48 protein-coding genes and 1 CRISPR repeat array (1 of these 49 running past the window's edge) are annotated in these 57,671 nt (G+C 75.2%); of the genes, 33 read left to right on the top strand and 15 right to left on the bottom strand.

The genetic code is table 11. The features are described 5' to 3' along the window. From ACFCX4_RS03415 to cas2e, 11 genes are all read left to right on the top strand, one after another. A protein-coding gene (locus ACFCX4_RS03415) for a hypothetical protein (protein ID WP_376138505.1) crosses the window boundary here: on the top strand, positions 1-458 show its 3' portion. Its footprint begins 685 nt before the window's first position; only the last 458 of its 1,143 coding nucleotides appear in the window; its start codon lies off the left edge, out of view; the stop codon is at positions 456-458. Further along, on the top strand, positions 455-1,957 hold the full coding sequence (locus ACFCX4_RS03410) for a hypothetical protein (RefSeq protein WP_376138503.1): 1,503 nt from the start codon (positions 455-457) through the stop codon (positions 1,955-1,957). Before ACFCX4_RS03415 ends, ACFCX4_RS03410 begins: the two co-directional genes overlap by 4 nt. Beyond that, positions 1,954-3,303 (top strand): AAA family ATPase, encoded by a 1,350-nt coding sequence (locus ACFCX4_RS03405; RefSeq protein WP_376138501.1) that lies wholly within the window; start codon positions 1,954-1,956, stop codon positions 3,301-3,303. The genes ACFCX4_RS03410 and ACFCX4_RS03405 overlap by 4 nt, the downstream gene beginning before the upstream one ends. A 161-nt stretch (positions 3,304-3,464) precedes the next feature. Then, positions 3,465-6,281 (top strand): CRISPR-associated helicase Cas3', encoded by a 2,817-nt coding sequence (gene cas3, locus ACFCX4_RS03400; RefSeq protein WP_376138522.1) that lies wholly within the window; start codon positions 3,465-3,467, stop codon positions 6,279-6,281. Continuing rightward, complete coding sequence (gene casA, locus ACFCX4_RS03395) at positions 6,271-8,031, top strand: type I-E CRISPR-associated protein Cse1/CasA (RefSeq protein WP_376138500.1); 1,761 nt, start codon at positions 6,271-6,273, stop codon at positions 8,029-8,031. The genes cas3 and casA overlap by 11 nt, the downstream gene beginning before the upstream one ends. Beyond that, positions 8,028-8,681 (top strand): type I-E CRISPR-associated protein Cse2/CasB, encoded by a 654-nt coding sequence (casB, locus tag ACFCX4_RS03390; RefSeq protein ID WP_376138498.1) that lies wholly within the window; start codon positions 8,028-8,030, stop codon positions 8,679-8,681. The genes casA and casB overlap by 4 nt, the downstream gene beginning before the upstream one ends. A 44-nt stretch (positions 8,682-8,725) precedes the next feature. Then, positions 8,726-9,928 (top strand): type I-E CRISPR-associated protein Cas7/Cse4/CasC, encoded by a 1,203-nt coding sequence (cas7e, locus tag ACFCX4_RS03385; RefSeq protein WP_376138496.1) that lies wholly within the window; start codon positions 8,726-8,728, stop codon positions 9,926-9,928. Beyond that, a complete protein-coding gene (cas5e, locus tag ACFCX4_RS03380; RefSeq protein ID WP_376138494.1) occupies positions 9,925-10,680 on the top strand; it encodes a type I-E CRISPR-associated protein Cas5/CasD in 756 nt (251 codons plus the stop codon). The genes cas7e and cas5e overlap by 4 nt, the downstream gene beginning before the upstream one ends. Beyond that, the gene (gene cas6e / locus ACFCX4_RS03375) at positions 10,680-11,387 is read left to right on the top strand and encodes a type I-E CRISPR-associated protein Cas6/Cse3/CasE (protein WP_376138492.1); all 708 of its coding nucleotides are present in this window, start codon (positions 10,680-10,682) and stop codon (positions 11,385-11,387) included. Before cas5e ends, cas6e begins: the two co-directional genes overlap by 1 nt. A gap of 71 nt (positions 11,388-11,458) precedes the next feature. Further along, positions 11,459-12,376 (top strand): type I-E CRISPR-associated endonuclease Cas1e, encoded by a 918-nt coding sequence (gene cas1e / locus ACFCX4_RS03370; RefSeq protein ID WP_376138491.1) that lies wholly within the window; start codon positions 11,459-11,461, stop codon positions 12,374-12,376. Then, complete coding sequence (gene cas2e, locus ACFCX4_RS03365) at positions 12,373-12,720, top strand: type I-E CRISPR-associated endoribonuclease Cas2e (protein ID WP_376138489.1); 348 nt, start codon at positions 12,373-12,375, stop codon at positions 12,718-12,720. The genes cas1e and cas2e overlap by 4 nt, the downstream gene beginning before the upstream one ends. Positions 12,721-12,821: 101 nt before the next feature. Continuing rightward, positions 12,822-14,563: direct repeats of the CRISPR family, unit length 29 nt; unit sequence CTGCTCCCCGCCCGCGCGGGGATGGTCCC. Between the two features lie 405 nt (positions 14,564-14,968). Here cas2e and ACFCX4_RS03360 read toward each other — a convergent pair. Further along, positions 14,969-15,805, bottom strand: a complete 837-nt coding sequence (locus ACFCX4_RS03360) for a class I SAM-dependent methyltransferase (RefSeq protein WP_376138487.1) — start codon at positions 15,803-15,805, stop codon at positions 14,969-14,971. A gap of 184 nt (positions 15,806-15,989) precedes the next feature. Then, the gene (locus ACFCX4_RS03355) at positions 15,990-16,922 is read right to left on the bottom strand and encodes a spermidine synthase (protein WP_376138485.1); all 933 of its coding nucleotides are present in this window, start codon (positions 16,920-16,922) and stop codon (positions 15,990-15,992) included. Between the two features lie 229 nt (positions 16,923-17,151). On the opposite strand from ACFCX4_RS03355, the gene ACFCX4_RS03350 reads away from it, so the two are divergent. Together ACFCX4_RS03350 and ACFCX4_RS03345 are read left to right on the top strand one after the other, a co-directional pair. After that, positions 17,152-18,111, top strand: a complete 960-nt coding sequence (locus ACFCX4_RS03350) for an alpha/beta hydrolase (protein WP_376138483.1) — start codon at positions 17,152-17,154, stop codon at positions 18,109-18,111. A 147-nt stretch (positions 18,112-18,258) separates the two neighbouring features. Beyond that, positions 18,259-19,692 (top strand): selenium-binding protein SBP56-related protein, encoded by a 1,434-nt coding sequence (locus ACFCX4_RS03345; RefSeq protein ID WP_376138481.1) that lies wholly within the window; start codon positions 18,259-18,261, stop codon positions 19,690-19,692. Positions 19,693-19,749: 57 nt separating this feature from the next. On the opposite strand, the gene ACFCX4_RS03340 is transcribed toward ACFCX4_RS03345, so the two are convergent. From ACFCX4_RS03340 to ACFCX4_RS03325, 4 genes are all read right to left on the bottom strand, one after another. After that, entirely contained in the window at positions 19,750-21,075 is a 1,326-nt protein-coding gene (locus tag ACFCX4_RS03340; RefSeq protein WP_376138479.1) for a globin domain-containing protein, read from the bottom strand. A 408-nt stretch (positions 21,076-21,483) separates the two neighbouring features. After that, complete coding sequence (locus ACFCX4_RS03335) at positions 21,484-22,038, bottom strand: DUF6114 domain-containing protein (RefSeq protein WP_376138477.1); 555 nt, start codon at positions 22,036-22,038, stop codon at positions 21,484-21,486. Positions 22,039-22,076: 38 nt separating this feature from the next. After that, a complete protein-coding gene (locus ACFCX4_RS03330) occupies positions 22,077-22,733 on the bottom strand; it encodes a DUF6230 family protein (protein WP_376138476.1) in 657 nt (218 codons plus the stop codon). Positions 22,734-22,970: 237 nt separating this feature from the next. Next, positions 22,971-23,696 carry a TetR/AcrR family transcriptional regulator gene (locus ACFCX4_RS03325; RefSeq protein WP_376138474.1) on the bottom strand — a complete coding sequence of 242 codons (726 nt, stop codon included), beginning with the start codon at positions 23,694-23,696 and terminating at the stop codon, positions 22,971-22,973. A 487-nt stretch (positions 23,697-24,183) separates the two neighbouring features. Here ACFCX4_RS03325 and ACFCX4_RS03320 point away from each other — a divergent pair, with 487 nt between their 5' ends. From ACFCX4_RS03320 to ACFCX4_RS03295, 6 genes are all read left to right on the top strand, one after another. Then, positions 24,184-24,858, top strand: coding sequence for a Tat pathway signal sequence domain protein (locus ACFCX4_RS03320; protein WP_376138472.1), 675 nt, complete (start codon positions 24,184-24,186; stop codon positions 24,856-24,858). 243 nt (positions 24,859-25,101) lie between these two features. Then, the gene (locus ACFCX4_RS03315) at positions 25,102-25,974 is read left to right on the top strand and encodes an AAA family ATPase (RefSeq protein ID WP_376138470.1); all 873 of its coding nucleotides are present in this window, start codon (positions 25,102-25,104) and stop codon (positions 25,972-25,974) included. Between the two features lie 107 nt (positions 25,975-26,081). Further along, on the top strand, positions 26,082-27,569 hold the full coding sequence (locus tag ACFCX4_RS03310) for a VWA domain-containing protein (RefSeq protein ID WP_376138520.1): 1,488 nt from the start codon (positions 26,082-26,084) through the stop codon (positions 27,567-27,569). A 278-nt stretch (positions 27,570-27,847) separates the two neighbouring features. Then, positions 27,848-28,792 (top strand): ABC transporter ATP-binding protein, encoded by a 945-nt coding sequence (locus ACFCX4_RS03305; protein ID WP_376138468.1) that lies wholly within the window; start codon positions 27,848-27,850, stop codon positions 28,790-28,792. Further along, the gene (locus tag ACFCX4_RS03300) at positions 28,789-29,763 is read left to right on the top strand and encodes an ABC transporter permease subunit (RefSeq protein WP_376138466.1); all 975 of its coding nucleotides are present in this window, start codon (positions 28,789-28,791) and stop codon (positions 29,761-29,763) included. Before ACFCX4_RS03305 ends, ACFCX4_RS03300 begins: the two co-directional genes overlap by 4 nt. A 53-nt stretch (positions 29,764-29,816) precedes the next feature. Beyond that, the gene (locus ACFCX4_RS03295; RefSeq protein ID WP_376138464.1) at positions 29,817-30,212 is read left to right on the top strand and encodes a GntR family transcriptional regulator; all 396 of its coding nucleotides are present in this window, start codon (positions 29,817-29,819) and stop codon (positions 30,210-30,212) included. Between the two features lie 153 nt (positions 30,213-30,365). Here ACFCX4_RS03295 and ACFCX4_RS03290 read toward each other — a convergent pair whose 3' ends face one another. Beyond that, positions 30,366-31,361 (bottom strand): alpha/beta fold hydrolase, encoded by a 996-nt coding sequence (locus tag ACFCX4_RS03290; RefSeq protein WP_376138462.1) that lies wholly within the window; start codon positions 31,359-31,361, stop codon positions 30,366-30,368. Positions 31,362-31,573: 212 nt separating this feature from the next. Next, complete coding sequence (locus ACFCX4_RS03285; protein ID WP_376138460.1) at positions 31,574-32,434, bottom strand: siderophore-interacting protein; 861 nt, start codon at positions 32,432-32,434, stop codon at positions 31,574-31,576. Positions 32,435-32,526: 92 nt separating this feature from the next. On the opposite strand from ACFCX4_RS03285, the gene ACFCX4_RS03280 reads away from it, so the two are divergent. Beyond that, a complete protein-coding gene (locus ACFCX4_RS03280) occupies positions 32,527-33,327 on the top strand; it encodes a TetR/AcrR family transcriptional regulator C-terminal domain-containing protein (protein ID WP_376138458.1) in 801 nt (266 codons plus the stop codon). A gap of 43 nt (positions 33,328-33,370) precedes the next feature. On the opposite strand, the gene ACFCX4_RS03275 is transcribed toward ACFCX4_RS03280, so the two are convergent. Next, positions 33,371-33,586 (bottom strand): hypothetical protein, encoded by a 216-nt coding sequence (locus tag ACFCX4_RS03275; protein ID WP_376138456.1) that lies wholly within the window; start codon positions 33,584-33,586, stop codon positions 33,371-33,373. 10 nt (positions 33,587-33,596) lie between these two features. Further along, complete coding sequence (locus ACFCX4_RS03270; RefSeq protein ID WP_376138454.1) at positions 33,597-34,982, bottom strand: MFS transporter; 1,386 nt, start codon at positions 34,980-34,982, stop codon at positions 33,597-33,599. Positions 34,983-35,403: 421 nt separating this feature from the next. On the opposite strand from ACFCX4_RS03270, the gene ACFCX4_RS03265 reads away from it, so the two are divergent. The 9 genes from ACFCX4_RS03265 to ACFCX4_RS03225 all read left to right on the top strand — a co-directional run bounded on the left by ACFCX4_RS03265 (position 35,404) and on the right by ACFCX4_RS03225 (position 47,068). Then, entirely contained in the window at positions 35,404-37,122 is a 1,719-nt protein-coding gene (locus tag ACFCX4_RS03265; RefSeq protein WP_376138452.1) for a D-alanyl-D-alanine carboxypeptidase family protein, read from the top strand. 90 nt (positions 37,123-37,212) lie between these two features. After that, positions 37,213-37,662, top strand: a complete 450-nt coding sequence (locus tag ACFCX4_RS03260; protein WP_376138450.1) for a PPOX class F420-dependent oxidoreductase — start codon at positions 37,213-37,215, stop codon at positions 37,660-37,662. 339 nt (positions 37,663-38,001) lie between these two features. Beyond that, a complete protein-coding gene (locus ACFCX4_RS03255; RefSeq protein ID WP_376138448.1) occupies positions 38,002-40,308 on the top strand; it encodes a lamin tail domain-containing protein in 2,307 nt (768 codons plus the stop codon). 131 nt (positions 40,309-40,439) lie between these two features. Continuing rightward, positions 40,440-41,762, top strand: a complete 1,323-nt coding sequence (locus ACFCX4_RS03250; protein ID WP_376138446.1) for an HNH endonuclease — start codon at positions 40,440-40,442, stop codon at positions 41,760-41,762. Between the two features lie 66 nt (positions 41,763-41,828). Next, positions 41,829-42,008: a hypothetical protein gene (locus ACFCX4_RS03245; protein ID WP_376138444.1), complete on the top strand. Its 180-nt coding sequence runs from the start codon at positions 41,829-41,831 to the stop codon at positions 42,006-42,008. Positions 42,009-42,079: 71 nt separating this feature from the next. Next, positions 42,080-44,383, top strand: coding sequence for a heavy metal translocating P-type ATPase (locus tag ACFCX4_RS03240; protein ID WP_376138518.1), 2,304 nt, complete (start codon positions 42,080-42,082; stop codon positions 44,381-44,383). After that, positions 44,380-44,877 carry a copper chaperone PCu(A)C gene (locus ACFCX4_RS03235; RefSeq protein ID WP_376138443.1) on the top strand — a complete coding sequence of 166 codons (498 nt, stop codon included), beginning with the start codon at positions 44,380-44,382 and terminating at the stop codon, positions 44,875-44,877. Before ACFCX4_RS03240 ends, ACFCX4_RS03235 begins: the two co-directional genes overlap by 4 nt. 302 nt (positions 44,878-45,179) lie before the next feature. Further along, positions 45,180-46,445, top strand: coding sequence for a hypothetical protein (locus tag ACFCX4_RS03230; protein ID WP_376138441.1), 1,266 nt, complete (start codon positions 45,180-45,182; stop codon positions 46,443-46,445). 182 nt (positions 46,446-46,627) lie between these two features. Continuing rightward, the gene (locus ACFCX4_RS03225) at positions 46,628-47,068 is read left to right on the top strand and encodes a hypothetical protein (protein ID WP_376138440.1); all 441 of its coding nucleotides are present in this window, start codon (positions 46,628-46,630) and stop codon (positions 47,066-47,068) included. A gap of 126 nt (positions 47,069-47,194) precedes the next feature. Here the strand turns inward: ACFCX4_RS03225 and ACFCX4_RS03220 are convergent, their stop codons facing one another. Both ACFCX4_RS03220 and ACFCX4_RS03215 read right to left on the bottom strand, forming a co-directional pair. Beyond that, positions 47,195-48,283 (bottom strand): Acg family FMN-binding oxidoreductase, encoded by a 1,089-nt coding sequence (locus tag ACFCX4_RS03220; RefSeq protein ID WP_376138438.1) that lies wholly within the window; start codon positions 48,281-48,283, stop codon positions 47,195-47,197. A 1,129-nt stretch (positions 48,284-49,412) separates the two neighbouring features. After that, positions 49,413-50,318 (bottom strand): universal stress protein, encoded by a 906-nt coding sequence (locus tag ACFCX4_RS03215; RefSeq protein WP_376138436.1) that lies wholly within the window; start codon positions 50,316-50,318, stop codon positions 49,413-49,415. A 588-nt stretch (positions 50,319-50,906) separates the two neighbouring features. On the opposite strand from ACFCX4_RS03215, the gene ACFCX4_RS03210 reads away from it, so the two are divergent. Beyond that, positions 50,907-52,607: a GAF domain-containing protein gene (locus ACFCX4_RS03210; protein ID WP_376138516.1), complete on the top strand. Its 1,701-nt coding sequence runs from the start codon at positions 50,907-50,909 to the stop codon at positions 52,605-52,607. Between the two features lie 415 nt (positions 52,608-53,022). On the opposite strand, the gene ACFCX4_RS03205 is transcribed toward ACFCX4_RS03210, so the two are convergent. Further along, entirely contained in the window at positions 53,023-53,667 is a 645-nt protein-coding gene (locus tag ACFCX4_RS03205) for a DUF4230 domain-containing protein (protein WP_376138434.1), read from the bottom strand. Positions 53,668-53,962: 295 nt separating this feature from the next. Here ACFCX4_RS03205 and ACFCX4_RS03200 point away from each other — a divergent pair, with 295 nt between their 5' ends. The 3 genes from ACFCX4_RS03200 to ACFCX4_RS03190 all read left to right on the top strand — a co-directional run bounded on the left by ACFCX4_RS03200 (position 53,963) and on the right by ACFCX4_RS03190 (position 56,409). Next, complete coding sequence (locus tag ACFCX4_RS03200) at positions 53,963-54,559, top strand: hypothetical protein (protein WP_376138432.1); 597 nt, start codon at positions 53,963-53,965, stop codon at positions 54,557-54,559. A 31-nt stretch (positions 54,560-54,590) separates the two neighbouring features. Beyond that, positions 54,591-55,211, top strand: coding sequence for a hypothetical protein (locus ACFCX4_RS03195; protein WP_376138430.1), 621 nt, complete (start codon positions 54,591-54,593; stop codon positions 55,209-55,211). Positions 55,212-55,923: 712 nt separating this feature from the next. Further along, positions 55,924-56,409 carry a hypothetical protein gene (locus ACFCX4_RS03190; protein WP_376138428.1) on the top strand — a complete coding sequence of 162 codons (486 nt, stop codon included), beginning with the start codon at positions 55,924-55,926 and terminating at the stop codon, positions 56,407-56,409. An 88-nt stretch (positions 56,410-56,497) separates the two neighbouring features. Here the strand turns inward: ACFCX4_RS03190 and ACFCX4_RS03185 are convergent, their stop codons facing one another. Further along, positions 56,498-56,875 (bottom strand): hypothetical protein, encoded by a 378-nt coding sequence (locus tag ACFCX4_RS03185; RefSeq protein ID WP_376138426.1) that lies wholly within the window; start codon positions 56,873-56,875, stop codon positions 56,498-56,500. A 165-nt stretch (positions 56,876-57,040) separates the two neighbouring features. Next, a complete protein-coding gene (locus ACFCX4_RS03180; protein ID WP_376138424.1) occupies positions 57,041-57,475 on the bottom strand; it encodes a pyridoxamine 5'-phosphate oxidase family protein in 435 nt (144 codons plus the stop codon). Positions 57,476-57,671 lie beyond the last annotated feature (196 nt).

Raw genomic sequence — 57,671 nt, 5'->3', positions numbered from 1 at the left:
CGAAGGACTTCGGCAACCGCCCCTACGGTCGCCTCGTCGACCTGCGACAGGAGCACGACACCATCGCCTTCCAGCTGGAGCGGCTGCATCGGACGACGGACATCGCCGCCTCACTGCCCGCCGGATCCACCTTCGACGTCAGCAAGGAATCGGGCCGGAGCATTGCGGACTTGACCTCCTCCGCTGCCGCTCTCGGCGCCGCCTACGCTCCGGGCTGCCTGTCCTTCTGCGAGATGGCACGCTTCTGCCGCCAGGAGGCCGAGGACTGCGGGCTGCCGGCCCGCCTCGGCAGCGGGGCACGCAACGCCATGCCCGGTCTGAACTCGACGCGGGCAGTGCTCGCCCGGCTCGACGACGACGCGGGACCGCCGGCCGCCGATCCAGGCCTGGCAGAGGTGATCGAGCATCTACGTCGAGCGGAACGCCTCCGTCGCAGCCGCGGAGGGGGCGCCGCATGAGCGTGATGACGGAGCTGGCCCGGCTGCGGGCGACTGCTACGGCCGAGGCCGAACCGGTGACCACCGTGCGCCATGTCCACCTTGAGGCCGAGCCGTTCGTTCTCGTCCCGCTCACGCTGGCCGGCGAAGCCTGTGCACCGCTGGCCGTGCTCGCGGGAACCGATCCGGCCACGCCGACTCTACTGACTGTTCATCAGCCCCGTGACCGTGCCGAGCGGTTCCGGTTCGTGGAGCGCCTCGCGGGCCTTCTCCTGCCCCATCTGAACGAGCGGCTGGCCGACACCGAGACCTATGTGACCGGTGCGGCGAAGGAGGAGAAGTCCCGTGCGTTGCTCGCGCCCCAGTTGATCGTTCCGAACGGCGAAGGCATCGGCTGGCTGGGGCGGCTCGGCCGGCTGACACGGCTGCGGGCCGTCGAGGGGCCGTACGCGGTGTCGCCCGATGTCGTGCTGCTCGGCAAGTGGCTGACCTGGTTCAAGGACCGCTCCGAGCTTCCCGGCACCACCGTTCTGATGGCCATGACCCGCATGCTGGCCGGACACTGGGCGACCGGCCGGAGCAGCGCCGAGGACTCCCACCTCGCGTCGCTCCTCGCCTGGATCGCCCCGCCCGCCGGCCTCACCGGCGCTGCTGCCGCCCGTGCCTCGGAGGACCCGGCCCTCTTCCCGCCGGCCGGACCCGCCACCGACCCGGTGTTCGACGCCACGACCCTGCAGGGTCTGATGGCCGGGTACGACGAGGCAGCGAACGACCGGGCCCGGCAGGGCTTCGCGCGCGAGATGGACCGGGAGCTCATGGGACAGGTGCTGCCGACGTGGGGCGCGGTCTGGCGCGGCATCGAGCTGCTGCATGAACTCCCCGAGGGAGGACACGTGGCCGAGCGCCGGCAGCGTGACCGTACGGCGTTCTCCGCGTACGGCGCCTACCTGGTCGAGGACGGCCGCCCACAAGGCCGCCGCGATCAGGCGGTCGGGGCGGCCCGCAGGCTCGCCGGCCTGGAGGAGGCCGAGCAGCTCTACCAGGTGCAGCGGGCGTTCGACGACCCGCTCGTGATGGCCGAGTACGAACTGACCGGAGAGGCGTTCACCGGTGTGGTCGTCGGCCGGGATCCGGACCGGCTCGACGATTCCGGTGGGCGGCCCAAGCGCAGGCCGACCGTGACGTTGCGGGTGACCGAGCTGCCACGGGTCTCGGTGAGTGCCGTGGTCCGCTCCCCCGCCCGCCGGGGGCACCCCGCCGAGGTCAAGGCCATTTCCCCTGCCGGCAGAGGGGGTTTCGAGGTGCTGTTGGAGATCACCGGGGGCCTGGGACGCGGGTACCGGCAGCCCCTGCCGCCCGGGACAGTGCCCGAGTTCGGCGAGGAGCTGACGTTCACCACGCTGGATCCGGCCCAGCATCCCTCACGGCTCCCCGCCACGGAGAACACACCGTGGACCCACGGGGGTCCGCCGCAGCCGTACGAGCCGACGGCCGATGACGCCGAGGAGGTGTGGGCATGACCGCGGCCGCGAGCGCCGCCGGGGCGCCGGGGGTGCGGGCGGACCGGGCTGTGGCCGGCGTACTCACCGAGCTCGACACGGGCACCGGGCGCGGCGTCGTGGTGGACTCCCCGCCGGGCGCGGGCAAGTCGACGTTGGTCGTCCGCGCCGCCGGGCATCTGGCTTCGGCGGGGCACCAGTTGATGATCGTGGCACAGACCAACGAGCAGGTCGACGACCTGGCCGACCGGATCGCCCGGGAGCACCCCGAGCTGATGGTAGGCCGACTTCACAGCTCCACGATCACCCTGCCCGAACGGGTCGTTCGCCATCCGCAGGTCAGTGGCAGCACCAGGATCCGGGATCTTCGCCATCTGCCGGTCGTCCTGTCGACCGCGAAGAAGTGGTCGTACGTCAGCCCGGAAACCTGCGAGCCGTGGCGGTGGGCGATCGTCGACGAGGCGTACCAGATGCGGTCGGACGCCCTGCTCGCGACGGCGCCGCTGTTCGACGGGCCGGACGCGCGCGTGCTGTTCGTCGGCGACCCCGGGCAGCTCGACCCGTTCTCCACGGTCGAGACCGACCGCTGGCGCGGCCTGAGCTGGGATCCCCTGCTGAACGCGGTGGACGTCAGCCTCGCGCACAGCCCGGACCTCGCCCGGCACCGGCTTCCGGTGTCCTGGCGGCTTCCGGCGAGTGCCGCTCCGCTGGTGCAGGAGTCGTTCTATCCCTACTATCCGTTCGAATCCGGCTCCCGTGACGGGGACCGCAGGCTGACGTTCGCCGCTCTCCCGCACCGGGCCTCCCCGGTGGACGATGTCCTGGATCGTGCCGCGGATTCCGGGTGGGGTCATCTGGAGCTCGCGGCCCGCCACACACTCGACCACGATCCGGAGGTCGCCGAGGCGCTCGCGGCCACCGCTGCCCGGCTGCTGGGGCGCGGGGCGCTGGTCGACGGCAGTCCGCTCGCCGAGGACAGGATCGCCGTCGGGGTGGCCCGCACCGTCCAGGCGGACGCCGTCCGGCGAGCCCTGGCCGAGCGGGGCCTCGCCCGCATCACCGTGGACACCGCGAACCGCCTCCAGGGGCGCGAGTTCGACGTCACCCTGGTCTGGCACCCACTGTCCGGCCGGGTCGACCTGAGCGCCTTCCACCTGGAGGCCGGCCGCCTGTGCGTGCTGCTGTCCCGGCACCGCTACGCGTGCGTCGTGGTCGCCCGGGCCGGGATCCGCGACGTCCTGGACCGGCATCCGACCACCCGGCCGGTCCACCTCGATGTGAAACCGAAGTTCCCGGACGGCTGGCGTGCCCACCAGACCGTCATGGCCCACCTGGAGCGTGCCGCGCACCGGGTCAGGGCGATCTGACCGCATCCGTGCCGAGCGGGGTGCCGACCCGGCGCGCCAAGGAGAGAGCCGTGGAAGAGAGCACGACCGGACGTCGAGTCGAGCGCCTGTCCGAGGCCGCGAGAGCCGTCTGGGCCAAGCACGACAAGGACGACGGCGCTTGGCTGCCGTTGTGGCGGCACATGGCCGACAGCGCTGCCGTCGCCGGCATGCTGTGGGACCACTGGCTGCCCGACCAGGTCCGCCGGCTCGTCGCCGAGGCGATGCCGCTCGGGGAGGAGGACGGTCGCCGCCTGGTGGTCTGGCTGGCCAGGAGCCACGACATCGGCAAGGCCACACCGGCCTTCGCCCATCAGGTCGACGCCCTCGCCGACCGGATGCGGGCGACCGGCCTGGCGATCGGGCCCAGCCACCTCCTGAACGCCGAACGGAAGACCGCCCCGCACGGGCCGGCCGGGCAGCTCCTGCTCCAGCGGTGGCTGGAGGAGCGACACAGCTGGCAGCGGGGGGTCGCGGGCCAGTTCGCCGTGGTGGTCGGCGGCCACCACGGGACGCCCCCGGACCATCCCCAGATCAATGCGCTCAGGGACCGGCCCGAGCTGCTGAACGGAGCCGGACCGGCCGAGCAGGCTTGGCGCGACGTCCAGGACGAACTCCTGGAGCACTGCACGCACCACGCGGGTGTCACGGACCGATTGGCGCACTGGCAGCGGGTGAAGATCCCGCAGACCGTCCAGGTCCTGGTCTCCGCCGTGGTGATCGTGGCGGACTGGATCGCCAGCAACCGGGACCTGTTCCCCTACCTTCCTTCCGATCCCGCGGACGAGTCGCGCGGCGACGCCGAGCGGGCCGGTACGGCGTGGCAGCGGCTCGGCCTGCCCGGCCCGTGGCGACCCGCCCAACCGCCCTCGGATCCGGTGGAGTTGTTCAAGACGCGGTTCGAACTGCCGGTCGGCGCGAAGCTGCGACCGGTCCAGGCCGCGGCGGTGCGCATCGCGCAGACGATGCCGGAGCCGGGGCTGGTGATCGTCGAGGCCCCGATGGGTGAGGGCAAGACCGAGGCGGCTCTGGCCGCTGCGGAGGTGCTGGCCGCCCGTACGGGTGCGGGCGGCGTGTTCTTCGCCATGCCGACCATGGCCACCAGCAACGCCATGTTCCCCCGGTTCCTCGATTGGCTGGACCGGCTGCCGACGCCGGACGGGCAGCGGTTGTCCGTCCTCCTGGCGCACTCGAAGTCCGCGCTGAACAAGGACCTGGACCGGCTCCGGGCCGGCTCGCGGACCGACGGGGCACCCCTCGGGCACGACCCGACGCCGCGCGGGCCCGTCAGCGTGGAGGTCGACGGCGACCACGCCCTGCCGCGGCCGGGAGCGGCCGTCCGGGCGTCCCCGGCGGAGTTGGTGGCACACCACTGGCTGAACGGCCGGAAGAAGAGCATGCTCGCGTCGTTCGTCGTCGGGACGATCGACCAACTGCTCTTCGCCGGCCTCAAGAGCCGCCATCTCGCCCTGCGGCACCTCGCGGTGGCGGGGAAGGTCGTGGTGATCGACGAGGCGCACGCCTACGACGCCTACATGAACTGCTACCTGGACCGGGTCCTGGAGTGGCTGGGGGCGTACCGGGTGCCGGTCGTGGTGCTCTCGGCCACCCTACCGGCCGCACGGCGCGCCGAGCTGGCGGCCGCCTACGCCGGGGCCTCGACCGAGAGCACGGAGTACACCGCTCTGGCCGCAGCCGACGGGTACCCGCTGATCACCGCGGCCGCGCCGGGCCGGTCCCCCGTGCAGGAACAGCCCGCGGCCTCGGGACGGGGCACGCACGTCGCGGTGGAACGGCTCGCGGACGACCTTGATGTGCTCGCCGACCGGCTTGCCGCCGAACTGACCGACGGCGGCTGCGTGCTGGTCATCCGCAACACCGTCGCTCGCGTGCTCCGCACCGCCGCCGCCCTGCGCGAGCGCTTCGGGGCCGAGGCCGTCACGGTCGCCCATGCCCGGTTCGTGGATCCCGACCGCGCGGTGAAGGACGCGGACCTGCTGGCCCGGTTCGGGGCCCCGAAGTCCGCCCGAGAGAGCCGGCCGGCCACCCACATCGTGGTGGCCAGCCAGGTCGCGGAACAGTCGCTGGACGTGGACTTCGACCTCCTGGTCACCGACCTCGCGCCGGTCGACCTGTTGCTCCAGCGGCTCGGCCGCCTGCACCGGCACCAGCGGGACAACCGGCCGGCGAGGCTGCGGAGCGCCCGCTGCCTGGTGACCGGAGTGGACTGGTGCAGCCCCGTTCCCGTCCCGGTACCGGGCTCCCGGAGGGTGTACGGCCTGTACGCCCTGCTCCGGTCGGCCGCTGTGCTCCAGCCGCACCTCGACGGCGGAGTGCTCTGCCTGCCCGAGCACATCAGCCCGCTCGTCCAGCACGCCTACGGCGACCAGCCCGCCGGTCCTGAGCACTGGGCCGGGGCGATGGACGAGGCCCGGCAGCGCGAGCAGAAGCAGCGGGCCGAGAAGGAGAGCCGCGCCGCGGTCTTCCGGATCGCCACAACGGCCCGGCCGGGGCGCCCGCTGACGGGCTGGCTGGCAGCCGGGGTCGGCGACGCCGACGACACCCGGGCCGGACGGGCCCAGGTCCGGGACAGCCAGGAGAGCATCGAGGTCATCGCGGTGCAGCAGTCGCCCGACGGCTCGCTGCGCACCTTCCCCTGGTTGGAGGACGGACGCGGCGGGCTGGCGCTACCGCAGGACGCGGTGCCCTCCACCCGCGCCGCCAGGGCGGCCGCGGCCAGCGCCCTGCGACTGCCGCCGGAGCTGTCGAACCCCGGGACCGTCGACCGCGTGATCGCCGAACTGGAGCGGTTCTGCCCGCCGGCCTGGCAGTCCAGGAGCAGCCCCTGGCTGGCCGGCGAGCTGATCCTGCCCTTCCCGATCGACGGTCGGACACGGCTGGCGGGGTTCGACCTCTGCTACAGCCGCTCCGACGGACTGGAGGTACACCGTGACGCGTGACAACGAGCAGAGCGGTCCGGGCTCGCCGCCACCGTTCGACCTGACCGTGGAACCCTGGCTGACCGTCCACCTGCTGCGGGGCGAGGAGCGGGAGCTGTCACTACGCGAGGTGTTTGCGCAGGCCGGCACGATCGCCCGGCTGTCGGGGGACGTTCCCACCCAGGACTTCGCGCTGCTACGGCTGCTGCTCGCCGTCCTGCACGACGCGTTGGACGGACCGGCCGACGTCGAGGAATGGGCGGAGCTGTGGGAGGCGGAAAGCCCGTTCGCCGCCGTGCCCGGGTACCTGGACGAGCACCGGTCGCGTTTCGACCTCTGCCACCCGGCCACGCCGTTCCTCCAGGTTGCCGGTCTCAGCAACGGAAAGGACGAGGTCCTCCCGCTGAGTCGGCTGGTCGCGGACGTGCCGAACGGCGACCCGTTCTTCACCAGCCGCTTCCCCGGCGTGGAACGGCTGTCGTTCGCCGAGGCCGCGCGCTGGCTGGTGCACGCGCATGCGTACGACACGTCCGGCATCAAGACCGGCGTGCTGGGCGATCCGCTGGCCAAGGGCGGCAAGGCGTACGCGCAGGGCACCGCCTGGGCGGGCGCGCTCGGCGGTGTCGCGGCCGAGGGCGCCTCGCTCAAGGAGACCCTGCTGCTCAACCTGATCGCCGCCGAGGAGTACCCACCCCCCGGCCGCGCTCCGGACCGGCCGGCCTGGCGCCGCGAGCCGGACGGCCCCGGCGAGGGCGACCTCCGCCACCGCCCCACCGGGCTGCGCGACCTGTACACCTGGCAGTCCCGGCGGGTGCGGCTCCAGGCCGGCCCCGACGGCGTCCTCGGTGCCCTGCTCACCTACGGCGACCGTCTCACCCCTCGCAACAGGATGCCACTCGAACCGATGACCGGCTGGCGGCGCAGCCGGAACCAGGAGAAGAAGCACGGCGAACCGCTGGTCTACATGCCGAGCGAGCACGACCCCGAGCGCGCGGCCTGGCGCGGCCTGGCCGCACTCCTGGAGTCGGACAGCCGCCCCCCGGAGACGGGCGCGCGCGGTGAGCCGGCCGAATCCCTGCAACCGGGTCTCGTCCACTGGCTGGCCCGGCTGCGCAACCACGGTGCGCTGCCCGACGAGAAGATGGTGCGGTTCAGGACGTACGGCACCGTCTACGGAACCCAGCAGTCGGTGGTCGACGAGATCGTGGCCGACGAGGTCGCCGTGCCGCTCGTCCTCCTGGGCGATTCCGACCGCCGCCTGCGCACCTGCGCCGTGGACGCCGTCGCCCGGGCCGACACCGCGGTGACCGCCCTCGGCCTGCTCGCTCACGACCTCGTGCTCGCGACCGTCCCCAACGACAAGCGCCGGGTCCGGAGCAACGAACGGACGGTGGCGGAGATCTCCCGGGACCAGGCCCGCGACCGCGCCTACGGCGAGCTGGACGGCCACTTCCGCACCTGGCTCGCCGCCATCCGCCCCGGCGACGACGTCCAGGAGCTGAGCGCCAACTGGCAGGCCACCGTCCGCCGAGAACTCCTGCGCCTCGCAACGGAGTTGCTGGCAGCAGCCGGAGACCGGGCCTGGACCGGACGAACGCTGGAACGCAAGGAAGGCGGTGAACGGTGGATCAACTCCGCCACCGCCGAACGGCGGTTCCACCACTCCCTGGCCAAGGCGCTGCCGCACACCCGACCCGCCCCTACCGGGGCCGCCGCCCCCGACGGCCCCGCGTCCCCCACGAGCGCCGACCGACCCGAGAGGCCCAGATGACCCTCATCCCTCCCCAGAGCGGGGAGCACAGCGCGTCCCTCACCGTGGTCGGCGCCACCGCCGGCACCGAGATCGCCCGTCTGCAACGCGGCTACCTCGCCGACCGCTCGGACGCGACAGCAACTCTGGCACGGCTCCGGCGCGGCGCCGGACGGGACGCCCGAGCCGTTCCCGACCTCTGGGGGCTGCTCGATCTCGCCCCCCTGTACGAGGCGAAGAAGCTGCACCAGGAGCGGGCCGAGGACGCGCTCTACACCGCGCTGACCCTCTGGTCCGTGCACCAGCAGTCCCAGCGCAGCGCGATGCACCGCCGCGGGCAGCAGTTGGGCGCGGCCGTCCGCGGACTGATGAAGCCGGCCGAGATCGACCAGGCGGTCCTCAAGCGATTCACCCGCGCCGGCACCGCGCCCTCGCTGCCGCTGCTGGCGGTGCGGCTGCGGGAGCTCGTCACGCTCCTGCGCCGCGAGGAGATCGGCCTCGACTACGCGCTGCTCGCGGACCAGCTCTACTGGTGGCAGTTCCCGGGCAGGGCCGACCAAGTCCGGCGCGCCTGGGGCCGTTCCTTCGACGCACACCGCCGCAGTGACGAGCCGGACGACCCGAGCGAAGCACCGGACGACACCTTCGCCACCACCGTTCGACACGACTGACAGCTCAGCCGCCCATCTCACCGGAACGTCTTCGAGGACGCATCATGACCAGCCGTACCATCGTGGAGATCCACGCGCTCCAGACCGTCCCGCCGAGCAACATCAACCGTGACGACACCGGGGCACCCAAGTCCGCCGTCTACGGTGGAGTCACCCGGGCCAGGGTCTCCAGCCAGGCGTGGAAGCGCGCCGCCCGCCAGCACTTCAACAAGGCGCTCGACCCGCAGGAACTCGGCGTGCGCACCAGGCAGGTCGCCGAGCTGCTGGCCCAGCGGATCACCGCCAAGCGCCCGGACCTCACGGACGCACCGGCCATGGCACTCGCCGTCGAGATCCTGCAGGCCGCCACCGGGGCGAAGATCGAGCCGCCCAAGCGCAAGAGCGCCAAGCCGGCCGAGGACGAGGGCGGAGACGGAGCGGAGACGCCGCAAGCCTCCTACCTGATGTTCCTGAGCGACCGCCAGGTCGACGGTCTGGCCGACCTCGCCGTCGAGGGCTCGACCGACATCAAGGCGTTCCTGAAGGACAGGAAGAACAAGGACCGGTCGAAGCAGGCGGCCAACACCAGGCACTCGGTCGACATCGCCCTGTTCGGCCGGATGGTCGCCAACGCCACCGACATCAAAGTCGACGCGGCCGCCCAGGTCGCCCACGCGCTGAGCGTGCACCGGGTGGAGAACGAGTCGGACTACTTCACGGCCGTGGACGACCGCAGCTCGGCCGAGGAGAGCGGCGCCGGGATGATCGGCACCGTCGACTTCAACTCCGCGACGCTGTACCGCTATGCCGCCGTGGACGTCGACCGCCTCCAGGAGAACCTCGGCCGGGGCCTCGGCGAGGGCGCTTCCCCGGCCACTCCCGTACGGCGCGCCGTCGAGGTGTTCCTGGACGGCTTCGTCTCCTCCCTGCCCACCGGCAAGATCAACACCTTCGGCAACCACACCCTGCCGGACGTCGTGATCGTCAAGGTCCGCTCCACCCGCCCGATCAGCTTCGTCTCCGCCTTCGAACGGCCGGTGGCTGCCGACGAGTTCGGCGGCTACCTGGAGGCCGCCTGCGAGCGGCTGGTCGACTACGTCCCCGACATCGAGCGCGCCTACGGGGCGGAGTCCACCGCCACCTGGGTCCTCCGGGTCGGCCCGGCCACCCGCAAGGTCGCCGATCTCGGCAGCGAGGTACCCAGCGTCACGCAGCTCGTCGACCTCGTCGGCGCCGCCGTGGCCGAGCGGCTGGAGCAGCAGGGATGAGTGTCCTGACGCTCAAGCTGGCAGGCCCCCTGCAGTCGTGGGGGGCCACCGCCCGCTTCGCCCGCCGGAGCACCGAGAGCGCCCCGACCAAGAGCGGCGTGGTCGGCCTCCTGGCCGCAGCCCTCGGTGTCGCCCGGGACGACGATGCCGCACTCGCGCAGCTCGCGCGCCTTCGGTTCGCCGTCCGCATCGACCAACCCGGCACCCGGATCCGGGACTTCCAAACCGCCCGCGATCCGGACACCGGGGAGTCGATGCCGCTCTCGGAGCGCTACTACCTCGCCGACGCCGTGTTCCTCGCCGCCGTGGCGGGCGAGGACCCGCTGGTGACACGGTTGCACGAGGCGCTGCTGCGACCGGTCTACCTGCCTTACCTGGGACGGCGTTCCTGCCCGCCCGCCCACCCGGTAGAACTCGGCGTCCACCCGGGCGACGACCCGGCCGGCGTCCTCGGCGCCGAGCCGTGGCGGGCCTCCGAGTGGTACCAGCTCCGGCGCGGCGGCGAGCAGCACGTCACGCTGACCCTCCTCGGCGAAGCCGCGGCCGGTACGGCATCGCCCGGTGCCGTACTGCGCGACCAGCCTCTCAGTTTCGCTCCCCGGCACCGCCGGTACGCGCTCCGCCCGGTCCACACCTCCACCGTCACCGTCAGCAACCCCCGTGCCCGGACACCCCGACCCGCACCGGCGCAGGACGTTCCGGCGCAGCGCATCGCAGCGCACGACCCGACCAGCCACCTGGACCCCGCCTGATGTACCTCACCCGATTCCGGCTCAACGCCGCACGCCCCGGCACGCGGCGGCTCGTCGCCTCGCCGCAGTCCCTGCACGCGGCGGTGATGTCCTCCTTCCCCCACGCCCTGCCCACCGCGACCGACCGGCCCAGGGTGCTGTGGCGCCTGGACCGCAACGCCGCAGCCGAGCTCCAGCTGTACGTGGTGAGCCCTGACCGCCCCGACCTGACCCACCTGGTCGAACAGGCCGGCTGGCCCGCGGCCGCGGCCGCCGGCCCCCCTGGCTGGCAGACGTACGACTACGCGCGGTTCCTGGACAGTCTCGACAAGGGCAGCGTCTGGAACTTCCGGCTCACGGCGAACCCCGTGCACCACGTCCGCGTACGCGACGGCCAGCCGGTCAAACGCACGCCCCATGTCACCGCCGCCCACCAGATCAGCTGGCTCCTCGACCGCCAGGAGGCAGGAGGTTTCCGCGTCCAGGAGAAGCCGGCCGAGCGCCGACACACCGAGCACGGGGACGTCCACCAGGTCATCGTCCACGACCAGCGATCGCTGGACTTCCGCAAGGGCGGATCCAAGCAGCCCGTCACCGTCAAGACCGTCACCTACGACGGTCGGCTGGAGGTGACCGACGCCGACGCGCTGCGCCGGATCCTCACCCAGGGCCTCGGCAAGGCCAAGGCGTACGGGTGCGGCCTGATGACCCTGGCGCCGGCGCAGTAGCCGTCGAGCCGTTCCTTGACCACCTCGCACCCCTCAGGAGCAAGCACGCCGTGAGCGCCGGTCGCAGAGCCGTGAGCACCCCGTCGGAGCTGGCCCGCGCCGGCGACCGGCTCTCCTTCGTCCACCTCGAACGCTGCCTCGTCCACCGCGACGCGAACGCGATCACCGCCGAGGACGCCGAGGGCACCACCCACATCCCGTCCGCGACGATCGGCACCCTGCTGCTCGGACCGGGCACCCGCATCACCCACCAGGCCATGAGCCTGCTCGGCGAGACCGGCACCGGCGTCGCCTGGGTCGGCGAACACGGCGTGCGCTACTACGCCGGCGGCCGAGCGCTGTCCCGCTCGGCCGCCCTCGCCGAGGCCCACGCCCACGCCTGGGCCAACCGCCGCACCCGACTCGACGTCGCCCGGGCCATGTACCGGCTCCGCTTCCCCGACGAGGACGTGGACGGGCTCACCCGACGCGAACTCCTCGGCCGCGAGGGCCAACGGGTCAAGGACTGCTACCGCCGCAACGCCCAGCGAACCGGAGTCCCCTGGCGCGGACGCCGCTACACTCCGGGCGACTTCACCTCCGGCGACCCGGTCAACCAGGCCATCACCGCGGCCTCTCAGGCGATGTACGGCATCAGCCACGCCGTCGTCACCGCGCTCGGTTGCTCCCCCGCCCTCGGATTCGTCCACTCCGGGCACGAGCTGTCCTTCATCCTGGACATCGCCGACCTCTACAAGACCGAGATCGGCATCCCGGTCGCCTTCGATGTCGCTGCCGCCGATCCCGAGGACGCCGGCCCGGCCACCCGGCGTGCGCTACGGGACCGTATCCACCGGCTGCAACTGCTCGACCGCATCGTCGGTGACATCAAGGGCCTGCTCGTACCTGAGGCCGAGACAAGCGGTGATGCGGACCGCGTGACCCTGCAGTCCGACCACGGCACGCACCTCGCGGCAGGCACCAACTGGGCCGGGGACGGTACCTGGTGACCGTCATCGTCCTCACCAACTGCCCGCCAGGACTCCGCGGACTCCTCACCCGCTGGCTTCTGGAGATCTCCGCCGGCGTCTTCATCGGAACCCCTTCCGCCCGCATCCGAGACCTGCTGTGGGCCGAAGTCCAGACCTACGCCGGCCAAGGCCGCGCCCTCCTGGTCCACACCGCCGACACCGAGCAGGGCTTCACCTTCCGCACCCACGACCACAACTGGCAGGCCAGGGATCACGACGGCCTGACCCTGATCCACCGCCCGTCGACTCCCCCGCCCACAACAGCCGGCAACCCGAAGCCCGGCTGGAGCAAAGCCGCCAAACGCCGCATGGCCCGGCGATAGGGACCTTCTTGACCAGGATGCGCAATATAGCTGTTATGACCGATTCTCAAGAAGTTGCACAACTCGACCCCCAACCCTGATGAACCCGCAGCTCACAGAGACTGCTCCCCGCCCGCGCGGGGATGGTCCCCCGCGCGTCCGCCAGTGGTGCGCGGAGCACGGCCTGCTCCCCGCCCGCGCGGGGATGGTCCCGCCTCGCCCCGCTCGCCGCGGAGGAGTACCGCCTGCTCCCCGCCCGCGCGGGGATGGTCCCCGGGGCCGGCCGTTGCCGTCGGCCGTCGCGGCCTGCTCCCCGCCCGCGCGGGGATGGTCCCTTCCACACCTGGGTGGGCAGGTAGAGGGTCGCGCTGCTCCCCGCCCGCGCGGGGATGGTCCCTCCGGGGAGGCGACGACGTAGCGGCCCTGCTTCTGCTCCCCGCCCGCGCGGGGATGGTCCCGGCTGGCTGTCCGCCAACGACGTCCGGGAGAACTGCTCCCCGCCCGCGCGGGGATGGTCCCGCCGCCGTCCGCGCCACGACCGCGCCGACGTTCTGCTCCCCGCCCGCGCGGGGATGGTCCCGGGGAACGCGGGGTCCGCTCGCTCGGCGACGACTGCTCCCCGCCCGCGCGGGGATGGTCCCCGGCGTCGTCCGAACCCTTGAACGGGTCGTCGACTGCTCCCCGCCCGCGCGGGGATGGTCCCCCCAGCTCCGTGACCCGGGCCGCGCGCTCGGCCTGCTCCCCGCCCGCGCGGGGATGGTCCCGCCCGCCGCGAATCCGTGCTCACCCGCCTCGGCTGCTCCCCGCCCGCGCGGGGATGGTCCCCTGAAGGACGCCGGATGCGGTCTGACGGCCCGCTGCTCCCCGCCCGCGCGGGGATGGTCCCAAGCTCCCCGTGGTCGGGCTGGTGCCGGAGTCCTGCTCCCCGCCCGCGCGGGGATGGTCCCTGGACCGTGTCGCCCACCGAGTAGGGGCCGTTCTGCTCCCCGCCCGCGCGGGGATGGTCCCGGCGCCAACATCTTCGGGAGTCTCACCGGGTACCTGCTCCCCGCCCGCGCGGGGATGGTCCCGCGGGCCGGACGTCCGGGTAGAGGTCGTCCTCCTGCTCCCCGCCCGCGCGGGGATGGTCCCTCGGCGTTGGCCAGGCCTCCGTTGGGTGTGCCCTGCTCCCCGCCCGCGCGGGGATGGTCCCGCGGACGCTGCTGCTGCGGCCGCGGTGACGTACTGCTCCCCGCCCGCGCGGGGATGGTCCCCGGCCGCCGTCCTCGCGGCCGACCTGGAGGGCCTGCTCCCCGCCCGCGCGGGGATGGTCCCCTGCTGCGGGCGTGGACCGAGGCTGACAAGGCCTGCTCCCCGCCCGCGCGGGGATGGTCCCGCACGGACCCGGACCGGGCGAGATCGCCGGTTCTGCTCCCCGCCCGCGCGGGGATGGTCCCAGCCGGGCGGAGGTGTTGTCGTTGGGCTTCTTCTGCTCCCCGCCCGCGCGGGGATGGTCCCCTCCGTTGGCTTCCCCTGCTGGGTACTCGGACCTGCTCCCCGCCCGCGCGGGGATGGTCCCCTGCGACTCATGGACGACAGGAAGACATCGCGCCTGCTCCCCGCCCGCGCGGGGATGGTCCCCAGGCCTCCCGCGTCGGCAACAACGTGAACCACTGCTCCCCGCCCGCGCGGGGATGGTCCCGCATGTCCGACGACGTCTCCCCGTACCTGCGCCTGCTCCCCGCCCGCGCGGGGATGGTCCCCATTGGGACTGGTTCCGAATTGCTGTCGTGGCCTGCTCCCCGCCCGCGCGGGGATGGTCCCATCGTGCGGCTGGCGCCGATGCTGGCGGAGAGCTGCTCCCCGCCCGCGCGGGGATGCTCCCTCCGCCAGCGAGTGGATCCAGGACACACCCGACTGCCCCCTCGCCTGGGGAGGTCTCGATGCAGCGGCCCGAGTCAGCCCCTCCGCAAGCCAACTCATGGGCTCCGATTGCCCCTTCGTGCGATCGTGCGAAGGGGACTGGGTGAGCGATCTCAAGGTGTTTCGAGTCGAGGCGGACGGCCGGGACGTGGAGCTGCGGGAGCTCCGTCACAGATGTGGTCGATCCCGTGAGCGCCTCGCCGAACCAGGCGAGAAGTAATCGCCTCCGAGGTGTCGATCATGACCGAGAGATGGCCCGGCCGTTGATTCCGTGCAGACCCACCACCTCAGTGCGGGAGTGGCCAATGTCTCGGGCTCCGGGCGGCCGGGAGCCGCGGTACTCCAGCCGATAGGCGCATCCGCTCGGCTATGCCGGTTCGGGGCGGTCGGCGAAGGTCAGGACGGTGACCGAGGGGCGGTGGGCGGCGAGCCGGGGGGCCGTCAGGGCCGGTGGGAGGAGGGCACCGAGGAGGCCGCGTCCGCCGGTGGGGCGGACGTCGCGGACGGACGCCACCGCGGGGCTCGCGGTGCGGAGCTTGTCCCGCTCGGCGGCGTCCATCGCCCAGCGCATCGGCGGCGCCTGGTAGCCGTGGGTGCGCAGCCGGCCGCTCACCGAGAGGCGGGCGAACCAGTGCGGCACGGCGTCCAGGATCATCGAGGCGCCGGGGAAGCGCTCGGCGCAGGCCGCGATCAGGGCCTTCACCCGGGCCGGGGGGAGGTACATCAGCAGGCCCTGGGCGGTGATCAGGACGGCGCGGGAGGGGTCGACCTCGGCGGCCCACGCGAGGTCGGTGGCGTCGGCGGCCAGGTGGCGGCGGCGCGGGCCGGGCGGGAGGAGGCGGTCGCGCACGGCGGTGGTCTCGGGGAGGTCGACGCCGAGCCAGTGCGCGCGGCCGTTGTCGACGCGCCAGAACTGGGTCTCCAGGCCCTCCCCCAGGGAGACGACCGTGCCGCGCGGTTCGCGGGCGAGGAAGTCCGCCACCTCGCGGTCGAAGCAGGCGACCCGCAGCGCCTGGAGCTGGGACTGCAGGCCGCTGGTGCCGAAGCGTTCCGCGAAGGGGTAGTCGATCCGGCCGACCAGTTCGACGGCCTTGGGGTCGCGGAGCACGGCGTCCGGCCGGCGGGCCTCGACGGCGCGCTGCCAGAGCGTCCACAGGGCCGTCTCGGGGACCGCCGCCGGATCCGGCCACTCCACGCTGTCCATCGTTCGCTCCCTCGGGTGGTCGGCGGGGCGTCCCCGCGCGGACCCGCCGATTCTGACACCGGCGGGCGCGCGGACACGGTGCACGCCGGGGTACCCGGCGCACGGGGCCTGCGACGGCCCGAGCGGGCAGGCGCTGCCCGGCGCGGCCCGATGTGTCCCCGGTGCCGCCCCGGTCCGGCCCCGGTCAGCCGACGCTGAAGGCGCCGTCCGGGGGCGGTGGGGAGTCGGTGGCGGTGGCATCGGTGACCGGCGCGGTGCGGGCGGTGAAGGCCGCGAGGTCGGCGCCCTCGGTCAGCCGGGCGGGGAAGATGTCGCCGGCCAGCCGCCGGGCGAGGTCGGCCACCGGCAGCGGCCCGGCCGAGCCGGCCAGCAGGATGTTGCCGTACCGCCGCCCGCGCAGCACCGGCGCCTCGGCGATCAGGCAGACCTGCGGGAAGACGGCGCGCAGCGTCGCCGCCTGGGCGCGGGCGAAGGCCAGCGGCGGGCCGTCGGCGAGGTTCGCCGCATAGCAGCCGTCCGGGCGCAGCGCGGCCGCCGCGAGCCGCAGGAACTCCACCGAGGTGAGGTGGGCGGGGGTCCGCGAGCCGTGGAAGACGTCCGCGACGACGAGGTCCAGCGAGCCGGGTGCGGCGTGGGCGGTCGCCGCGAGGGCGGTGCGGGCGTCGCCGGCCTCGGCGGTGATGTCGACACCGGGTCCGTGCCACGGCAGGTGCTCCTCGACCAGGGCGAGCAGCGGGCCGTCCACCTCCACGACCCGCTGGCGCGATCCGGGGCGGGTGGCGGCCAGGTAGCGGGGCACGGTGAGCGCGCCGCCGCCGAGGTGGAGGGCGTCCAGCGGGCGGCCGGGCTCGGCGAGCGCGTCGACGAGGTGGCCGAGGCGCTGGACGTACTCGAACTCCAGGTGGGTGGGGTCGCCGAGGTCGACGTAGGACTGCGGGGTGTCGTCCAGGGTGAGCAGCCAGCCGCCGTCGTGGTCGACGTCGGGGAGGAGCCTGGCCCGTCCGAGGTCGGTGCGGCGCGCCACCGGCACGGGGTCGCCGACCGGGTGGACCGGGCCCGGGGCGGGGGCGCCGTGGGGCGGGGCGGGCGGTCTGGGCGGGTCGGGCGTTTCGGGCATGTCCGCAGCATAGGCGCCCGGTCCGAGTCGCCGTCCCGCCGGAGGCTACCGGCCGGTATCGTCATGGTGCCGGACCGGGCGGCACGGGTGGCACGGGCGGCACGGGCGGACCGGCTGGACCGGACGGACCGCCGGGGACCGGAGCGCCGGCCCGCCGCGGCGGCGCCCGCCCGGAGCAGTACGAGATCGGCAGAGCCGCAAGAGACCGAGAGATTGGGTGCGAGTGACCATGGAGTTCCGCGAAGACGTCCTGGGTGCCCCCTACGAGGCGGCCGAGCTGCCGCTGCGGCCCGACGAGGAGGGCGAGGTCTCGGCGACCCTGGTCCGCCGGCTGGTCCCCGGCTCGGACCGGGCCGTCCTCTACGTCCACGGGTACAACGACTACTGGTTCCAGACCCACCTCGCCGACCACTACACCGCCGCCGGCTTCTCCTTCTACGCGCTGGACCTGCGCAAGTACGGCCGTTCGCTGCGCCCGCACCACTCGCCGAACTTCGTCCGCGACCTCGCCACCCACGACGAGGAGCTGGACGAGGCCGTGCGGATCATCCGACAGGAGGACGGCCACGGCCGCCTGCTGGTCAACGGTCACTCCACCGGCGGTCTGATCGCCTCCCTGTGGGCCGGGCGCCGGACCGGACGGGGCCTGGTCGACGGCCTCTTCCTCAACAGCCCGTTCCTCTCCATGCCGGCCGCCCCCGCCGTCCGCACCCTGGGCGCCCCGGCCCTGGAGGCGATCGCCCGGATCGCGCCCACCCGGGTGCTGCCCTCCGCCCTCAACCCGCACTACGTGCACAGCCTGCACCGGGACTTCCGCGGCGAGTGGGACTTCGACCTGAGGCTGAAGCCGGCCGAGGGCGTCCCGCTCTTCGCGGGCTGGCTGGCCGCCGTCCAGCGCGGCCACCGGGAGGTCCGGCGCGGCCTCGGGATCGACGTGCCGGTGCTGCTGATGGCGTCCACCGCCTCCATCTCCACCACCCGCTGGCACGCCGCCCTGCACCACGCGGACGCCGTCCTGCGCGCCGACGACATCGCGGCGGCCGGCCCCCGGCTGGGGCGCCACGTGACGATCGTGCGGATCAAGGGCGGCATGCACGACCTCGTGCTGTCCGGCGAGACCGCCCGCGCCCAGGTGTTCGACGAACTCGACCGCTGGCTGGGCGCCTACTTCCCGCTCACGGTGGCCTGAACCGTCTGGTCCCCGTGGGGGGCCGGGGCGCGCCGCCCCCGGCCCCCCACTCGCTCCCCGTGCGCCTGCTGTGCGCCCGCGAATCTGTGGAAGGCTACCCGGGCCCCTGTCACTTCCCTTGCCGAACAGGCGAGTTGAGGAGCCAGCATGACGCATGGACACGGCCCGCAGGACGACCGGCAGCCCGGACACAGCGATCCCTCCCTGTACCGCACGCCCGCCGAGGCGATCGCCGCTCCGCCGGAGAAGCTCGCCTACGTGGCCGGGTTCGACCGGTCGGCGCAGCGGCCGGACGCCCTGATCACCGTCGACACCGACCCGGCGTCGCCGACCTACGGGCGCGTGCTCAACCTGACCGACATGCCGGGGCTCGGTGACGAGCTGCACCACTTCGGCTGGAACGCGTGCTCCAGCGCGCTCGCGCACGTGGGCCACCACGACCCCGAACGGCGGTTCCTGCTGCTGCCGGGCCTGCGGTCGTCCCGGCTGCACGTGCTGGACACCAAACCGGACCCGGTCCGCCCGAGACTCGTGAAGACGGTGGAGGCCGAGGAGCTGGCGGCCAGAGCCGGGTACTCCCGCCCGCACACCCTGCACTGCGGGCCGGACGGCGTGTTCCTGTCCTGCCTGGGCGCGGCGGCGGGCGGCGACGGGCCCGGCGGGGTGGCGCTGCTGGACCACACCACCTTCGACGTGCTGCGCCCCTGGGAGACCGAGCGCGGACCGCAGAACTACTCCTACGACGTGTGGTGGCACCTGGGCACCAACGTGGGCGTCACCAGCGAGTGGGGCACCCCGTGGATGGTCGAGGACGGCGTGGTGCCGGAGCTGCTGCTCGGCCGCAAGTACGGGCACGCGCTGCACTTCTGGGAGCTGGACTCGGGGCGGCACCTGCAGCGGATCGACCTCGGCGACCAGTACCAGATGGTGCTGGAGCTGCGCCCGGCCCACGACCCGCAGGCGGAGTGGGGGTTCGCCGGGGTGGTCACCAACGTGGAGGACCTCTCGGCCTCGGTCTGGCTCTGGTACCGGGACGGCGAGGCGTTCACCGCGCGCAAGGTGATCGAGATACCCGCCGAGCCGGCGAAGGCCGAGGACCTGCCGCCGGTCCTGCAGCCGTTCGGCGCGGTGCCGCCGCTGATCACCGACATCAACCTGTCGGTGGACGACCGCTGGCTGTACGTCTCGGCCTGGGGCACCGGCGAGCTGCTGCAGTACGACGTGGCGGACCCGTTCCACCCGCGGCTGACCGGCTCCGTGCGGCTCGGCGGGGTGACGGCCCGCACGCCGCACCCGTCGGAGCCGGACCGGCCGCTGAGCGGCGCGCCGCAGATGGTCGAGATCAGCCGGGACGGGCGGCGGCTCTACCTCACCAACTCGCTGTACGGGTCGTGGGACGACCAGTTCTACCCCGACGGCATCGAGCCGTGGATCGTCAAGCTGGACGCCGACCCGGAGGCGGGCGGGCTGACCGTGGACCCGCGGTTCTTCCCGCACGGCGAGGAGTTCCGGGGGCTGCGGGTGCACCAGACCCACCTGGCGGGCGGGGACGCCTCCTCGGACTCCTACTGCTACCGGTAGCGGTGACGCCGGCGGAACCGGCGGCGTCAGCGGCCGGGCCGGACCGGAGCCCGGTGCTCAGAACCGGCCGAGCACCGGGTCGTGGTGGATCCGCGCGGCCGGCAGGCCGGAGGCGGCCAGCCGGGCGCGGACCTCGTCGACCAGGCCCGCCGGACCGCTGACGCAGGCCAGGTGCTCGGACCAGTCGCCGGCCCGGCTGACCGCCTCGGCCAGCCGGCCGCCGACGCCCGCCGGGCCGCCCGCCGCGTCGTCCGGGACCGGGATCAGCTCCAGCCAGGGCTTGCGGCCCCCGAGTTCGGCGAGGGCCGGCCAGTCGTAGAGGTCGGCCCGGGCCCGGGCCCCGACGAAGAGGTGGACCCGGCGCCCGCGCGGGCGGTGCTCGACGAGTTCCCCGACGATCGCCTTCATCGGGGCCAGTCCGGTGCCGCCGGCGACCAGGAGGAGGTCACGGGTCCCGTCCTCCGGCATCAGGGTGCCGCGCGGCGGGCCCAGCCGCAGCCGCGCACCGACCGCGGTGTGCTCGACCAGGGCCTCGCTGACGCCGCCCGGCCCGGTGCGGCGGACGTGGAACTCCAGCTCGTTGTCGGCACGGGGCGCGCAGCCCATCGAGTACTGCCGCCAGGTGTGCGGCAGCATCGGGTGCTCGACGGTGCCGTACTGTCCGGCCCGGTACGGGTACGGCTCGCCGGTGCGCACCCGGAGCACCGCGAGGTCGGGGCGGCGGCGCTCGTGGCCGACCACCGTGGCGTGCCAGTAGGGCGGTTCGGTGAGCGCGGACTCGGCGCCGTCGACCATCGAGCGGACGGCGAAGCGCAGCATCCGCACCCAGGCGCCCTCGACGTCCGCGTTCCACCGCGAACCCGCCCGGTGCCGGAGGGCCTCGCGGAGCGCCTCCTCGAAGGCCTCGTAGTGGACCGGGCGGACGCCCAGCTTCCGGTGGTCGCGGCCGAGTCGGTTGAGGGTGGCGGAGAGCCGGACCGGGTCGTGGAGGTTCTCGATCAGGTGGTCGAACATCCGCTCCAGGTGGGCCTGCTGGAACTCCATGGAGTCCGGGAAGAGCGCGCGCAGGTAGGGGCGGCGGCGGAACATGAACGCGTAGAGGTGGTCGATGAGGCCGGCGAACGGGGTGACCGGGCCGAGGCCGTCCCGGATCGTCCGCTGGTCGGCGGCGGCGTCGTGGCCGCCGCTTCCGTAGCCGCCGTCGCCGTACCCGCCGTCGCCGTAGCCGCCCGCGGTGCCCGTGCCGGCGAGGTGGCCGGCGGATGCGCCGACAGGTGCGGTGGGGAAGGACTGCGCGGGCGCGAGGATCTGCCGGCGCAGGCGCATCGCGTGGTGACGCGCGATCAACCGGTCGTACTCGGTGGTGGTGCTGCTGATCTCCATGAGCAGAACCCTAACCAGCAGTCAGTTGCCTTCCGTACCAAGGATGTTCACTCATCGGACGACCACCGGCCCGGTTCCGGGCAGGGGACGGCCCGGGCCGGTGGCGGGTCCAGTAAACGGTCCCGTCCGGGGCCCCGGGTAGGGCCGGTGGTCCCGGGTGGCCAGGGACCACCGGACCGGAACGGCCCCCGGGAAGGGGACCACCGGCCCGTCGACGGCGTACCCCGGGGCCGGGGCGGATCCGGGGCCGGGGCGGATCCGGGGGCGGGGCGGATCCGGGGGCGGGCGGGCCCCCGGCCGCCCGGGCACGCCGTCCGCGGACCCCGGGATCCCGGTTCCCCGGGGTCGGGGGTGCCGGGGAACCGGGAACCGGCACGACGGGGCCCGTCGCGGCCCCGCCGGCCCGCCTCAGGCGCCGGCCGGGCCGGCGGCCTTCCGGCGGGCCCGCCCCCGGCGCAGCAGACGGCGGCGCGGGGGCTGGTCGGGGAGCCAGCCGAACGTCAGGCAGGCTCCCGCCACGCCGAACAGCATCCCGATCAGGAAGCCGCCCAGGTTGGAGGTGAGCCAGCTGCCCAGCGACGCCAGCACGGCGAGGACCGAGTAGAAGAGCCGTTGGGCCGGGTTGAAGAGGATCAGCAGGCCGCAGATCACCATGACCGACGGGACGAGGTAGCCGGCCAGTCCCTGGAGCCCGATGTGCAGCACGACGGGCAGCGGGGCGCGCAGGGTGAAGAGGATCTCCGCGCCGCCGAACAGCACCAGTACCCCGCCCCAGAACGGCCGCCGCCCCCGCCAGTCGCCCCGGGCCCACCGGGAGCGGCGCCCGGCCGGCACCTCGACCGGCGTCCCGGCGGGCACCTCGGGCCGGGGACCGGCCGCGGTCCCGTCGGCCGGAAGCGGTTCGGTCTCCGGTCCGGTCTCCGGTCCGGTGACCGGTCCGGCGACCGGTCCGGGGCGCGCCACCGGCGAGGCTCCGGGGTCCGGTTCGGGCCGGCCCACCGTCAGCAGCCCTCGGAGCTGAAGCTCAGCCGCAGGTTGGGCAGTTTGAAGGCACCCGCCGTGGTGGCGTAGTTGTGCTGGCGGAGGTTGCGGATCCTGACGGTGTCGGCCTGCTGCCCGAAGACGCCCGGCAGGCCCCGGACCCCGGCCTTGGTGAAGGTGCTCGCGTCGCCGCCGATCTCGATGTTCCTGAACTCGGCGTCGCCGGTGAGCAGATCGGAGTCGGTGGTGAGGTCGGTCGCGGTGACCGGTGTTCCGGCGTCGCCGGCCTTGATCAGCAGGTTGATGCCGCCGAGTTCCACGCTCTGGCAGAGCCTGGTGAGGGAGGCCTCCTTGATCGCGGAGACGGCGACGAGCACCTGACCGCCGGTGTCCCCGCTGTTGGGACTGTTCTCGATCATGTGGTCCAGGCTGCCGAACTGCTCGAATCCGACGCCGTCGAGGCTGTCCGCCGTGACGGTGAACGGCATGCCCGAGATGGCGAACTGGGCGGCGAGCACGCCCTGTGCGGTCAGGGCCATCAGGGCGGCGCCCGCGACGGCGGCGGGAACGGCCATCAGTGCGGTGCGCTTCAGCCGGACCCGGCCGCCGCGCCGGGCGGGTGTTCCGGTGCCGGTGGTGTCGCCGGCGGCGGGGGCGGCGTCCTCGGACGTGGCCATGTGTGCTCCCTCGGGTGGTGGGACGGGCAGGCACTGGCACGTTGTCCTGGCGCGGACAGCGTTCCGCGGCACGACCGGGAGGGACCACCCCTCGGCAGCGGGGCGGAACGGTCGGACCGCGGTGGGTAACCGGAAAGCTACTGCCGAGTATTGACCGGGTCAATACGGGTGCACGAAGGATCATCGCGCGCTCCGGAACACCACTCGGACGGGGCCGCAGCCCGGTTCGCGGCCGGTTCACGGCCGGTTCACGGCCCCGTCCGCGGTGAGACCCAGACGGCGCGCGGCCTCGGCCGGCCCGAGGAAGGGCGCGAGGCAGAAGAGGCTCAGGGCCGGCAGCAGCTCCGGGAGTTCGGTGGTCCGTCCGGCGTCCACGCAGCGCTGGAGGGTGGAGTACACGCCGCCGACCACCGCGTCGACCACCGCGTCCGCCGCCACCCCGCCGGGGAGTCCGGGCACCTCGGCGAAGAAGGCCCGGAAACGGGTGAGGAGCTGATCGCGCTCGCGCCGCCCGGCCGGCCCGACCGCGTCCAGTTCGATGACCGCGGTGGTCGCGAAGGCCGGCACGCCGGCCAGCAGTGCGAGCATCGCCCGCAGCGCCTCGTGGATGCCGGTGCACCAGTCCGGCGCCGCCGCGAACGCCGCGGCCATCCGCCGGACCACCACCGCGGTGCCGTGCCGGTGGGCGGCGAGGAAGGCGTCCTCCTTGCCGGTGAACAGCTCGTAGAACACCGGCCTGGTCACCCCGGCGGCGCGGCAGATGTCGCTCACCGTGGCGCGCTGGTAGCCGTGTTGCGCGACCGTCAGCACCAGGCCGTCGAGCAGCCGCTCGCGCTGGGTGGCGGCGACCACGCCCGGCGGCAGCCGGCTCGGACCGCGCTTGATCGACCGGGCCGGGTCGCGCCCGGGCCGCGCGCCGGGCAGCAGGACCGCGTCGGCGCTCCGACGAGCCTCCGGTTCCATCGCCAACTCCTGTGCTTCGCCTTGACATTGACGCGAGATCCGGTTTACAACTCTGGCGGGTTTCCAATTCGCGGCGCCCGCCGCCGGAAGCCCGCACGCGTTCCGACTGCTCAGTATGGCGAACGCATGCCCGGCGGTGGCAGCCGCCGACGTGCACCCCGCGGCACCCCTCCGGCGCCGCACGCACCCCCGCCCCACCCCTGCACCGACACCGCACCGACACCGCTCGGCCGTACCCGGCCGCGCCCGGCCCCCACCGGGCCCCGGCCGGACCGGGCCGCACCGCACCCGCCGCGCGGCGCCGTGCCGCCGGTACGCAGCCCGTACGGGCGGGCCCGTGGCGCCGGGCCCGCCGAGTCGCCGTCCGCGGCGCCCCACCCCCGCACCACCCCACCCGTCGCGGCCCCGCCGCGGCCGACGCCGCCGCGCGCACCCTCGCACCCGCCGCGCGGGCCCCCACCCGACTCGCCCGGAGAGGCACACCCTCATGCGCATCCGCCGTACCCTCGGAACCGCCGTCCTCGCCGCCGCCGCGGTGCTGGCCGCCGGCACCGCCGCCCCCGCCCGGGCCGCCGGCCCGGCCGTGCTCACCCACACCGCCCCCGGCGGCCCGGACGTCGCCGTCGGCGACGTGCTCACCGCCGACCTGGTGGCCGGCGGCTACGCCACCTTCTACTCCAGCGCCACCGGGACGAGCGGCATCAAGTGCGCCGCCTCCTCCTTCTCCGCGACCGTCACCGGCAACCCGGCCGCCCCGGGCGTCGCCACCGAGCGGCTCAACACCCAGACCTTCGGCTCCTGCACCGCCAACGTGATCGGCGTGACCGGGGTGCAGAGCATCACCGTCAACAACCTCCCCTACACCAACGCGGTCAGCGACGCGCCCGGCAACCCGGTCTCGCTCGACCCGACCGCCGCCGGTCCGCTGCAGACCACCGTGGTGCTGCGGACCGTCCTCGGCACCATCACCTGCGTCTACCGGGCCGCGGCCGGCATCAGCGGCACGACCGGCAACACCGGCCAGACCATCGGCTTCGGCGCCCAGGCCCTCCCCAAGGTCTCCGGCCCGAGCACCTGCTTCCCGACCGGGTACTTCAGCGCGACCTACGGCCCGGTGCGCGACAGCTCGGTGGCCGGGAGCCCGCACGTCTACGTCAACTGAGCGGCCCCGCAGAACCGGCCGGACGCCCGGCCGGCGGCTCCGGCCGCCGGCCGGGCCCGCCCGCGCCCGCGTCCTGCCCGCGCCGTGTCCCGCCCGCACTCGAAGGCCCGGTTCCGGCCGCCCCCGCCGTACCCGGGACAGCGAAGTGACCCACCGGTAGGGTGCTGACCACAGGCACCGGGCGGCACGCACCGGGAGCGGACACCGGCGGCGGGCGCCGGACGACGGGGATGTGGGGCACGCATGGGCGGCGAGGGCACGCAGTTCTTCGAGTCGGTGGCCGACACCGCCGCCCGGCTGGCCGAGGCCGGCTACCTCGCCTCCACCGAGGTGGCCACCACCGTCTTCCTCGCCGACCGGCTCGGCAAGCCGCTGCTCGTCGAAGGGCCGGCCGGCGTCGGCAAGACCGAACTCGCCAAGGCCGTCGCCGCGACCGGCCGGGCCCGGCTGGTCCGCCTCCAGTGCTACGAGGGCATCGACGAGTCCCGTGCCCTGTACGAGTGGAACCACGCCAAGCAGCTGCTGCGCATCACCGCCGGGCGCGAGGAGGGCTGGGACGAGGCGCGCACCGACATCTTCGGCGAGGAGTTCCTGCTCCCCCGGCCGCTGCTCACCGCCATCCGCGGCGACGAGCCGACCGTGCTGCTCGTCGACGAGATGGACAAGGCCGACGTCGAGGTCGAGGCGCTGCTGCTGGAGGTGCTCGGCGACTTCCAGGTCACCGTGCCCGAGCTCGGCACCATCACGGCGAGCCGGCGCCCCTTCGTCCTCCTCACCTCCAACGCCACCCGGGAGCTCTCCGAGGCGCTGCGCCGGCGCTGTCTCTTCCTCCACCTCGGCTACCCGGAGGCCGAGCTGGAACGCCGGATCGTCCGGCTGCGGGTGCCCGGCCTGGACGCGGCGCTGGCCGAGTCGCTGGTCCGGGTGGTCGGCGCGCTGCGGGCGCTTGAGCTGCGCAAGGCCCCCTCGGTGGCCGAGACCGTCGACTGGGCCCGCACCCTGCTCGCCCTCGGCGCCGACACCCTCGACGAGCCGGTCGTCCGGGCCACCCTCGGGGTGGTCCTCAAGCACCAGGACGACGTGCTGACGGCCGCCCGGAAGCTCACCCTCGCGTGACCGTCCCGCCGCCCGCCGGGCCCTCCGCCGGCACCGCGGAACCGGACGGTCCCGCCGGCCCCGACGACCGTGCCCGCCCCGCCGGCCCCGCCGACCTCGCCGCGCGGCTGACCGGTTTCGTACGGGCGCTGCGCGTCCACGGTCTGCCGATCGGCCCCGCCGAGACCGTCGACGCCGCGGCCGTCCTGGAGGTCCTCGGCCTGGCCGACCGCGAGCAGGTCCGGGCCGGGCTGGCCGCCGCCCTGCTGCGCTCCGACGGTCGGCGCGCGGTCTTCGACGCCACGTTCGACCTCTTCTTCCCGCTCGGCGTCGGCGACCCGGAGGCCGTCCGCCGGGCCGTCCTCCTGGCGGACGCGGCGCGCGCCGGCGCGGGCGGCCCCGAGGCGGGCGGTCCGTCGGCGGGCGATCCGGCCGCGGCCCTCCCGGACCTCCTGGACCCGGCGTCCGCGCCGGACCTCGCCGCGCTGCGCGAGGACCTCCGGGCCCGGCTCGCCGCCGCACTCGCCGCTGACGACCGGGCCGCCCAGGCCCGGCTCGCCGGCGAGGCGGTGGCCCGCTTCGGCCGCTACGGCACCGCCGGCGGCCCCGGGAACACCGGCTCCGACGGCTGGTCGGCCTACCAGACCCTGGGCCGGCTGGCGCCGGAGACCCTGCTCGCCCGGGTGCTGGCGGCCCTGCGCGCCGGCGCCGGGGACCGCGGCACCGCCGCTCCCGACCCGGCCGACCACCTGCTCCCCGACGAGATCCGCCGCCGCATCCAGGGCTTCCGCGCCATGGTCGCCACCGAGGCCCGCAGGCGCGCGGCCGAGCTGCGCGGCACCGAGCGGGTCGCCGAACGGGCCGTCGCGCCCAGCCCCGACCGGATCGACTTCCTCGCTGCCGGCCACGACCAGCTCCTCGAACTGCGGCGAACCGTGCACCCGTTGGCCCGGAAGCTGGCCACCCGGCTGGCCGCCCGCCGGCGCCGGGCGGCACGCGGGCGGATCGACCTGCGCCGCACCCTGCGCCGTTCGCTGTCCACCGGCGGGGTGCCGCTGCGCCCGGCGTACCGGCTGCGCCGCCCCGCCCGGCCGGAGCTGGTCCTGCTCTGCGACGTCTCCGGCTCGGTCGCGGGATTCGCCGGGTTTACCCTGCTGCTGGTCCAGGCGATGCGCGACCAGTTCAGCAGGGTCCGGGTGTTCGCCTTCGTCAACCGCACGGCCGAGGTGACGGACCTGCTCACCCGCGGCGGCGGCGACCCGGCCGCCCTGGCCCGGCGGATCCTCACCGAGGCGAAGGTGACGGGCCACCACGGGAACAGCGACTACGGCTCGGCCCTCGGCGGCTTCGCAGACCACCACCTGGACGCGGTGGGCCCGCGGACGAGTGTGCTGATCCTCGGCGACGCCCGGAACAACCACCGGGATCCCAACCTGCCCGCCCTCCGGCTGATCGCGGCCCGGGCCGGCCGGGTGCACTGGCTCAACCCGGAGCAGCCCTCGCTCTGGGGCACCGGCGACTCCGCCGCCCCCGTCTACGCCGGGGTGGTCGGGATGCACTGCTGCCGCAACGCCCGCCGGCTGGGCGAGTTCGTCGCCCGCCTCCTCCCGGTCTGAGGACGGCGGCTCCGGAGGCACCGCATCTCCGGAGCCGCCCGCTCCCGGCACGCCGACTCCCGGGACGCCGACTCCCGGGACAGCCACCGGAACGCGCCGACAACCGGAAAGGGGCGGCCACGCGAGCCCGGACCCCGGGCCTCCTCCCCCTCCGGGACTCCTGCCCCGCCGGGGCCCGTCACCCGAACGGCCACCGGCCCCTCGTGACCTGCCTTGACACCCGTCGACCATCAAGACCATGATTCCATTAATTGACTAGTGGAATTGAAGGTGTGTGCATGGCAGACGCATTCACTCCGGGCCGCTCGCCCGACGCCTGGGCCCTCGAAGCCCGCGGCCTGGGGAAGCGCTACCGCCGCGGTTGGGCACTGCGCGACTGCTCGTTCCGGCTGCCGGCCGGACGGATCTGCGGGCTCGTCGGCCCCAACGGCGCGGGGAAGAGCACACTCCTGGGCCTCGCCACCCAGCAGCTCCGGGCGACGGAGGGCGAGCTGCTCCTCTTCGGCGTCCCGGTGGGCGATCCCGCGACGAGGCCGCGAACCGCGTTCCTCGGCCAGGAGAAACCGCTGTTCAAGGGGTTCACCGTGGCGGAGACGCTGCGCCTGGGCGCCGAGCTCAACCCGGCCTGGGACATGGCCGCGGCCGAACGGATCGTCGAGGCCGGCCGGATCCCGAAGAGCGCCCGGATCGGCACCCTCTCGGGCGGCCAGCACACCCGGGTCGCGTTCGCCCTCGCCTTCGGCAAGCGGCCCGACCTGCTGCTGCTCGACGAACCGATGGCCGACCTCGACCCGCTGGCCCGCCACGACCTCGGCGCCCTGATGATGGCGGAGGCCGCGGAGCGCGGCATCACCGTCGTGATGTCCTCCCACCTGCTGTCCGAGCTGGAGGACATGTGCGACCACCTGCTGGTCCTCGCCGAGGGCCGGGTCCGGCTGGCGGGTGACACGGATGCCATCGTCCCGGCCCACCTGCTGGTGACCGGGCTCGTCCCCGACGGCGATCCGCTCGCCCCCCTGGCCCCGCACACCGTCGTCGAACACCGGGTCCAGGGACGGCAGTTCCGGGCGCTGATCCGGCCCGACGGACCGCTGCGCCCCGAATGGGCGGTGGCGGAGCCCAACCTGGAGGAAGTGCTGCTGGCACACCTGCGCTCGCCGGGCGCGCCTCCGCTGCACGCACCCGGCGCCCCGTACGACGCCGAAGGGACCCTCAGCGCATGAGCACCACCCTGACCGACCAGGCCCGCCCGGCCACCCGCGGGCCCGGACGCCGGCTGCTGGGCGGGCTGAACTGGCTCGTCCTGCGCCAGCACCGCGCGGCCCTGATCACCGTGGCCGTCGCGGTCGTGCTCGGCTCGGCCTGGATGGTCCACCAGCGCCATCAGCTGGCCGGGGTCCTCGACTCGCTCGGCTGGCCGGACGAGCAGCCACCGCTGCCCGTGCCCGGGATGGGGCGCATCGACCTCACCGTCACCGCCCTGGCCATGCTGCCCGTCCTCCTCGGTGTCTTCCTCGGTGCGCCGCTGATCGCGGGCGACCAGGAGCGCGGCACCCTGCAGCTGGTCACCACCCAGTCGGTGTCCCGGCGCCGGTGGCTCACCGTCAAGCTGGCCTGGTGCTACGGCACGGCGCTGCTGGCCGGTACGGTGCTCTCGGCGTTCTTCACCTGGTTGTGGAAGCCCTACCGCACGGTGTTCCCGGGCCGGTGGTACGACCCGACGGTCTTCGACCACACCGGTCCCGTGCTCCCCGCCCTGTGCCTCTTCCTCACCGCCGCCGGGGTCACCACGGGCCTGCTGGTGCGCCGGCTCCTCCCGGCGATGGCGATCACCTTCGCCTTCGCGATGGCGTTCCAGATCGCCTGGGAAATGCTGCGCACCCACCTCGCGCCGTCCCGGATGTACAGCCACCCGCAGGGCGGCGGCATTCGCGAACAGCTGACGGACCCGTACGAGCTGGACAGGTGGATCGGCTCCGCCGACGGTCGCCTCTACGGCTGGGGGACGTGCAACAAGTCCACGGAAGCCGCGAGCGACGCCTGCCTTCAGGAGCACGGGATCGTCAACGACGTCATCAAGTACCTCGACTTCGACCAGATGCCGGCGATGCAGTGGACCGGCGCGGGCCTCCTGCTCGCCGCCGCCGCGGCGCTCACCGCGGTCACGCTGTGGCGGGCGTCCACGAAGCCGTAGGCGTGCGGGACACGCGTATGGTTCCGGCAGAAACGAAACGGGAGGTGTGAAGAATGGTCGTGTTCCGCATCAACCGGCGCAGCGGGGTCGCCACGTACCTCCAGATCGTGCAGCAGGTGGAACAGGCCCTGCGGATGGGCGCCCTGGCGGAGGGGGACCGGCTGCCGACGGCCGCTCAGGTCGCCGCGGACACCAAGGTCAACCCGAACACGACACTCAAGGCGTACCGGGAGCTGGAACGCGCGGGGCTGGCGGAGGTCAGGCAGGGGGCCGGCACCTTCATCACCCGCACCCTGGCCCCCGCTCAGGAGGGGCCCGAATCCCCGCTCCGGGCCGCGCTGGCCGCCTGGATGGAGGAGGCCAGGGCCCGTGGGCTCGACGCGGAGGAGGTCACCGCGCTCTTCCTGGCGGCGCACGCGGCGGCGTTCCCGTCCGGGCCGGACGGCTGACGGCGGCCCGCTCCGGGGCCACGGTCCGCTCCGGGGCCGCGGCCGGACGGGCGGGCGGCCCCGGGCCCGCACGGCGGTGACCGTCGCGGACGCCTCCTCCACGACGGTCACCGCCGGTGACGCACTCCGTGCGCCCGGTCGTCCGACCCGGCCTCAGCCGTCCAGGTGCCGGAGGAAGTCGAGCAGCGCGGCGGTGACCTCGGCCGGGCTCTCCTGCTGGGTCCAGTGGCCGACGCCCGGGAGGGTGACGTGCCGGTGCAGCCTGGGCGTCAGGTGCGCGAGCAGCGCGCGCAGCCCGTCCTCCGTGATCATGGCGCCGACCAGGTCCTGGTCCCCGACCACGTAGAGGGCGGGCACCTCGACGGGCCGGCCGGCGAGCCCGGCCAGCAGCTCGTTGTTCCGGTCGATGTTGCGGTACCAGTTGAGGCCGCCGGTGAACGCCCGCTCGCCGTGCTCGGCGTAGTCGGCGACGAAGGCCTCGATGTCGGCCTCCGAGAGCCAGTCGGGCAGCTTCTCCGGCTCGGGCAGGACGTCCAGCAGCTCCTGTCCCTCGCCCACCACCCAGACGGTGGGTCCGTTCGGACGCGGGCGGTCGCCGGAACCGCCGTACAGCATGCGGCGGAACGTGCTGTGCGGGTCCCGGGCGAGCTCGGCGTCGGCGACGCCGGGGCGCTGGAAGTAGATCTGGTAGAAGCCGTCGCCGAACCGCTCCCCCGCGTCGGCGAGCGGCGGCGGGCCGAGGGTCGGCAGCGGCGGGACGCTGAGGCCGGCCACCCCGCGCACCAGGTCCGGGCGGAGCATCGCGGTGGTCCAGGCGACCGGGGCGCCCCAGTCGTGGCCGACCAGGACCGCCGTCTCCTCGCCGAGGGCGCGGATCAGTCCGACGGCGTCGCCGACCAGGTGGAGCAGGGTGTAGGCGTCGACCGACTCCGGCTGCTGGCTGCGGGCGAAGCCGCGCTGGTCGACGGCGGCCACCCGGTAGCCCGCCTCGGCGAGCGGGGCGAACTGGTGCCGCCAGGAGTACCAGCTCTCCGGGAAGCCGTGCAGCAGCAGGACCAGCGGCCCCTCCCCCTGCTCGGCGACGTGCAACCGGACGCCGTTCACCTCGATGTGACGGTGCGTGATCCGTCCGTACGCCTGCTTGGTCATGCGGCCCCTCCTGGTCGACGGCTCGTCAACCGGCCGGACGGACGGCGTCCGGCCGTTCGCTCCCACCCCTGCCCACGGGGGTGCCCGGGGAACCCGGCGCCCGTTGCTCCGCCCGCGTGTCCCCCGTAGCTGAACACGTGCGGGCCCGTCGCCGGGTTCACCCGGTTCACCCGGTTCGCCGGGGGCGCGCGCCGGGTGCCGTCCCGCCCCCTTCAGCCGGCGGTCGTCCGGTCCAGCCTCTCCCGGGCGTCCGCCAGGTCCTCCGCCGTCGGGGCGTCGTCCTGGGTGAGGCGGTGCCGCCAGTAGCCGCTGAACTCGACCGACGCCTTCGGCACGCCCCGCCCGTCGACCAGGTGACGGCGGATCGTCCGTACCGCGGAGGCCTCGCCGGCCACCCAGGCGAAGGGCACGCCGGCCGGCAGTTCGGCGGCGGCCACCGCCTCGGCCAGCAGCCGCCCCGGCTCGGCGCCGTCCCGGTGCAGCCACCGCACGGCCGTGCCGGCCGGCGCGGGCAGCGGCTGCTCCTCGGCGCGGTCCGCGACCTCCGCGAGCACCACCGCCGCCGTGCCCGCCGGCAGCGCCTCCAGCAGGGTGGCGATCGCGGGCAGCGCGGTCTCGTCGCCGGCCAGCAGGACCCAGTCCGCGGCCGCGGCGGCGGACGCGAACGAAAGCGGGGCGGCGTAGAGCTCGGACGGGCCCACCATGCCGAGCCGGTCGCCCGGGCGGGCCCGCCCGGCCCAGTCGCCCGCCGGTCCGGCAGCACCGTGCAGCACGAAGTCGATCTCCAGCAGCGCGCTCCCCGGCCGGCGCCGGCGCAGGGTGAAGCTGCGCATCCACGGCCGTTCCGGCTCCGGGAGGGCCAGGTACGCCCGGTACCAGCCCATGGGGTCGTCGCCGCCCGCGGGCAGTACGGGCGCGTCCTGCCCGGGGCGGGGGAAGCAGAGCTTGACCTGCTGGTCGGGCGCGCTGCCGACGCCGTCTTCGAGCTGCTCCGCCTCGAAGGTGATGCGGGCGGTCCGCGGCGTGATCCGGGTGACCCCGGTGACCCGGATGTGGGTGACGGGAAGACTCATGGCCTACCTCCGGTCGAGATTCCGCACTGATACCTTATGCCGTAAAGAGTTCCTCCCCCGGAGGTTACCTTATGCGATAAGGAGTTACCGTCGTGACCGTCTTCGCCGGGCAGGGCGACGCCCACCGCTCGATGGCCCTGCTGTGGCGCGCGCCCGAGGCCCCGCGCGCCGGGCGCAGCGGGCCCAAGCCCGGGCTGAGCGTGGACGCCGTCGTCACCGCCGGGATCGCCGTCGCCGACGCAGACGGGATGGCCGCGCTGTCCATGCGGGCGGTCGGCGAACACCTCGGCCGCACCGCGATGGCCCTCTACACCTACGTGCCGGGCAAGGCCGAACTCCTCGACCTGATGCACGACCGGGTCCTCGCCGAACTGCCCACCGCCTACGACCTGACCCGGGGCTGGCGGCCGGCCGTCACCGACTGGGCCGACGACGCCCTGTCCTGCCACCTCCGCCACCCCTGGGTCCTGGAGATCTCGCAGGCCCGCCCGATCCTGGGACCGGCCGAACTGGGCGTGACGGAGACCCTGCTGCGGCTCCTCCAGGGGGCCCGTCTCGACCCCGCCCGGCTGCGCGGGGCGGTCGCGGCGCTGTGGCAGTTCGTCCGGGGAACCGCCCGGACGACGGCGGAGGCGCGCACCGCCGCCACCGCCACGGGCGTGCCGGACGAGGAGTGGTGGCACGCCCGCGCCGCCCGGCTCGGCGAACTCGCACCCGACTTCGCGGAGCGGTTCCCGCTGCTCACCGCCCTCGAACGGGCCGGCGCCGACGGGTCCGGCGACCCGTCGTCCGACCGCAGCCGGGAGGCCTTCCGCACCGGCCTGGCCGTGCTGCTCGACGGCATCGCCGCGACGGCCGGCCGCGGCGGGCCGGGCGAGGGCGGCGGGTCCTGAAGGCGGACCGCCGCCGCCGTCCGGGGCCGCGCTCCTGGGCCCTTCAGTCCTCGCCGCCGAGGCGGTCGAGGAGCCCGGTGCCGATGGCGAGCAGGACACCGGTCCCGATCATCACGCAGTAGCCCAGCGTCTGGTGGCCGTCCGGCACGAGGTAGCGGACGAAGCCGAAGAGCCGCAGGCCCCACAGGTGATCGGAGAGCAGGCCGCTCAGTCCGCCGATGATCAGGACGAAGCTCACGAAACCGAGCGAATTCTTCATGATCACGACGTTAGACAGCCCGGTCCTCCGCCGAATCCGACTTTCGGCGCGGCCCGGCGTCACCAAAGTCGCGCGCACGGAGCACGGGCACGGCCGCGAGGGCCGGAACGGCGGCCAGGACGAAGCAGAGCGGCAGCGGCACCCGCCCCACCAGCAGGCCCACGGTCGCGCCACCGGCGGCCGACCCGGCGTTGACGGCGGTGTTCACCCAGGCACCGGCGCGCGTCCGGGCGTCCGCGGCCACCGCCTCGTCCGCCACCAGGTAGGCGGTGGTGAGGGCGGGGGCGACGAACAGCCCGGCGAGCGCGACGGCCGCGCCGAGCACCAGCAGGTTCGGCGCGAACCCGGCGGCGGTCAGCGCCAGGCCCAGACCGGCCGTGAACAGCGGCAGCCGGACGGCGTTCGGCAGCGGACGGTCCAGGGCGCCGAGCCCGAGGCCCCCGACCGCGCTGCCGACCGAGAGCGCGGCCAGGATCCAGCCGACCGCCGCCGGCCGGCCCTGCGCGTCGGCGAAGGCGACCACCATGAGGTCGAGCGCCCCCAGGCCGAGCCCGGTGACGGCCGCGGCGAGCACCGCCGACCGCAGCGCCCGGCCACCGCCGAGCCGGCTGCGGCGGAACCGGCCGCGCCCGGACCGGCCGCCGCTCCCGCCGGGCCCGGCCGGGGCGCCGGCTCCGGCTCCGTCGGCAGCGCGCCCGTCGGCGCCGTCGGCAGCCGCGGCACCGGCACCGGCCGGGGCGGCCGGTCCACCGGCTCCCGCCCGTTCGGGCGCCGCGAGCGGCGAGGCGACCATCAGCAGCGCACCGGTGAGCAGCAGCGCCGCGCCCGCGACGACGGCCCCGGCCGGACCGGTCAGCGGCAGCAGCAGGCCGACCAGCAGCGGCCCCGTGACGAACAGCAGTTCCTCGGCGACGCCGTCGAGGCTGAAGGCGCGCCGCAGCAGCGCCGGATCGGGGAGGATGCGGCGCCAGAGCGTCCGCATCACCGGCCCGAGCGGCGGGGTGCAGCAGCCCGCCGCGACGACCAGCGCCCCGACGGTCACCGGCCCGGCGCCCGGCCGCGCGGTCGCGGCGGCAACCGCGAGCAGCAGCGCGGAACAGAGCACGGCCATCGGCGGCAGCGCGCGCCGCGGACCGTGCCGGTCGACCAGCGCCGCCCTGACCGGGGAGAGCAGGACGCTGGCGAGCCCGAACAGGGCCATCGCCAGGCCCGCCGCGGAGTAGGAGCCGGTGGAGTCGCGGACGGCGACCAGCAGGGCGAGCGGCACGACCCCGTAGGAGAGCCGGCCGACCAGGGCGGCCGCGAAGGTGCGGCCGGCGTGCGGAGCGCCGAGCACGGCCCGGTAGCCGGGGCGTGCCGACGAGGCGCCCGTGGGCGCGGAAGCGGAGGAGGACAAGGCAGAACGTTCCTCGGTCTGGACCGGGCGGCGGGCACGAGGGGCCCGGGCACCGGATGCGTCAGGGGACACCGGAGCGCCGCGCCGACGGAGGCCGGGCGCGGGCGTGTGGGGTGTCGGCTAGACACGAGGGACGAACATGCTTCGAACGGTACCAGCCCGCCCTGCCGCGGCGCCGCCGCATTTTCCGGGCCGGTGACGCAGGGAGGCCGCGGGGCGGGGTGCGCCCGTACTCCGCCCCGCGGCCGCTGCGGCGTCCGCCGTCCCGCCGTGCCACCCGGCGGGGCCGCCCGCGGGCACCCGGTTTCCCCGGCGGCCCCCGGCGCCGACCGCGACCGGGGGCCGACGGCCCGGACGGAGCAGCGGCCCGGACGGAGCAGCGGGCCGGGCGGGGCGGCGGTCGTGCGAGTACGTTCGCGGTGTGCAGCAGAGCTCACCCCACGTCAGCCGGCGGGCCCGGGCCGGGATGCCGACGGCGGCCGGCGCCGTCGCGGCGCTGGTCCTCGCGGCCGGTGCGCCCGCCGCGGCGGCCGGGCTTCCGGGCGGGCCGTCGGGTGCCGCCGTCGGGACCGGAGCGCCCGCGTCCTCCCCCGCCGGAGCCGTCCGCGCCACCACGGCCGGCACCGCGACCGCCGGCACCGCCGGCCCCACGGCCGCCCCCACGGCCGCCGCCGAACCGGCCCAGGACGCGGCGACCGTGGTCGGGGGCGAGCGGCTGGGACGGCCCGCCGTCCAGGTGGCGCTGCGGGCCGGGGCGCCGGAGCTGCCGGCCGGGGTGACCGGACGGTCCTGGCTGATCGCCGACGCCGCGACCGGCGAGGTGCTCGCGGCCCGCGAGGCGCACCTCCCGCTGCCGCCCGCCAGCACGCTCAAGATGCTGTTCGCCGACACCCTGCTGCCCCGGTTCGACCGTTCCCTCGAACACCGGGTGTCCCCCGCCGAGCTGGCCGGGCTGGGCGCGGGCAGCAGCCTCGTCGGGATCAAGGAGAACCTGCCGTACCGGGTCGAGGACCTCTGGCGCGGGGTCTTCCTCGCCTCGGGCAACGACGCCGTGCACGTCCTCTCCCACATGAACGGCGGGCTGGCCCGCACGGTCGCGCAGATGCAGGAGCGGGCGAACGCGCTCCAGGCCCGGGACACCCGGGTGGTCTCCCCGGACGGCTACGACCGGGACGGCCAGGTCTCCTCGGCGTACGACCTCACGCTGTTCGCCCGGGCCGGGCTGCGCAACGCCGACTTCCGCGGCTACTGCGCGACCCGCACCGCACGCTTTCCCGGCGGGCTCGACACCACGACCGGGCAGCGCTCCTCCTTCGACATCGCCAACACGGACCGCCTGCTGGGCAAGTACCCCGGTCTGATCGGGGTGAAGAACGGCTACACCACCAACGCGGGCGCCACCTTCACCGGCGCCGCCGAACGGGGCGGCCGGACGCTGCTGGTGACGGTGATGCACCCGGAGCAGCAGGCCAAGGTCTACGACGAGGCGGCGGCGCTGCTCGACTGGGGGTTCGCGGCCGCGGGGAAGGTGCAGCCGGTCGGGGTCCTGGTGGAGGAGAGCGGCACGTCCGGGGGCACGCCCGCCGCGGAGGTCCCGGCCCCCGGGGCGCCTGCCGCCGGGGCACCGGGGGCCGGTGAACCGGCCTCCGGTGTGCTGCCGCACGCCCTCGGGCCGGCCGCGTGGACGGCGGTCGCCCTGTGCGGGGCGCTGGCGCTCTGGGCGGCGGCCCGGGTCAGGGTCCGCAGGCGCCTGTACGCGCGCACCCTCGCGGCGCTGCGGCCGGCGCCGGCGGGAGGTCCGGCGGGAGGCCCGGCGGGCGGCGCCGTCGCGGTCCCGCCGCGCCCGGCCTACGCCCCGTTCGTCGGCATCCCGTTCACCGGCACCCCGTTCACCGGCGCGCCGGCGGCGGGTGACGCCCCGCGCGGCACCGCCCTGCCGCACGGCACCGGCACCGGACCCGCCACCGCCAGCCCGTACTGCGCCCCGTACGGCGGCGCCGCTCCGCGCGGCTGCAGCGCCGTCGGCGGTTCGACGGCGGTGGGCGGCGCCGGCCGCCGCCGGCTCGCCCGCCGGGTCCGGAGCCTCGCCCGCTCGGTCCGCACCGGGCGCGGCCCGGCCGCCGGCCGACGGCCGCGCTGACCCCGGCGCGCCGGCCCCGGCCCGACGTCACGGTCCCTCGACGCCACGGCCCCGGCGGGGGCCCGCAGGGCACGCCCTAGAATGCCCGGCATGAGCGCTGCCACCCCCAACCCCGACCCGCACCGCCAGGAGCGGCTCGAACGCCTCGTCAGCCTCGCCTCGGGGAGCTACCTGCTGGTCACCACCTTCAAGAAGGACGGCACGGGCGTGCCGACCCCGGTCTGGGTGGTCCGCGACGGCGACGCACTCGGCATCTGGACCGTGGCCGACTCCTGGAAGGTCAAGCGGATCCGCAACCGCGCCGACGTCCTGGTGGGCCCCTGCGACGTCCGCGGAAACCCGACCGGTGACTCCCACCCGGCGACCGCCGAGCTCGTCGGCCCCGAGCGCACCGCCGCCTACCGGACGCTGCTGCGGCAGAAGTACGGCCTGCTCGGCTTCCTCACGGTGCTCGGCAGCCGGCTGCGGCGCGGCGAGCGGGGCACCGTCGGCATCCGGATCACCCTCACCGAGGACGGCCCGCGGCCGACCGGGGACTGATCCCCGGCCCCCTGCGGAGCGCACGGCACACGGCCCGCCGGAGCCGCACCGGCACCACCGCCCCCGCCCGTCACGGGGAACCGGCCGGGCCCGCCCGCCGGGCGCGGCCGGTTCCGCCCCGCCCCGACGCACACGGACGGTTCGTCCCGTGCATGTCAGCCGAAACGTTCTCCCGCTGTACTCCTGGCCGTCCGCCGGAGCGCGCGGTATGGCAACGGTGGCGCTGCTACAACACACAGCGCCCCACCATCAACCGCTCGCTCGTCAGGAGGACGCCCCATGCGGCGAACCGATCGAGTCCGGCTCCGTGCACTGGCGGTGGCATCCGCCGCCGCCGTCGTGGGAGCACTCACGGCCCTTCCGGCCGGCACCGCGCACGCGGTGTCGCCGGACATCGTGATCAGCCAGGTGTACGGCGGGGGCGGCAACTCCGGCGCCCCGTACACCAATGACTTCATCGAGCTGTACAACCGCGGCACCACCCCGGTCTCCGTCACCGGCTGGACCGTCCAGTACGCCTCGGCGGCCGGGTCGTCCTGGTCGAGGACCACGCTGTCGGGCACGATCGCCCCCGGCAAGTACCACCTGGTGCAGGAGGCGGCCGGCGCGGGCTCCGGCGCGGCCCTCCCGGCGCCCGACAGCACCGGCACGATCGCCATGGGCGCCAACGCCGGCAAGGTCGCACTGGTCACCAACTCCACCGCGCTGACCTGCTCCACCGGCTGCGCCGCCCAGCCCGGCGTGAAGGACTTCGTCGGCTACGGCTCGACCGCGAGCTCGGCCGAGGGCTCGCCGACCGGCAACCTCGCCAACACCACCGCCGCGCTGCGGGCGGCCGGCGGTGCCACCGACACCGACAGCAACGCGGCCGACTTCGCCGTCACCGCGCCCACCCCGCGCAACTCCTCCTCCGGCGGCGGCGGGGGCGGCGGCACCCGGATCCACGACATCCAGGGCGCCGCCCGCACCTCGCCCAAGGCGGGCCAGCCGGTCGGCGCGGTCCCCGGCGTCGTCACCGCGGCCGGCCCCAGCGGCTACTGGCTGCAGGACCCGCTGCCCGACGCCGACCCGGCCACCAGCGAGGCGGTCTACGTCTACACCGCGGGCGCGCCCGGTGTGGCCGTCGGCGACTCGGTCACGGTCGACGCCACGGTGAGCGAGTTCCGCCCGGGCGGCACCGGCGGCACCACCAACCTCACGATCACCGAGCTCACCGGGCCCACCACCACCGTGCTCGCGCACAACACGGCGCTGCCCGCCGCGACCGTGGTCGGCACCGGCGGCCGGGTGCCGCCGGCCTCGGTGATCTCCGGCGTCACCACGGGCGACGTCGAGACGGCCGGTAACTTCCAGCCGGCCACCGACGGCCTGGACTTCTGGGAGTCGCTGGAGGGCATGCGGGTCCAGCTGAACGGCGCCGCCGTGGTCGGCCCGCGGAGCTCCTTCGGCGAGATCCCGGTGGTCCCGCAGGGATCCACCACCCGCACCAGCCGCGGTGGCATCCTGCTCCAGGCCGCCGACGGCAACCCCGAGCGGGTCCTGCTGGACGACGTGCTCGCCCCGACCCCGACCGTCAACGTGGGCGACACCCTCTCCGGCGCCACCGTCGGCGTCCTCGACTACTCCTTCGGCAACTTCAAGCTGCTGGTCACCGCGACCCCGGCCGTCACCCCCGGCGGTCTGGCCGCCGAGACCACCGCCGCGCCGGCCGCCGGCGAACTGGCCACCGCGACCTTCAACGTCGAGAACCTCGCCCCGGGCGACCCGCAGAGCAAGTTCGACGGTCTCGCCGCGGCCGTCGTCAACAACCTCCGCTCGCCCGACCTGATAGCCCTGGAGGAGATCCAGGACAACTCCGGCGCGACCGACAACGGCGTCGTCGCCGCCGACCAGACGGTGGCCAAGCTGGTCGCCGCGATCGGCGCGGCGGGCGGCCCGGCCTACTCCTCCCGCCAGATCAACCCGGTGAACGACCAGGACGGCGGCCAGCCCGGCGGCAACATCCGCCAGGTCTTCCTCTACCGCACCGACCGCGGCCTGACCTTCACCGACCGCCCCGGCGCCGGCTCCACCACCGCCAACTCGGTGGTCAACAGTGCCGGCACGCCCGCCCTCGCCTACTCCCCCGGCCGGATCGACCCGGCCAACACGGCGTTCAACGCCAGCCGCAAGCCGCTCGCCGGCGAGTTCCGCTGGAACGGCCGGCCGGTCTTCGTGATCGCCAACCACTTCAACTCCAAGGGCGGCGACCAGCCCCTCTTCGGCCGCTACCAGCAGCCGTCCCGCCCCTCGGAGACCCAGCGGCACGCGCAGGCCACCGTGGTGAAGAACTTCACCGACCAGATCCTCGCGGTCGACCCGAACGCCGCGGTCGTCGTCCTCGGTGACCTCAACGACTTCGAGTTCTCGCAGACCACCGACCTGCTGACCGCCGGCGGCTCGCTGGTCGACCTCCCCCGCACCCTCCCCCTCGCCGAGCGCTACACCTACGTCTACGAGGGCAACTCCCAGGTGCTCGACCACATCCTGATCTCCCCGGCCCTCGCCGCCAAGGCGTACAGCTACGACATCGTCCACCTCAACAGCGAGTTCGCCACCCAGCTGAGCGACCACGACCCGCAGGTCGTCCGCATCCCGCTGCCGTAGCGTCCCCCGCCCGACCGCCGGCCCCGGCGCAGCCTCACTGCGCCGGGGCCGTGCCGTACCACCACAGCGCCTTGATCCACCGGAGTCTCCGCCAGTAGCAATGGGGGACAACGGCGGACAGGGGTGGAGACTTGGCAACCGAACAGGGTGAAGCACGCGGCGCGGACACCGAGGCACGGAACGAACCGGCCCGGACCGGATTCGACGTCGTACAGAGCCGGTACGAGGCCGCGCAGGAACTCGTCCGGCAGGAGAGCCGCAGCCTGGAAGGCGCCCAAGCGGAATACGAGAAACTGGAACGCCAGGTCCGGTCCGCACTGGAGTCGCTCAGGACCGCCGCTCGTGCCCGTGAATCCGCCACGGTCGAGATCCAGAAGGCCGAGGCGGTCCGCCTGCAGGCCCTGGGAAGGGTCGACGCCGCGACCCGGAGGCTCGACGCCGTACGGGATCGGACGGGATCGACAGCGATCGAGGGCGACGTGGCGGAGCAGGCCCTCCGGCGGGCGACACAGCACCTCGACGAGGTGGAGCTCCGAGCCACGCGGTCGTCGGAGACGGCCAGAACCAGGCTCACGGCATTGCGGGCGACGGTCGAGGCGGCCAGGGAACGGCACCAGCAGGCGCGCAGGCGGCTCAAGCAGGCCCGGAGGGTCCTCTCCGACCGGCAGCGGAGCCTGCGCGAGGCCAGGGCGGAGTTTCGGACGGTCCGGGAGCAGCAGCAGGAGGCGTTCAAGGCACTGACCGCTCCGGCCGACCGCAGCCGGGCGGCCCTGCGAATGTTCCGGGCCGACCAACGAGGAGTGCTCCCGGGAGCCGGTGACTCCGTTCGGCCTGTGCCGGAACCGGAGGTGCAACCCCGGATCAACCAGCCCGACGGCAGGCATTGCCCGGTCTGCGGCGGGCAGGGCCTCCTACCGGGCCGGTACCGCCACAAGCGGTGCGAGGGGGCGGCGCAGAAGGAGGCCGCCGGACGAGGCCCGGAGCGGCAGGAACCGGGGGGTGCGGGCGGTGACGGTGGTCCCACGGCCCGGTACCGGAAACTGGTTTCCGCGGTCGAGCGGAACGAGACCGGGGCCCGGGGCGAACGGCGGCCCGCCTCCGCCCGGCCGGTGCGCCTGCCGCAGGCGCGGGAGGCCGTGCTCCTGCGGTGTGAAGGCCGCTGCGAGAACCCGGCGTGTGCGGGCCAACCGGATGACGTGACCGACGCGGGCCGGCCTCTCCTGGAGGTGGACCACATACACGAGATCGCTCACGGGGGGCGCGACCACCCCGAACTGATGGCCGCGCTCTGCCCGAACTGCCACGCGGTCAAAACCCGGGGCCGGGGGCGTGAGGCCTTGCGGGCGGTACTGGCCGAGGTCGCGGGCCGCCGGCACCGGGCCTGGATCTCGGCGCCGGCCGACCGGCGACCGGGAACGGCGGAGGCCGACCGGGCACCGGGCGGGGGTATGTGATTCGGGTCATTCGGGATGATCGGGAACCCGAGGGGTTGGACGGACGACTGGTGCAGGGTGAGTGGGATGTCGCCGGGTGGCCGGCCGATCAGTGTGCTTGCGGGGTTCGCCCTGCTGTTGGTGATGGTGTTCGTCGTGGCCTTCGCGGTGGGGCGCGGGGCCGGGCCGGTGACGCCCGGGCTGACGCCCGGCGGCGGGGGCGGCGACCGGACCGGGACGGGGCACGACATGGGGGCGCTCCGGTGACGTCCTTGACGGAGAGTGCGGAGAACGGGGACACCGGCGCGCCGGTGAGCACCGATCTCGCCGTCGGCGGGATGACCTGCGCGGCCTGCGTGGGCCGGGTGGAGAAGCGGCTGGCCCGGATCGAGGGCGTGAGCGCCGGGGTGAACCTCGCCACCGGGCGGGCCCGGGTGCTGCACCCCGCCGGGGTGGGCGTCGAGGAGCTGGTGGCGGCCGTCGAACGCGCCGGGTACACGGCCGAGCCCGCGCGGGCCGGGAGCGCACCGGTCGACGGCGCGCCGGAGGAGCCCGGGGAGCGGCTGCGACTGCTGGTGACGGCGCTGCTGGCCGTGCCGGTGGTGGTGCTGTCGATGGTGCCCTCGCTGCAGTTCCCGGCCTGGCAGTGGGTCTGCTTCGCGCTGGCGCTGCCGGTGGTGAGCTGGGGCTCGGCCGGGTTCCACCGCCGGGCCCTGCGGGGCCTGCGGCACGCGGCGGCGACCATGGACACCCTGGTCAGCCTGGGCGTGGTCGCGTCCTTCGGCTGGTCCGCGTACGCGCTGCTGTTCGGCGGGGCGGGCGCGATCGGCATGCGGATGCCGTTCTCGCTGACCGCGGACGGCGGCGGCACCGCGCACGTCTACCTGGAGGCGGCCGTCGGGGTGCCGCTGTTCGTGCTGGCCGGGCGGCTGCTGGAGGGCAGGGTGCGGCGGCGCAGCGGGTCCGCCCTGCGGGCGCTGGCCGAACTGGGCGCCAAGGAGGTGTGCGTCCGCGACCCGCTGAGCGGCGAGGAGCGGCTGCTGCCGATCGAACAGCTGCTGCCGGGGCAGGAGTTCGTGGTCCGGCCCGGCGAGCGGGTGGCCACCGACGGGGTCGTGGTGGAGGGCGGCTCGGCGCTGGACCTGAGCCTGCTGACCGGCGAGTCGGTGCCGGTGGAGGTCGGCCCGGGCGACCGTGTGGCGGGCGCCACGGTGAACGTCGGCGGGGCCCTGGTGGTGCGGGCGACCGCGGTCGGCGCGGACACCCAACTGGCCCGGATCACCGCGCTGGTGGCGGACGCCCAGGCCGGCAAGGCGCGGGCGCAGCGGCTGGCGGACACGGTCGCCGGGGTGTTCGTGCCGTGCGTGCTGACGGTGGCGGTGTGCGTGCTGGGGTTCTGGCTGGGCGCGGGCGCCGACCCGCAGGCGGCGGTGACGGCGGCGGTCGCCGTGCTGGTGGTGGCCTGTCCGTGCGCGCTGGGCCTGGCCACGCCGACCGCGCTGCTGGCGGCGACCGGGCGCGGCGCCGAGCTGGGCGTGCTGGTGCGCGGGCCGGAGGTGCTGGAGAGCCTGCGCCGGGTCGACACCGTGCTGCTGGACAAGACCGGCACGCTGACCACCGGCCGGATGGAGCTGACGGCGGTGGTCGTCGCGGCCGGCGCGGGGGTCGACGAGGAACGGGTGCTGCGGCTCGCGGGAGCCGTCGAGCACCGCTCGGAGCATCCGATCGGGCGGGCCGTCGTGGGGGCGGCCCGGGCCCGGTCCGGCTCCGGGTCCCTCCCGGTGGTGGCCGGTTTCGCGGCCACCACCGGGGTCGGGGTGTCCGGCGAGGTGGAGGGCCGGCGGGTGCGGGTGGTGCGGCCGGACGACGCGGACGGCCCGCTGCCGGAGGAGCTGGAGAGGGCGCTGGCGGAGGCCGCCGGGGCGGGCCGCACGCCGGTGGTGGTGGAGCTGGACGGGCGGCCGGCGGCCGTGCTGGCGGTCGGCGACACGCTGCGCTCGGGCAGCTGGCGCGCGCTGCACCGGCTGCGCGGTCTGGGCCTGGAGCCGGTGCTGCTGACCGGGGACGGGCCGGGCGCGGCGCGCGCGGTCGCGGCGGAGCTGGGCATCGACAAGGTGCACGCCTCGGCCTCGCCGGAGCGCAAGGCCGAGGTGGTGGCGGAGCTGAGGGCCGCCGGGCGGACCACGGCGGTGGTCGGCGACGGGGTCAACGACGCCGTCGCGCTGGCCTCGGCGGACCTCGGGGTGGCGCTCGGTTCCGGCAGCGACGCGGCGATCGGCGCGGCCGGGCTGACGCTGGTGCGCGGCGACATCGAGGCCGTGGTGGACGCCGTCCGGCTGGCCCGGCGGACCCTGACCACGATCCGGGTCAATCTGCTGTGGGCGTTCGGCTACAACGTGGTGCTGATCCCGCTGGCGGCGGTGGGGCTGCTCAACCCGATGCTGGCGGCGGTGGCGATGTCGCTGAGTTCGCTGCTGGTGGTGGGCAACAGCCTGCGGCTGCGGACGTGGCGCCCCGGGCGGGGCGCGGCGGACGGCCGCGGGGGCGCCGGCCCGGCGGACGGCGGTCCGCGGGCGGGCGGCCCCGCGGGTGCGGGGCGGCGAGGTGTCCGGGCCCGGCGTTCGGCGGGTGCGGCGTGGTGAGCGGGCGGGCGGCCGAGCGGCTGAGGACGGTCGGGCCCCCGGTGGGAGCCGCGGTGGTGGCGCTCGCACTGCTCTCCGGGTGGACGGCGATCGGCGGGGCGGGCACGGCCCGTCCGGTGGAGGCCGGGCCGGGCTGGGTGCTGCTGCCCTCGGCGGGCGGGGCGCCCGCGACCGCGGCCTTCTTCACGGTCCGCAACCCCGGTGACATACCCGACGAACTCACCGGGGCCGAGTGGGAGTTCGGCGGGAGGGTGACGCTGAAGCGGCATCTGCACCAGGGGGCCTCGGGGCGCTGGCAGCCGGCCGCCTCGCTGCCGGTGCCGGAACGCGGCGAGCTGGTGATGTCGCCGGAGGACGCCGATCTGATGATCACCAACCCGCCCCCGCTGAAGGTCGGGCAGTGGGTGGAGTTCACGCTCAGCTTCCGCAACAGTCCGCAACTGCGGGTCAGGGCGGAGGTGGTACCGCCCGGCGGGCGGCGTGGCGGCGGGTGAGCCGGCGGCGGGCGGACGGGCGGCGTGGCGGCGGGTGAGCCGGTGCACGGGATGCGGCGACCGCCGGTCGGTGCACCGGTCACTGCTCGACCGGTGCACCGTCCGCCGCCCGTCGTTCCGGGCCACCGCCCCCGCCGCACAGGGCTGTCGGTGGGGCGCGGTAGTTTGTGTCCGCCCTGAGGAGGACGCCGGAAAATCCGGTGTACGAACCAGGGCAGCCGTGCTTGGCTGTGCCACGCCGTCACGTCGTGCACAGGCATGCGCCCGTACCCGCCGCACACAGGAGTGCTCCCATCAACACCGTGATACGCCGGTCCGCCCGCACCACCCTGGTCGCGGCCGCCTGCAGCGCCGTTCTCGCCGCCGGACTCGCCGCGTGCGGCACCGTACAGCAACTCGGCGCCGCCGAGAAGGTGTCCAACGCCTTCGAGAAGCTCGGCGCCGGCAAGTCGTTCAGCGCCAAGCTGTCGGTCGACGCCACCCCCGCCCAGATCGAGGCCTTCGGGGCGGCCACCGGCGAGGAGATCGACAAGGACAGCGCGGCCGCGCTGTCCGCCGTGAGCCTCTCCGTCGCCTTCAGCGCGGACAAGCCGCTGAAGGACGTCCAGCCGTCCAAGGGCGCCGGTGCCGCCGGCGAGGCCCTGGCCGACAAGTCGCTCTCCTTCTCCTACGCGCTGACCGGCAAGGGCGGCGCGTCGCTGATGGAGCTCCGTCAGGTGGGCGGCAAGGCCTACGCCCGGGCGGACCTCGCCGGCTTCGCGGGCCTCGTCGGCGAGAACCCCGCCGACCTCGACGCCCTGGCCCGGGACCTGCCCGCCTCGCTGCAGGGCGCGCTGAAGGGCAAGTGGGTCTCCTTCGACTCCAGGACGCTCCGGGACACCGCCGGCAGCCCCGGACAGGGCGCCGCGGGCGGTGCCTCGCCGACCCCGACGGTCGACCCCACCGTCGCGGAGAACCTGGCCGGGACGCTGAAGAACATCCTCACCAACGACCTGTCCTTCGAGGACAAGGGCAAGCAGGACGGCAAGGAGCGGATCACCGTCAGCGCGCCGGCGCGCAAGCTGACGGGCGACCTGCTGAAGGCCGTCGAGCCGCTCGTCAAGGACATCCCGAGCCTCGGCAAGCTGCCGACGGCCGCGCCGACCGAGGTGCCGGACCGCAACCTGGTGCTGGACGTCCACCTGGAGGGCGGCGCGCTGTCCGCCGTGACCTTCGACCTCGCCCAGTTGGAGGAGAAGCCCGTGGCCGGCGCCGCCCTGCCGCTGCGGGTCGCCTTCGGCAAGGACGCCCCCGCGGTCCAGACGCCCACCGACGTCACCGAGATCGGCTCCGAGGACCTCGCCGGACTCCTCCTGGGGATCACGGGCGGGATCGCCGGCGGTTCCGCCGGCGACGGCCCGCTCGGCTCCGGCGCCGGCACCACCGGCGGCCCGGCCGAGCCGCTCACCGACGCCCAGGTGAAGGAGCTGACCCAGGGCGGCGCCATGAGCGAGGAGCAGGTCCGCCTGTACGGCAAGCTGGGCCTCGGGTACCAGGACATCAAGGACCTTGCGACGATGGGTTCCTGACCTCTCGTCCCGAATCGTCCCCGCCTCCGCCCTGCCCCGCCCACCCGGTGGGGCAGGGCGGAGGTGTTCGACGGGGCAGCGATCCGGAACGCGGTGAACCCCTCCGTCCCGGGCGCCCGTCTCCACGGTTGAGGGGCCGCCCGGTGGAGGCTGCCCCGGTCAGTCCCGATCGAGGAGTGTCCGTGAGGAAGTTCAAGACCGCGGTGGCCGCCGCGGTGCTCGCCGGTGCCGCCATCACCGCGACGCCCGCCGTCGCCCAGGCGGCCGCGCCCGCCGCCGCGGCGGAGCCGATGCACTGCACCAGCCCCGCCTGGGGTGGCGAGTACCTCTGCGGCGGCGCGTACGGCGAGCCCGGCATCGTGGAGTACGCCTACCGCGACGGCCGCCGCCAGGTGTTCGTCATCGGGACCGACCACGCCGTGTGGACGCGCTCCAAGAGCGCCGCCGGCAAGAAGAGCTCCTGGTCGTCCCTGGGCGGCTACAAGATCGGCGGGGTCGGCATCATCGCCTCCGACATGGGCAACGGCCGGTTCGAGATCGGCGCGCGGGGCACGGACAACGCCCTGTGGGTCCGCGGCCACCTGGAGAACGGCAGCTGGACCGCCTGGACCCGGCTCCCGTAGTACCCGTACCCCCGGGGCCGAGGGGTGTCCCCCGGCCCCGGGGGCCGCTTCCGGTCCGGTGCACGGCCGGCGCGGCTCGGCCGGCGCGGTGCTCGCCGTGCTGCTCGGGTGCCGCTCGTGCGGCGCCTATGCCGGAGCGGGACCGGACGACGGGACCGGGGCCTCCAGGACGTCCGTGAGCGGCCGGCGCGGGGTGGCGGCACCGGGCGGGCCGTAGCCCACCCGCAGCACCAGCTGGACGTGGCCGGGACCGTCGGCGGGATCGCGCAGGCGCCAGCGGAGGTCGCCCCACTCGACCGCCTGGTGCCAGACCGTCAGCCGCAGACCGTGCAGGGTCACCAGCAGCCAGACCCGCTCCAGGGCCTGCCCGGTGCGCAGCCAGTCGGCCGGGCCGTCGCCGGGAGTGACGAGCGTGCAGAGCTGGGGCAGCGCCTCGAACCGCTGGGAGGGCTGCGCCGGTCCATCGTGGTGCGGCGGACGCCCCGCGAACTCGCGCATCGGCACCCGGGCGTCGTGGTCCTGCGGGCCGAGCACGGCGTAGGGCAGGCCGTCGACGGCACCGGGGGCACCGGCGGTGTCCGGCCGGAGCCAGGAGCGGGTCTCGGCCTGCCGGGCGGGGTCGTGGGCGATCCGGTCCTCCGCCTCGGCGGTGACCGCCAGCACCCGGCGCACCCCGGCCTCCTCCAGCACGGCCAGCGCCACGCCCTCCTCCCGCGCGGCGGCGATCAGCTCCGCGGCCACCGCCTCGGGGACGTCCCGGTTGGTGAACGGCTGGCGGCTGGAGTGGCGTTCGGCGATCGCCGGGTGGAGGTCCCGGAGGTCCCGCCCGAACGGCCCGGCCGGGCCCGCGGTGGGTGTTCCTGCGGTGGGTGTTCCTGTGGTGGAGGCTTTCGTGGCCGGCGGGGTGAGGTCGAGGACGGCGAGCAACTGCGGGTCGGCGGGGTCCGGCAACAGGCGGACGGCGGCCCCGCGTCCGAGATGGGCCGCCGCCACCCGGAGGTTGAACAGGGCGGCCCCCGCCGCGATGTGCAGGGCCGCGCCGTTGGCGTCGGCGAGCGGCACCGCGCGCCCGGGGTCGGCGTGCACCTCGATGCCGCACCCGTCCGCGGTGGGCCGGAAGCGCCAGGGCTGGCTGTTGTGCAGCGACGGGGCCGCGCCGCCGGCTTCGGCGAGCAGGCGCAGGTCGGCCGGAGTGAGGGCTGACTGGGCGGTCATGGTGATCCTCTCCTTGCCTCGAAGCTCCGGAGCCGGTCGGCCCGGCCACGCGGACGGACGGCCACGGACGGACGGCCGCCTCGGGGGACGGGCGGCCCGGCGGACGGACCTGTCGGTTCGGCCACGAGTCCCGGTACCCCTGGTACTCCCGAGCGTGCGCCGGGCGGGGCACCGGCGACAGGGTCCAACGGCCCGGATACGGGCGGGACCGACCGGGGCGCGATCCGGACGGGTGGCCCAGGGGCGGGTCCAGCGCCGGCACCACCGGCGGACGGGCAGGCCGGCCGGACCGGCCGGGCCCGACGTGGGTCGGCCGCACCGGCGGACCCGGCCGCACCGGCGGTCTCGGCAGGCCCCGCACGGCGCGGGAGCCGCCCGGAGACGACGGGACACGCACCCACCGAACGGACATCGCCCGGCCGCACCGGATCCGACGCGGCCCCGACGGATCCCCAGGGCACCGGCCGACGGCTTCGGCTCTCGCGGGCGCAGCCGTCCGTACGGCCCCGGGCGCGCCGCATCCCGCACCCCTGCACCGGACCGTCTCCGGCACCGCACCGCACCGCACCGCACCGGAGGCACGGGATCGTCCCCGGCCGCAGCACGCGCCACCCGGTCCGACACCGCGCCGGCCGCCACGGAGCACGCGGGCACGGCCGTCCGCGCGCTCCGCCAGCCGGCACGGGACCTGTCGGACCGCCGGACACCGCACACACCCCACCAACCACGACACCGTCGGCGTCCGACGGGCACGCAGTCGGCCCGGCCCGCCGGAGGCTCCGACGGAGCCGCGCCCGCCCGGGCCGGCTGCCGGTGCACCCGTACGCGCGGTCCGTGAACGGGCAGGCCGGGCCGGACCGGCGGACACACGGCGAGCCGGGCGGGCACGGCTCCGTCGTGGCCGCCCGGGGAGAGAGCGGCCACGACGGAAACAACGGCCCGGGGCCACCGGCCCCGGAAAGGCGCGGGCAGTCGGCCCACCCGTGCGCGACCACCGCCCACCCGCGCCCGCGTACGGAGCAGCACCACCTGGGCCACCCGGCCCAGGCACAAGACCGGGCCGTGCCGCCGACAACGGCAGCCGACAGCCACCGGCCCCGCCCGGGCCGCCCCGGCACAGGCCGTCGGTCTACTCGTGCGGAACCACCGCGACCGGCGCCTGCGCGTGGTGCAGCACCGCGTGGGCCACCCGGCCCAGGCGCAGACCCAGGTCGTGCGGGCGACGACGCCGACCCACGACCACCAGCGCGGCGCCGGCCGAGTCCTCGACCAGCGTGCGGGCGGCGCCGAGCCGGGCCTGCTCGACGACCTCCGTGTCCGGGAACCGCTCCCGGTGGCCGGCCAGGGCGGCCGACAGGGCCTTCTCCTCCGCCGCCTGGAGCTGGGCCATCTCGGCGCCGGAGGGCAGGAAGCCGACCACCGCGAAGGAGGGCGGCAGGTCCCAGCCGTGGACGGCGCGGACCCGGGCGCCGCGCAGGGCGGCCTCGCGGAAGGCGAAGTCGAGCACCGCGTCGTTCGGGGCGGCCGAGTCCACACCGACCACGACCTCGGGCACGGTCGGCCCGGCCAGCGTCCCGTCCGCCGGCTCCTCGGCCGCCCCGGCGGTCCCGGTGCCCCGCTCGGCGGGCCGGACGACCACCACGGGAACGGCGGCGCGGGCGGCGACGGCGATGCTCACCGAGCCGACCAGCAGCCCGGTGAAACCGCCCAGGCCGCGCGAGCCGAGGACCAGCAGCCCGGCGTCCCCGGCCGCCGCGACCAGCCCGTCCACGGCGGCGTCGAGCACCACGTCGGTGCCGACGTCGAGGCCGGGGTGACGGTCGCGGACCTCCTCGGCAGCCGAGGCCAGCATCCGCTGAGCGGCGGCCGGCAGGTCCTCGGGGCCGGCGAAGGCGGCGCGGCCGTCGGTCAGCCACGGCCAGGCGTGCAGCAGCCTCAGCGGGGCTCCGCGCCGCAGCGCCTCCTCGGCGGCCCAGTGGGCGGCGGCGGTGCTCTCGGGCGATCCGTCGACTCCGACGAGGACTGCGGGCGTCATGGGAGGTTCCTTCCGCTGCGGGTCCGCCGGGCTGGGCGGGCCGGGTGGCTGTCGTTCGGGGCGGCCGATCCGTGCTGACGCACCGTCGGCCTCGCTGTCACCCCTACCCTCTTCCGTCCAAGGGCCGACATGCCAGAGGCCCCAGGGCCCTCTCAACAGGGCCGTAGGTCCCGTGACGGCACCGCGGCGACCCGGCGACGGCCCGGGGGCGGCCGGGGGGCGGCCCGCGACCGGTCACCACAACCCGGGCGCGCGGCGGCCGGGGGCGGGCGCGCGGGCGGCCACGTGCTCCGTCCGGCGCGTGCATGACCGACCCCGGCGTTCCGCGCACATGCCTTCGGCACTAACGTGAATCCGACAATCCGACCGGTCGGCCGACCGGATACGGAGCCGGACCAGCAGCACGGAACAACGAGGAGGACGCCGGTGGGCGGCGCGGAGGACACGCGGACGGGCACCGGCGCAGACCAGAGCGAACGGACCGACGGCACGCCGCCGCCCGGCTGCCCCGCACACGCCGCGCCGCCGCCCACCGGGACCCCGCGCGACGCCGCGCCGCCCGCGGGCCGCGCCCCCGGCGGCGCGCGGATGCCGCAGCTGCGGCTGGACGAGCTGCTCGAAGAGCTCCAGTGGCGGATCGACGCGGCCCGCGGCACCCGCGACCGGGTGCACAGCCTGCTGGAGGCGGTGCTCGCGGTCGGCCGCGAACTGGACCTCTCCCAGGCCCTGCACCGCATCGTCGAGGCCGCCGCCGACCTGGTGGACGCCCGCTACGCCGCGCTCGGGGTGATCAGCGCCGACGGGTACTCGCTCTCGCAGTTCCTGACGGTGGGTCTGAGCCAGGAGGAGATCGACGCGATCGGCCCCCCGCCGACCGGCCGCGGCATCCTCGGCGAGCTGATCCGCGACCCGCAGCCGCTGCGCTGCCCGGTGCTCTCCGATCACCCCGCCTCGATCGGCTTCCCGCCGGGCCACCCGCCGATGCACACGTTCCTCGGGGTGCCGGTGCGGGTGCGCGGCGAGGTGTTCGGCAACCTCTACCTGACCGACAAGCGCGGCGGCCTGGACTTCGACGCCGACGACGAGGCGGTCATCTCGACGCTGGCCGTCGCCGCCGGGGTCGCGATCGACAACGCCCGGCTCTACGAGGAGGCGCAGCGCCAGCAGCGGTGGCTGCACGCGAGCGCCGAGATCACCCGCAGCCTGCTCTCGGGAGCGCCCCGGCTGGAGGTCGTGGAGCTGATCGCGCGCCGGGCCCGGGAGATCGCCGGCGCCGAGCTGGCCGACGTCTCGGTCGCGCTGGCCGACCCGGGCGAGCGGGCCGCCGAGCTGACCGTGGAGGTGGCGCTCGGCGGGCGGCCGGAGGGCCGGCTCGGGGTGACGGTGCCGGTGGACGGCACGCTGTCCGGCGCGGCGTACGCCTCGGGCTCGCCGGCGACCAGTGACGAACTGGAACACGACGCGCGGTTCCCGGCCGGTCCGCCCGGGCGGTTCGCCGGGCTGGGGCCGGCGGTCGCGGTGCCGCTGGGCACCGGCGAGGGGTTCGGGCGCGGCGTGCTGCTGCTGGCGCGGGAGAGCGGGCGGCCGACCTTCACGGCCGAGGAGACGGGCCCGCTGCTGGGCTTCGCCGACCAGGCCGCGCTCGCCCTGGAGCTGGCCGAACGGCGCCGGGACGCCGAGCAGCTGACCCTGCTGGAGGACCGCGACCGGATCGCCCGCGACCTGCACGACCTGGCCATCCAGCGGCTGTTCGCGACCGGGATGACGCTGCAGAGCGCGGGCCGACTGATCGAGAGCCAGAGCGCGGCCGACCGGGTGAGCCGGGCGGTCGCCGACCTGGACGAGACCATCAAGATCATCCGCTCGACCATCTTCGGTCTGCGTGCCCACAGCGAGCCCGACCGGGGCCTGCGCGCCCGCGCCACCCGGGCCGTCGGCGAGGCCCAGGCGACCCTCGGCTTCGCGCCGCGGCTCAGCATGGAGGGCCTGCTCGACACCGACGTGCCGCAGGAGCTGGCCGAGCACGTCATGGCCGTACTCGGCGAGGCGCTCAGCAACGCCGCCCGGCACGCCCGCGCGAGCCGCGTCGAGGTGGCGCTGCGCGCGCTCGGCGGCACGGTGACGCTCACCGTGACCGACGACGGCGTCGGGGTCCCGGACGGCGGTCGCCGCAGCGGCCTGCGCAACCTCGCCGAGCGCGCGCAGCGGGCGGGCGGCACCTTCGAGGTGCGCCCCGCCGACGGCGGCGGCACCCGGCTGGTCTGGGAGGCCCCGCTGGGCATCCAGTAGTGCCTTGCCAGGAGGCGTGCCACCGCGTGCGGTCGACGGTCCCCCGGTCGTACGAGGCCGGGGCACCGGCGTTGGGACGGGGCCGGCCGGGGGAGTTCGCGCCCCCGGCCGATCCCGTGGAGGGCTGAGCACCGGGCTCCGCCCGGCCCGCGACGGACGGGACCACTCGCTCGGCTTCGTCCTGACCGGGGGCGACGCCAACGACCGCACCCGTCGCGAGCCGTCCTGGAGGCGGTCCGAGGGCCCGGGGTCGGGCCGGGGCGCTCGCGCACCCGGCCCGGCCGCGTCGTCGCCGGCGAGGGCGCAGCTCCCGCGGGATCTGCGCCCGCCCGCCCCGGCGCACGGCTTCTGCGGCAACGCGCTGGCAGAGCGGTCGGACACCCGGGCAGCCGAGCCGCCCGCCCGAACGCCCCGGTCAGCCGACGCGCACGTCCACCGTGGTGAAGCCGAGCGAGCGCAGGAGTTGTTGGAGCGCGTCCCTGGTGTTCCGCTCCGCCTGTTGCAGCAGGCCCGAGGACTGCGCGGCCTTCTGGATCCGCTCGGAGGCCAGCTGCTCCACCTGCTGCTGGTTGCCCGGGTTGCCGGAGAAGAAGTCGCCGATCCGGTCGAACAGACCCCGCTCCTGGGAGTAGACGTAGGACTGCTTGGGGTCCAGCGCCACCTGCCCCAACTGCGCGTGCGGCAGCGTGATCGCGGCGCTGTTCCGGTCGGCCGAGACCGATACGCCGGAGCCGGGGACCTTGCCGAGGTCCACGTAGGCCTCCACGCTCCCGGCCGCCACGTACAGCGTCCGGCGGCCGAGCAGGCCCGAAGGCAGGAAGACGGCCTCGCGGTCGAGGTCGACCACCAGCTGGAAGTTGCCGTTCGCGGCCGTGTAGCGGCTCATGTCCTGGATGGACCTGAGCAGCACCGGCTGGCTGCGGTCGGTGGTCTTCTCGGCGAACGGGTCGGGCAGGCCCGGCAGCAGGTGGAGCGAGGCCGAGGCGAACAGGACCGCGGCGATCGCGGCAAGAGTGATCGACAGGCCGGCGTACCAGGGGAGCCGGCGGGCTGCGCGCACGGGTGCAGGTGCGGGCGCAGGCGCAGGCGCGGGTGCGGGCGTGGGTGCGGGTGTCTGGGTGTCCGGAGTGGCTCTCCGGCGGGAGCGGCGGAACACGGCGATCTGCCTCCTTCGAGTCAACTTCGCTGATCCGTACGTCATATGAGCGTCCGTTCGGCCGCCGGGTCGGGTTCCCCGAACCCGGGCGGCCAACGCCTTTCGGGGGAATCGCTGTTTGGATTCGCCTGAGCGGGAAGCCGAAGGACGGGACCGGACCGGCGACTCCGGGCCGTGGTCAACCCGAAGGAGGAGCGGTATGAGCATCTGGATCGTTCTGGTAGTGGCCGTGCTGGCAGCCGCGGCGGCCCTTGCCGTGCTGCTGCCGCGGCTGAACACCCGTCGGCTGCAACAGCGCTTCGGCCCGGAGTACGACCGCACGGTGCGGGCGCACGGCGGCCGCACCAGGGAGGCCGAGCACGAGCTGGCCGGGCGGCTGCGACAGGCGCGGCAGCTGGCGCTCACCCGGCTGCCGCAGCGCCGCGCCGAGGAGGTCGGCAACCGGCTCGCGGCCCTCCAGGAGCTGTTCGTCGACGACCCCGCCCGCTCGCTGGACGAGGCCGTGACGCTCCTCGACGGCACGCTCGACGAGATCGGCTTCCCGGCCGGGGACCGGCTCGCCGTACTGTCGGTCGACCACGCCGCCCTGGTCCCCGGCTACCGGTCGGCGCGGCAGGTGCTGGAGCGCAGCCGGTCGGAGCGGGTGGGCACCGAGGAACTGCGGACGGCGCTGCTGGCCGTGCGCGACCTGTGCCTCGAAATGGCCCGCTCCGGCGGCGAGGAGGGGAGTACGGCCCCTGCCGGCAAGTCCACCGGCATCGTCCGCCGCTCCGGCCCGCGCCACGCCACCCGATGACGCCGACGACCCCACGAAGGAGAGGATGACCATGTCCCAGTACGGTTCCGCAGCCCGGAACAACCCCGACGACGACGCGCCGGCCCCCGACCCCCGCAGCGGTCCGGCGAACCTGGCCGAGCCGGACACCGTCCGCCCGCACGGCGCCCACCCGGACGCCGCTCGGGCCGGCACGGCCCGTCCGGGCGGCCCGGAGGCCGGGAGCCCGACGGCTTCGCCCGAACGACGCGCCGCCGGAGGCCGGTTCGCCGTCGTACCGGGCGGCGACCGGGCCGCAGAACGGCCGTCCGAGCCCGCCCGGCCCGCCCGTTCCCTGCCGGGCCCCCGGCTCGGTGACCCGGAACCGGCGTCGGCGGCACCCGCGGAGAGCGGACCGGGCGGTTGGCTCGGGGTCGAGCGGACGCAGCGACTGCGGGCCGAATGGCACTCCGTCCAGGTGGGGTTCGTCGACGATCCCCGTCAGGCCGTGCAGCAGGCCGACGCCCTGATCGAGAAGTCGGTCGGCCTGCTCGCCGAGGCCGTCACCGAGCGGCGCCACCGGCTGCGCGGCGCCGAGGCCGCACCGGACGGCGCACCGGCTGCCAGCACGGAGGACCTGCGCCTCACCCTGCGCGAGTACCGGTCACTGCTGGACCGCCTCCTCGGCACCTGAACCGCCGACACACCCCGGGTGCCGACCGGAGGGGACGTGCGGGCGGCCCCTCCGGCCGGCACCCGGGGTGTGGCTCCGCCCGCCCCGGTCCCACCGGCGGAGTGCGTGTCCGGAGGTCGCTGCCGCCGGCCGGGTGCGGCAACGCGCGGCAGGGGCCGCGCCCCCGGCCCCGTAGGGCGGCCGGTGCGGTCCGGCGTCCTCCGGGTGGGAGGTCTTCTCGCCCTCGACCCGCAGCGCGTGGGCGGACGGCGGTCCGCCGGGCCTTGGCGGAAGCCGGCGGCCGCGCCGTACCCGGTGTCCGCGACCAGCACCGCGGGCCGGGGCCGGGGCCACCGAGGCCGTCGGCCCAAGTCCGGCGGTCCTGTGCCACGACGCCGGGGCCGTTTCGACGTGCCGGGGGCCGCTGCCCGTCACGCGAAGTTCACGGGCCCGCTTCTACTCGCATAGACAACGGGCAGCCATCCTGGTGCGGTGCCGGCGCCCGGAGCCCGTCCCCCGTTCCCCGGGAACCGCGGGCGGTGGTGCCGGACCGATCGGTCGGCCCACCCGCCGGAGCACCGTCGCATCACAGCACTGCGTACGACCCCTTCGTCCGGGCCGGGTTCCGCCGGCCCGGCGCCGGACGTCCCGCCCGCCCGTCGGGGCGCGGCGAGGACGGGACAAGGGGGCAGGGGTCGAGTCGGAGTCACACCGTTCTCACCGGGAGATGCAGATGAAGCCACGCACCGCAGCCGGCGCCGCCACCCTCGTCGCCGTGGCCCTGGCCGGGCTCGTCGTACCGGCGCACACGGCGGGCGCCAGCGGCACCAAGCTGTCCCAGGCCACGGCCGCCGGCCAGTTCAGGAACGCCGGCATCACATGGAGCTCCAGCGGGGGCTGCACGACCAGGTCGAACTCCACCTGCACCTCGTTCGAGCAGATCAACTCGGGCACGGTGAACGCGATCATCACCCTCAAGCAGGCCAGCGGCTGCGCCATCAACATCACGGGCGGGACCGAGGTGGGCCACGCCTCCGGCACCTACAGCCACTACAACGGCTACAAGGTCGACATCTCCCGCAACTCCTGCATAGACGGCTACATCCAGAACAGCTTCACCTTCATCGGCAACCGGAGCGACGGCTACCCGCAGTGGAAGGCCGCCTCGGGCAACCTGTACTGCAACGAGGGCAGCCACTGGGACATCCTCGTCTACTGACGACGTCTGCCGAGAACGGTCCCGGGCGCCGGTCCCCTCGGACGGCCGGCGCCCGGGACCGCCGGGCGGCCCGGTGGCAGGAGCCGGTTCAGGCCTGGGCGGGCTTGGCGTACACCTTGACGTTGCCGACCAGTTGGGTCGTGGTCCCCGACACGTGGTCGGTGCCGGGGCCACCGGCGGTGACGGTGATGCACATCGGGCCGCCGAGGAGCGTCAGGCCCTCGACCTTGGTGATCACGTAGCCGGGGTACGACGCCTCGAACTTCCCGCCGCCCACCAGCCGCACCTGCATCAGGGCGTCGCCGGGCTGCCGGCTCCCGACCTCGTTGCAGGCGGCCAGTCGCGAAGGCCCGGAAGCGGAAGCGGACGTGGAACCGGGGGCGGCCGAGGCCACGGGGGCCAGGGCGAGGACGGAGAGGGCGGCCGCGGCCGTGAGGCAGGCGCTCCGCACACGTGTGGTTGTCATGCTGCGACCGTCCACCGGGGCCCGCACCGCCGCAAGCCGGGCGGAACCGGGCGCTGCTCCGAACGGCCCGCGCCGCACCCGGCCGGGCCGCGCACCGCCTCGCGGGGACCGCCGGTTCGGGCCACGTCCAGGGTCGGGCCGCTCCGGATCAGGCCGCGTCCGGGATCAGGCCGCGTCCAGGGTCAGCCGGCGGCCGACGACGAGTTCGGGCGCGATCCGGATCTCCGAACGGCCGCCGGGGCCGTGGGGCGGCCGGCGGACCTCGGCCCGGCCGAGGACGGTGACGCACCAGCCGGTGCCGTCGGCGCCGTCCACCTCGTCGGCCTCGAAGGCGATCACCGCGTTGTCGACGGCACGGGCCAGTTCGGAACCGGTCGCCGTCGAGAGCAGCACGCCGCCGAACGGGTCCAGCCGGAAGCGCACCGGGAGGACGGCCGGAAGGGCGCCGACCGTGTAGACCACCCGGCCCACCCCGGTACGGCCGAGCAGCTCCAGGGCACGGGCCTCGTCGAGTTCCCGCGCACTCTCCCGCGCACTGCGGGGCTCCGGCCGGAGCAACGGCCCGGTCCGCGCGGACGCTGTTTCACGATCGGGGTTCATACCGGCGATCGTCGCCCGGACAGGGGCGGCGCGGCGAGGGCCGATGGTCCCGCCGAGGGTCCCGCCCGCCCTGCGGCGAACGTCCCGGCGGGGGCCGCCGACGGGCCGGCGGGGACGGCCGTGAACGCCCCCGCAAACGCCTCGGGGCGCACGGCGGACGGCCTCCGGGAGCACAGCGCACGGCCCCGGCCGCCCG

The organism is Kitasatospora sp. NPDC056327 (assembly GCF_042261735.1).
GTDB lineage: Bacteria > Actinomycetota > Actinomycetes > Streptomycetales > Streptomycetaceae > Kitasatospora.
This window is presented reverse-complemented; position numbering and strand designations above follow the sequence as displayed.

Coding starts and splice junctions, on each gene's coding strand:
- ACFCX4_RS03410 (WP_376138503.1), top strand. CDS start 455: ATGAGCGTGATGACGGAGCTGGCCCGGCTGCGGGCGACTGCTACGGCC.
- ACFCX4_RS03405 (WP_376138501.1), top strand. CDS start 1,954: ATGACCGCGGCCGCGAGCGCCGCCGGGGCGCCGGGGGTGCGGGCGGAC.
- cas3 (WP_376138522.1), top strand. CDS start 3,465: ATGGCCGACAGCGCTGCCGTCGCCGGCATGCTGTGGGACCACTGGCTG.
- casB (WP_376138498.1), top strand. CDS start 8,028: ATGACCCTCATCCCTCCCCAGAGCGGGGAGCACAGCGCGTCCCTCACC.
- cas7e (WP_376138496.1), top strand. CDS start 8,726: ATGACCAGCCGTACCATCGTGGAGATCCACGCGCTCCAGACCGTCCCG.
- cas5e (WP_376138494.1), top strand. CDS start 9,925: ATGAGTGTCCTGACGCTCAAGCTGGCAGGCCCCCTGCAGTCGTGGGGG.
- cas6e (WP_376138492.1), top strand. CDS start 10,680: ATGTACCTCACCCGATTCCGGCTCAACGCCGCACGCCCCGGCACGCGG.
- ACFCX4_RS03360 (WP_376138487.1), bottom strand. CDS start 15,805: ATGGACAGCGTGGAGTGGCCGGATCCGGCGGCGGTCCCCGAGACGGCC.
- ACFCX4_RS03355 (WP_376138485.1), bottom strand. CDS start 16,922: ATGCCCGAAACGCCCGACCCGCCCAGACCGCCCGCCCCGCCCCACGGC.
- ACFCX4_RS03350 (WP_376138483.1), top strand. CDS start 17,152: ATGGAGTTCCGCGAAGACGTCCTGGGTGCCCCCTACGAGGCGGCCGAG.
- ACFCX4_RS03345 (WP_376138481.1), top strand. CDS start 18,259: ATGACGCATGGACACGGCCCGCAGGACGACCGGCAGCCCGGACACAGC.
- ACFCX4_RS03340 (WP_376138479.1), bottom strand. CDS start 21,075: ATGGAGATCAGCAGCACCACCACCGAGTACGACCGGTTGATCGCGCGT.
- ACFCX4_RS03330 (WP_376138476.1), bottom strand. CDS start 22,733: ATGGCCACGTCCGAGGACGCCGCCCCCGCCGCCGGCGACACCACCGGC.
- ACFCX4_RS03325 (WP_376138474.1), bottom strand. CDS start 23,696: ATGGAACCGGAGGCTCGTCGGAGCGCCGACGCGGTCCTGCTGCCCGGC.
- ACFCX4_RS03320 (WP_376138472.1), top strand. CDS start 24,184: ATGCGCATCCGCCGTACCCTCGGAACCGCCGTCCTCGCCGCCGCCGCG.
- ACFCX4_RS03315 (WP_376138470.1), top strand. CDS start 25,102: ATGGGCGGCGAGGGCACGCAGTTCTTCGAGTCGGTGGCCGACACCGCC.
- ACFCX4_RS03305 (WP_376138468.1), top strand. CDS start 27,848: ATGGCAGACGCATTCACTCCGGGCCGCTCGCCCGACGCCTGGGCCCTC.
- ACFCX4_RS03300 (WP_376138466.1), top strand. CDS start 28,789: ATGAGCACCACCCTGACCGACCAGGCCCGCCCGGCCACCCGCGGGCCC.
- ACFCX4_RS03295 (WP_376138464.1), top strand. CDS start 29,817: ATGGTCGTGTTCCGCATCAACCGGCGCAGCGGGGTCGCCACGTACCTC.
- ACFCX4_RS03290 (WP_376138462.1), bottom strand. CDS start 31,361: ATGACCAAGCAGGCGTACGGACGGATCACGCACCGTCACATCGAGGTG.
- ACFCX4_RS03285 (WP_376138460.1), bottom strand. CDS start 32,434: ATGAGTCTTCCCGTCACCCACATCCGGGTCACCGGGGTCACCCGGATC.
- ACFCX4_RS03275 (WP_376138456.1), bottom strand. CDS start 33,586: ATGAAGAATTCGCTCGGTTTCGTGAGCTTCGTCCTGATCATCGGCGGA.
- ACFCX4_RS03260 (WP_376138450.1), top strand. CDS start 37,213: ATGAGCGCTGCCACCCCCAACCCCGACCCGCACCGCCAGGAGCGGCTC.
- ACFCX4_RS03245 (WP_376138444.1), top strand. CDS start 41,829: ATGTCGCCGGGTGGCCGGCCGATCAGTGTGCTTGCGGGGTTCGCCCTG.
- ACFCX4_RS03240 (WP_376138518.1), top strand. CDS start 42,080: ATGACCTGCGCGGCCTGCGTGGGCCGGGTGGAGAAGCGGCTGGCCCGG.
- ACFCX4_RS03220 (WP_376138438.1), bottom strand. CDS start 48,283: ATGACCGCCCAGTCAGCCCTCACTCCGGCCGACCTGCGCCTGCTCGCC.
- ACFCX4_RS03215 (WP_376138436.1), bottom strand. CDS start 50,318: ATGACGCCCGCAGTCCTCGTCGGAGTCGACGGATCGCCCGAGAGCACC.
- ACFCX4_RS03210 (WP_376138516.1), top strand. CDS start 50,907: ATGCCGCAGCTGCGGCTGGACGAGCTGCTCGAAGAGCTCCAGTGGCGG.
- ACFCX4_RS03200 (WP_376138432.1), top strand. CDS start 53,963: ATGAGCATCTGGATCGTTCTGGTAGTGGCCGTGCTGGCAGCCGCGGCG.
- ACFCX4_RS03195 (WP_376138430.1), top strand. CDS start 54,591: ATGTCCCAGTACGGTTCCGCAGCCCGGAACAACCCCGACGACGACGCG.
- ACFCX4_RS03190 (WP_376138428.1), top strand. CDS start 55,924: ATGAAGCCACGCACCGCAGCCGGCGCCGCCACCCTCGTCGCCGTGGCC.
- ACFCX4_RS03185 (WP_376138426.1), bottom strand. CDS start 56,875: ATGACAACCACACGTGTGCGGAGCGCCTGCCTCACGGCCGCGGCCGCC.
- ACFCX4_RS03180 (WP_376138424.1), bottom strand. CDS start 57,475: ATGAACCCCGATCGTGAAACAGCGTCCGCGCGGACCGGGCCGTTGCTC.